The sequence below is a fragment of the Bacillus sp. A015 genome (assembly GCF_053851875.1).
Genome location: NZ_JBSPZB010000008.1, coordinates 1 through 57,671 on the forward strand (window position 1 = coordinate 1; position 57,671 = coordinate 57,671).

Annotated in this window: 59 protein-coding genes and 7 pseudogenes (1 of these 66 running past the window's edge); 14 read left to right on the forward strand and 52 right to left on the reverse strand. The window is 40.0% G+C overall.

Going from position 1 to position 57,671, the window contains the following annotated elements; all coding sequences use genetic code 11:
• The 6 genes and pseudogenes from ACSLGF_RS08920 to rpsU form a co-directional block, all read right to left on the reverse strand.
• A pseudogene (locus ACSLGF_RS08920) lies at window positions 1-936 on the reverse strand (IS3 family transposase); the annotation flags it as partial.
• Window positions 937-1,050: 114 nt separating this feature from the next.
• On the reverse strand, window positions 1,051-1,545 hold the full coding sequence (locus tag ACSLGF_RS08925) for a hypothetical protein (protein WP_456004490.1): 495 nt from the start codon (window positions 1,543-1,545) through the stop codon (window positions 1,051-1,053).
• 31 nt (window positions 1,546-1,576) lie between these two features.
• On the reverse strand, window positions 1,577-2,569 hold the full coding sequence (gene floA, locus ACSLGF_RS08930) for a flotillin-like protein FloA (RefSeq protein WP_099726603.1): 993 nt from the start codon (window positions 2,567-2,569) through the stop codon (window positions 1,577-1,579).
• A 27-nt stretch (window positions 2,570-2,596) separates the two neighbouring features.
• A complete protein-coding gene (locus ACSLGF_RS08935) occupies window positions 2,597-3,910 on the reverse strand; it encodes an NfeD family protein (protein WP_456004492.1) in 1,314 nt (437 codons plus the stop codon).
• 141 nt (window positions 3,911-4,051) lie between these two features.
• On the reverse strand, window positions 4,052-4,501 hold the full coding sequence (locus ACSLGF_RS08940; protein WP_249705052.1) for a GatB/YqeY domain-containing protein: 450 nt from the start codon (window positions 4,499-4,501) through the stop codon (window positions 4,052-4,054).
• Window positions 4,502-4,515: 14 nt separating this feature from the next.
• Complete coding sequence (gene rpsU, locus ACSLGF_RS08945; protein ID WP_003152957.1) at window positions 4,516-4,689, reverse strand: 30S ribosomal protein S21; 174 nt, start codon at window positions 4,687-4,689, stop codon at window positions 4,516-4,518.
• A 181-nt stretch (window positions 4,690-4,870) separates the two neighbouring features.
• Here rpsU and ACSLGF_RS08950 point away from each other — a divergent pair, with 181 nt between their 5' ends.
• Complete coding sequence (locus tag ACSLGF_RS08950) at window positions 4,871-5,797, forward strand: Na/Pi symporter (protein ID WP_456004495.1); 927 nt, start codon at window positions 4,871-4,873, stop codon at window positions 5,795-5,797.
• 41 nt (window positions 5,798-5,838) lie between these two features.
• On the opposite strand, the gene mtaB is transcribed toward ACSLGF_RS08950, so the two are convergent.
• The 12 genes from mtaB to gpr form a co-directional block, all read right to left on the reverse strand.
• Window positions 5,839-7,197, reverse strand: a complete 1,359-nt coding sequence (mtaB, locus tag ACSLGF_RS08955) for a tRNA (N(6)-L-threonylcarbamoyladenosine(37)-C(2))-methylthiotransferase MtaB (protein ID WP_456004755.1) — start codon at window positions 7,195-7,197, stop codon at window positions 5,839-5,841.
• On the reverse strand, window positions 7,197-7,967 hold the full coding sequence (locus ACSLGF_RS08960) for a 16S rRNA (uracil(1498)-N(3))-methyltransferase (RefSeq protein WP_456004497.1): 771 nt from the start codon (window positions 7,965-7,967) through the stop codon (window positions 7,197-7,199). The genes mtaB and ACSLGF_RS08960 overlap by 1 nt, the downstream gene beginning before the upstream one ends.
• Before the next feature lie 23 nt (window positions 7,968-7,990).
• Window positions 7,991-8,926 carry a 50S ribosomal protein L11 methyltransferase gene (gene prmA, locus ACSLGF_RS08965; RefSeq protein ID WP_230030409.1) on the reverse strand — a complete coding sequence of 312 codons (936 nt, stop codon included), beginning with the start codon at window positions 8,924-8,926 and terminating at the stop codon, window positions 7,991-7,993.
• A 22-nt stretch (window positions 8,927-8,948) separates the two neighbouring features.
• On the reverse strand, window positions 8,949-10,082 hold the full coding sequence (gene dnaJ, locus ACSLGF_RS08970; protein WP_456004499.1) for a molecular chaperone DnaJ: 1,134 nt from the start codon (window positions 10,080-10,082) through the stop codon (window positions 8,949-8,951).
• 164 nt (window positions 10,083-10,246) lie between these two features.
• The gene (gene dnaK / locus ACSLGF_RS08975) at window positions 10,247-12,085 is read right to left on the reverse strand and encodes a molecular chaperone DnaK (protein ID WP_456004502.1); all 1,839 of its coding nucleotides are present in this window, start codon (window positions 12,083-12,085) and stop codon (window positions 10,247-10,249) included.
• Window positions 12,086-12,114: 29 nt separating this feature from the next.
• Window positions 12,115-12,672 carry a nucleotide exchange factor GrpE gene (gene grpE, locus ACSLGF_RS08980; protein ID WP_099726594.1) on the reverse strand — a complete coding sequence of 186 codons (558 nt, stop codon included), beginning with the start codon at window positions 12,670-12,672 and terminating at the stop codon, window positions 12,115-12,117.
• Window positions 12,673-12,735: 63 nt separating this feature from the next.
• Window positions 12,736-13,767 (reverse strand): heat-inducible transcriptional repressor HrcA, encoded by a 1,032-nt coding sequence (hrcA, locus tag ACSLGF_RS08985; protein WP_456004505.1) that lies wholly within the window; start codon window positions 13,765-13,767, stop codon window positions 12,736-12,738.
• An 81-nt stretch (window positions 13,768-13,848) separates the two neighbouring features.
• Window positions 13,849-14,988, reverse strand: coding sequence for a radical SAM family heme chaperone HemW (hemW, locus tag ACSLGF_RS08990; protein ID WP_456004508.1), 1,140 nt, complete (start codon window positions 14,986-14,988; stop codon window positions 13,849-13,851).
• 114 nt (window positions 14,989-15,102) lie between these two features.
• Window positions 15,103-16,941, reverse strand: a complete 1,839-nt coding sequence (gene lepA / locus ACSLGF_RS08995; protein ID WP_099726591.1) for a translation elongation factor 4 — start codon at window positions 16,939-16,941, stop codon at window positions 15,103-15,105.
• Window positions 16,942-17,109: 168 nt separating this feature from the next.
• Entirely contained in the window at window positions 17,110-17,442 is a 333-nt protein-coding gene (locus ACSLGF_RS09000) for a YqxA family protein (protein ID WP_456004511.1), read from the reverse strand.
• 13 nt (window positions 17,443-17,455) lie between these two features.
• Entirely contained in the window at window positions 17,456-18,664 is a 1,209-nt protein-coding gene (locus ACSLGF_RS09005) for a stage II sporulation protein P (protein WP_456004514.1), read from the reverse strand.
• A gap of 66 nt (window positions 18,665-18,730) precedes the next feature.
• Window positions 18,731-19,846: a GPR endopeptidase gene (gpr, locus tag ACSLGF_RS09010; protein WP_456004516.1), complete on the reverse strand. Its 1,116-nt coding sequence runs from the start codon at window positions 19,844-19,846 to the stop codon at window positions 18,731-18,733.
• Between the two features lie 198 nt (window positions 19,847-20,044).
• On the opposite strand from gpr, the gene rpsT reads away from it, so the two are divergent.
• Window positions 20,045-20,311, forward strand: a complete 267-nt coding sequence (gene rpsT / locus ACSLGF_RS09015; protein ID WP_008342485.1) for a 30S ribosomal protein S20 — start codon at window positions 20,045-20,047, stop codon at window positions 20,309-20,311.
• A gap of 132 nt (window positions 20,312-20,443) precedes the next feature.
• On the opposite strand, the gene holA is transcribed toward rpsT, so the two are convergent.
• A complete protein-coding gene (gene holA / locus ACSLGF_RS09020; protein ID WP_456004519.1) occupies window positions 20,444-21,463 on the reverse strand; it encodes a DNA polymerase III subunit delta in 1,020 nt (339 codons plus the stop codon).
• Between the two features lie 237 nt (window positions 21,464-21,700).
• On the opposite strand from holA, the gene ACSLGF_RS09025 reads away from it, so the two are divergent.
• Window positions 21,701-21,835: a YqzM family protein gene (locus ACSLGF_RS09025; RefSeq protein ID WP_012010638.1), complete on the forward strand. Its 135-nt coding sequence runs from the start codon at window positions 21,701-21,703 to the stop codon at window positions 21,833-21,835.
• Window positions 21,836-21,874: 39 nt separating this feature from the next.
• Here ACSLGF_RS09025 and ACSLGF_RS09030 read toward each other — a convergent pair whose 3' ends face one another.
• From ACSLGF_RS09030 to ACSLGF_RS09040, 3 genes are all read right to left on the reverse strand, one after another.
• Window positions 21,875-24,202 (reverse strand): DNA internalization-related competence protein ComEC/Rec2, encoded by a 2,328-nt coding sequence (locus ACSLGF_RS09030; protein ID WP_456004758.1) that lies wholly within the window; start codon window positions 24,200-24,202, stop codon window positions 21,875-21,877.
• On the reverse strand, window positions 24,195-24,764 hold the full coding sequence (locus tag ACSLGF_RS09035; protein WP_456004522.1) for a ComE operon protein 2: 570 nt from the start codon (window positions 24,762-24,764) through the stop codon (window positions 24,195-24,197). Before ACSLGF_RS09035 ends, ACSLGF_RS09030 begins: the two co-directional genes overlap by 8 nt.
• Before the next feature lie 65 nt (window positions 24,765-24,829).
• Complete coding sequence (locus ACSLGF_RS09040) at window positions 24,830-25,459, reverse strand: helix-hairpin-helix domain-containing protein (RefSeq protein WP_456004525.1); 630 nt, start codon at window positions 25,457-25,459, stop codon at window positions 24,830-24,832.
• Window positions 25,460-25,549: 90 nt separating this feature from the next.
• Here ACSLGF_RS09040 and comER point away from each other — a divergent pair, with 90 nt between their 5' ends.
• The gene (gene comER / locus ACSLGF_RS09045; protein ID WP_456004527.1) at window positions 25,550-26,398 is read left to right on the forward strand and encodes a late competence protein ComER; all 849 of its coding nucleotides are present in this window, start codon (window positions 25,550-25,552) and stop codon (window positions 26,396-26,398) included.
• Window positions 26,399-26,446: 48 nt separating this feature from the next.
• Here comER and ACSLGF_RS09050 read toward each other — a convergent pair whose 3' ends face one another.
• The 8 genes from ACSLGF_RS09050 to ACSLGF_RS09085 are packed head-to-tail and all read right to left on the reverse strand — an operon-like array spanning window position 26,447 to window position 31,465.
• Complete coding sequence (locus ACSLGF_RS09050; RefSeq protein ID WP_456004530.1) at window positions 26,447-27,190, reverse strand: class I SAM-dependent DNA methyltransferase; 744 nt, start codon at window positions 27,188-27,190, stop codon at window positions 26,447-26,449.
• Window positions 27,187-27,543: a ribosome silencing factor gene (gene rsfS / locus ACSLGF_RS09055; protein ID WP_456004532.1), complete on the reverse strand. Its 357-nt coding sequence runs from the start codon at window positions 27,541-27,543 to the stop codon at window positions 27,187-27,189. Before rsfS ends, ACSLGF_RS09050 begins: the two co-directional genes overlap by 4 nt.
• A 13-nt stretch (window positions 27,544-27,556) precedes the next feature.
• A complete protein-coding gene (gene yqeK, locus ACSLGF_RS09060; RefSeq protein WP_456004535.1) occupies window positions 27,557-28,120 on the reverse strand; it encodes a bis(5'-nucleosyl)-tetraphosphatase (symmetrical) YqeK in 564 nt (187 codons plus the stop codon).
• On the reverse strand, window positions 28,110-28,679 hold the full coding sequence (locus ACSLGF_RS09065) for a nicotinate-nucleotide adenylyltransferase (RefSeq protein ID WP_099726580.1): 570 nt from the start codon (window positions 28,677-28,679) through the stop codon (window positions 28,110-28,112). Before ACSLGF_RS09065 ends, yqeK begins: the two co-directional genes overlap by 11 nt.
• A 13-nt stretch (window positions 28,680-28,692) precedes the next feature.
• Window positions 28,693-28,983, reverse strand: a complete 291-nt coding sequence (gene yhbY, locus ACSLGF_RS09070; RefSeq protein ID WP_008342507.1) for a ribosome assembly RNA-binding protein YhbY — start codon at window positions 28,981-28,983, stop codon at window positions 28,693-28,695.
• Window positions 28,977-29,819 carry a shikimate dehydrogenase gene (gene aroE / locus ACSLGF_RS09075; protein ID WP_456004538.1) on the reverse strand — a complete coding sequence of 281 codons (843 nt, stop codon included), beginning with the start codon at window positions 29,817-29,819 and terminating at the stop codon, window positions 28,977-28,979. The genes yhbY and aroE overlap by 7 nt, the downstream gene beginning before the upstream one ends.
• A gap of 21 nt (window positions 29,820-29,840) precedes the next feature.
• Window positions 29,841-30,941, reverse strand: coding sequence for a ribosome biogenesis GTPase YqeH (gene yqeH / locus ACSLGF_RS09080; RefSeq protein WP_099726578.1), 1,101 nt, complete (start codon window positions 30,939-30,941; stop codon window positions 29,841-29,843).
• Window positions 30,942-30,943: 2 nt separating this feature from the next.
• Window positions 30,944-31,465: a YqeG family HAD IIIA-type phosphatase gene (locus tag ACSLGF_RS09085; RefSeq protein ID WP_456004541.1), complete on the reverse strand. Its 522-nt coding sequence runs from the start codon at window positions 31,463-31,465 to the stop codon at window positions 30,944-30,946.
• A 362-nt stretch (window positions 31,466-31,827) separates the two neighbouring features.
• Here ACSLGF_RS09085 and ACSLGF_RS09090 point away from each other — a divergent pair, with 362 nt between their 5' ends.
• Window positions 31,828-31,968, forward strand: a complete 141-nt coding sequence (locus ACSLGF_RS09090) for a sporulation histidine kinase inhibitor Sda (protein ID WP_003217327.1) — start codon at window positions 31,828-31,830, stop codon at window positions 31,966-31,968.
• Between the two features lie 135 nt (window positions 31,969-32,103).
• Here the strand turns inward: ACSLGF_RS09090 and ACSLGF_RS09095 are convergent, their stop codons facing one another.
• From ACSLGF_RS09095 to ACSLGF_RS09110, 4 genes are all read right to left on the reverse strand, one after another.
• On the reverse strand, window positions 32,104-32,253 hold the full coding sequence (locus ACSLGF_RS09095) for a hypothetical protein (RefSeq protein ID WP_180275482.1): 150 nt from the start codon (window positions 32,251-32,253) through the stop codon (window positions 32,104-32,106).
• 78 nt (window positions 32,254-32,331) lie between these two features.
• Window positions 32,332-33,060 carry an SGNH/GDSL hydrolase family protein gene (locus ACSLGF_RS09100; protein ID WP_456004544.1) on the reverse strand — a complete coding sequence of 243 codons (729 nt, stop codon included), beginning with the start codon at window positions 33,058-33,060 and terminating at the stop codon, window positions 32,332-32,334.
• 83 nt (window positions 33,061-33,143) lie between these two features.
• Window positions 33,144-33,884: a polysaccharide deacetylase family protein gene (locus ACSLGF_RS09105; RefSeq protein WP_456004546.1), complete on the reverse strand. Its 741-nt coding sequence runs from the start codon at window positions 33,882-33,884 to the stop codon at window positions 33,144-33,146.
• Between the two features lie 178 nt (window positions 33,885-34,062).
• Window positions 34,063-35,184 carry a response regulator aspartate phosphatase gene (locus ACSLGF_RS09110; protein WP_456004549.1) on the reverse strand — a complete coding sequence of 374 codons (1,122 nt, stop codon included), beginning with the start codon at window positions 35,182-35,184 and terminating at the stop codon, window positions 34,063-34,065.
• 231 nt (window positions 35,185-35,415) lie between these two features.
• On the opposite strand from ACSLGF_RS09110, the gene sigK reads away from it, so the two are divergent.
• From sigK to ACSLGF_RS09135, 5 genes and pseudogenes are all read left to right on the forward strand, one after another.
• Complete coding sequence (gene sigK / locus ACSLGF_RS09115; protein ID WP_456004761.1) at window positions 35,416-36,144, forward strand: RNA polymerase sporulation sigma factor SigK; 729 nt, start codon at window positions 35,416-35,418, stop codon at window positions 36,142-36,144.
• A gap of 143 nt (window positions 36,145-36,287) precedes the next feature.
• A pseudogene (locus tag ACSLGF_RS09120) lies at window positions 36,288-36,455 on the forward strand (ImmA/IrrE family metallo-endopeptidase); the annotation flags it as partial.
• A 183-nt stretch (window positions 36,456-36,638) separates the two neighbouring features.
• On the forward strand, window positions 36,639-37,121 hold the full coding sequence (locus tag ACSLGF_RS09125; protein WP_456004552.1) for a hypothetical protein: 483 nt from the start codon (window positions 36,639-36,641) through the stop codon (window positions 37,119-37,121).
• Entirely contained in the window at window positions 37,118-37,303 is a 186-nt protein-coding gene (locus ACSLGF_RS09130) for a hypothetical protein (RefSeq protein ID WP_456004554.1), read from the forward strand. The genes ACSLGF_RS09125 and ACSLGF_RS09130 overlap by 4 nt, the downstream gene beginning before the upstream one ends.
• A gap of 21 nt (window positions 37,304-37,324) precedes the next feature.
• Window positions 37,325-37,722 (forward strand): annotated as a pseudogene (locus ACSLGF_RS09135) (sigma factor-like helix-turn-helix DNA-binding protein); the annotation flags it as partial.
• Between the two features lie 99 nt (window positions 37,723-37,821).
• Here the strand turns inward: ACSLGF_RS09135 and ACSLGF_RS09140 are convergent.
• Both ACSLGF_RS09140 and pdxR read right to left on the reverse strand, forming a co-directional pair.
• Window positions 37,822-38,071: pseudogene (locus ACSLGF_RS09140) on the reverse strand (recombinase family protein); the annotation flags it as partial.
• A gap of 40 nt (window positions 38,072-38,111) precedes the next feature.
• Window positions 38,112-39,494 (reverse strand): MocR-like pyridoxine biosynthesis transcription factor PdxR, encoded by a 1,383-nt coding sequence (gene pdxR / locus ACSLGF_RS09145; protein ID WP_456004557.1) that lies wholly within the window; start codon window positions 39,492-39,494, stop codon window positions 38,112-38,114.
• Window positions 39,495-39,843: 349 nt separating this feature from the next.
• Between pdxR and ACSLGF_RS09150 the strand changes: the two genes are divergently transcribed.
• Window positions 39,844-40,542 carry a GNAT family N-acetyltransferase gene (locus ACSLGF_RS09150; protein ID WP_456004561.1) on the forward strand — a complete coding sequence of 233 codons (699 nt, stop codon included), beginning with the start codon at window positions 39,844-39,846 and terminating at the stop codon, window positions 40,540-40,542.
• 1,116 nt (window positions 40,543-41,658) lie between these two features.
• Window positions 41,659-41,964, forward strand: a pseudogene (locus ACSLGF_RS09155) (sigma factor-like helix-turn-helix DNA-binding protein); the annotation flags it as partial.
• A gap of 381 nt (window positions 41,965-42,345) precedes the next feature.
• Here ACSLGF_RS09155 and ACSLGF_RS09160 read toward each other — a convergent pair.
• The 9 genes and pseudogenes from ACSLGF_RS09160 to ACSLGF_RS09200 all read right to left on the reverse strand — a co-directional run bounded on the left by ACSLGF_RS09160 (window position 42,346) and on the right by ACSLGF_RS09200 (window position 49,742).
• Window positions 42,346-42,644: pseudogene (locus ACSLGF_RS09160) on the reverse strand (contact-dependent growth inhibition system immunity protein).
• A 121-nt stretch (window positions 42,645-42,765) separates the two neighbouring features.
• A complete protein-coding gene (locus ACSLGF_RS09165) occupies window positions 42,766-43,221 on the reverse strand; it encodes a hypothetical protein (RefSeq protein WP_456004563.1) in 456 nt (151 codons plus the stop codon).
• Between the two features lie 13 nt (window positions 43,222-43,234).
• Window positions 43,235-44,830, reverse strand: a complete 1,596-nt coding sequence (locus tag ACSLGF_RS09170) for a T7SS effector LXG polymorphic toxin (RefSeq protein WP_456004764.1) — start codon at window positions 44,828-44,830, stop codon at window positions 43,235-43,237.
• A 245-nt stretch (window positions 44,831-45,075) separates the two neighbouring features.
• Window positions 45,076-45,219 carry a DUF3986 family protein gene (locus ACSLGF_RS09175; protein WP_456004566.1) on the reverse strand — a complete coding sequence of 48 codons (144 nt, stop codon included), beginning with the start codon at window positions 45,217-45,219 and terminating at the stop codon, window positions 45,076-45,078.
• A 92-nt stretch (window positions 45,220-45,311) separates the two neighbouring features.
• A pseudogene (locus ACSLGF_RS09180) lies at window positions 45,312-45,709 on the reverse strand (hypothetical protein).
• 33 nt (window positions 45,710-45,742) lie between these two features.
• Entirely contained in the window at window positions 45,743-46,168 is a 426-nt protein-coding gene (locus ACSLGF_RS09185) for an NUDIX hydrolase (RefSeq protein WP_456004568.1), read from the reverse strand.
• A 518-nt stretch (window positions 46,169-46,686) separates the two neighbouring features.
• On the reverse strand, window positions 46,687-48,099 hold the full coding sequence (locus ACSLGF_RS09190; protein ID WP_456004570.1) for a polysaccharide deacetylase family protein: 1,413 nt from the start codon (window positions 48,097-48,099) through the stop codon (window positions 46,687-46,689).
• Window positions 48,100-48,258: 159 nt separating this feature from the next.
• Complete coding sequence (locus ACSLGF_RS09195; RefSeq protein WP_456004573.1) at window positions 48,259-48,813, reverse strand: delta-aminolevulinic acid dehydratase; 555 nt, start codon at window positions 48,811-48,813, stop codon at window positions 48,259-48,261.
• 635 nt (window positions 48,814-49,448) lie between these two features.
• Window positions 49,449-49,742 carry a CotD family spore coat protein gene (locus ACSLGF_RS09200; RefSeq protein WP_456004575.1) on the reverse strand — a complete coding sequence of 98 codons (294 nt, stop codon included), beginning with the start codon at window positions 49,740-49,742 and terminating at the stop codon, window positions 49,449-49,451.
• Window positions 49,743-49,920: 178 nt separating this feature from the next.
• Here ACSLGF_RS09200 and ACSLGF_RS09205 point away from each other — a divergent pair, with 178 nt between their 5' ends.
• Window positions 49,921-50,178 (forward strand): hypothetical protein, encoded by a 258-nt coding sequence (locus ACSLGF_RS09205; RefSeq protein WP_456004577.1) that lies wholly within the window; start codon window positions 49,921-49,923, stop codon window positions 50,176-50,178.
• Between the two features lie 92 nt (window positions 50,179-50,270).
• A complete protein-coding gene (locus ACSLGF_RS09210) occupies window positions 50,271-50,483 on the forward strand; it encodes a hypothetical protein (RefSeq protein ID WP_456004580.1) in 213 nt (70 codons plus the stop codon).
• A gap of 7 nt (window positions 50,484-50,490) precedes the next feature.
• Here ACSLGF_RS09210 and ACSLGF_RS09215 read toward each other — a convergent pair whose 3' ends face one another.
• From ACSLGF_RS09215 to ACSLGF_RS09245, 7 genes are all read right to left on the reverse strand, one after another.
• A complete protein-coding gene (locus ACSLGF_RS09215) occupies window positions 50,491-50,805 on the reverse strand; it encodes a terpene synthase family protein (protein WP_456004766.1) in 315 nt (104 codons plus the stop codon).
• Window positions 50,806-51,019: 214 nt separating this feature from the next.
• Complete coding sequence (locus ACSLGF_RS09220; protein WP_456004583.1) at window positions 51,020-51,430, reverse strand: Rok-like winged helix domain-containing protein; 411 nt, start codon at window positions 51,428-51,430, stop codon at window positions 51,020-51,022.
• Window positions 51,431-51,553: 123 nt separating this feature from the next.
• On the reverse strand, window positions 51,554-52,057 hold the full coding sequence (locus ACSLGF_RS09225) for a class D sortase (RefSeq protein WP_456004586.1): 504 nt from the start codon (window positions 52,055-52,057) through the stop codon (window positions 51,554-51,556).
• 68 nt (window positions 52,058-52,125) lie between these two features.
• Entirely contained in the window at window positions 52,126-53,829 is a 1,704-nt protein-coding gene (locus ACSLGF_RS09230) for a hypothetical protein (RefSeq protein ID WP_456004589.1), read from the reverse strand.
• Window positions 53,830-53,899: 70 nt separating this feature from the next.
• Window positions 53,900-55,489 carry a hypothetical protein gene (locus ACSLGF_RS09235; protein WP_456004591.1) on the reverse strand — a complete coding sequence of 530 codons (1,590 nt, stop codon included), beginning with the start codon at window positions 55,487-55,489 and terminating at the stop codon, window positions 53,900-53,902.
• A gap of 984 nt (window positions 55,490-56,473) precedes the next feature.
• Complete coding sequence (locus tag ACSLGF_RS09240) at window positions 56,474-57,112, reverse strand: hypothetical protein (protein ID WP_456004593.1); 639 nt, start codon at window positions 57,110-57,112, stop codon at window positions 56,474-56,476.
• Window positions 57,113-57,618: 506 nt separating this feature from the next.
• Window positions 57,619-57,671 carry the 3' portion of a sugar porter family MFS transporter gene (locus tag ACSLGF_RS09245; RefSeq protein WP_456004595.1) on the reverse strand. The gene runs 1,288 nt beyond the window's last position, so 53 of the gene's 1,341 nt are visible here — the last part of the coding sequence; its start codon lies off the right edge, out of view; it ends in the stop codon at window positions 57,619-57,621.

Genomic DNA, 57,671 nt, shown 5'->3' on the forward strand with positions numbered 1-57,671 from the left:
TGCTCATGGTAATGCCTTTTATATGAACAGCTTTCTGATACTCGTAAGATGTATACACAGAACCTTGGTCGCTATGTAACACGCAGTTCTCAGGCAGTGCTGGGAGCTGATGAAGTGTGTTTAAGACAAAGTCTGTGTCCTGCTTATCACCAATCGTAAAAGCAATCACTTCTCCATTATATAAATCCAATATACTGGAAAGATACAATTGTTTCTGTCCATAAGGCAAATACGTGATGTCCGTTACTAGTTTTTCAAGAGGGCGATCAGACTGAAAGTTCCGATCCAGTATATTACCGGCCACGGCATAGGGCTGCCCATTCTTCTTACGCTTTTTCATTTTAACCCGGCACTGCCACTGGTTTTTCTGCATGATACGTTGAACAGTTTTATGGTTAATACGCATTCTCATTTTTAGTATGGCTGTGATTTTTCGATATCCATATCGATACTTGTGCTTTCGGCACAACGTGCCGATTTGTTTCTCTAGTTGTCTCTTAGAATGATTCTGAGTCAGATCCTTTTTCCATCTATAATACGAAGTGCGTGAGATGCCTAAAGGGACACAGATGTCCTGTACCGTCATCGTTTTGCGCAATTCTTCTACCAGTTCGATTGACGTTTCCTTATCAACTTCCTTTCCAATTCGTTGTACTTTTTTAAAACTTCATTCTGTTGTCTCAGATAGCGATTTTCTGCCTGTAGTCTCTCTAATTCGGAAGAGTACTCGGGGCCCTTTCCATAGGTATATTGTTTTCCAACAGGCTGTTCGAATCGGTGTATATCCCCAGCCTTATACCACCTCACCCATGTCTGAACCTGTGTCTTATTCCTGATATTCAATTCCCGCATGATCTCTTTCATAGGTACGCCTGCCAATCTCATTTCTACAGCCTTCCGTTTGACTTCAACCGGATAACTCACTCTTGTCCCCATAGAAAAAAACACCTCCACGTCTTATTTCGGATAACAACGATCCGTTTTCAAACTTGAAGGTGTTTTTTATTTGTCTCACTTTATGGGGTCAGTCCCTACAAGGGAGCTTTCTTCTTACCTTTTATATGGCCGTTTCATCGTTCGATGCGGTTTTTTAGCGCGGGGCTCTCCAAATACTTCGCCAAGAAGCATGCCTTGAACAACAGTGTTTTGGTTGACCTTGTCAATGATGTGCGGCTTCATTTCCACAGCTGAGGCTTTCGGCCTTGTCAGCTGCCTTTCAAGCGATTGAAACTCTTTGTTTAACTCACTTTTTCTTTCTTCCATTTCAGCAAGTGTATCCGTATAGCGATCTTGTAAGGACTGCGATGTGTTTTTCTTCATCCCGCCATGATCATGTACATCGCCAAAATCGTGGTCCGTCACGACTAGGTCTGGACTTTTTTGTTTTGTTTGCTGCTTTTGGGGCATTGGCTTACGCTGAGGAGCCGGCTTGTTTTGCTGGTTCTTTTGTTCATTCTCTTCTTGTTTGCCGATTTTCCCAAAGACAGCAGAGATGATACCGATGATAATCGCAATTAGTAGCGGGTTTTCAAATAGAATGTCCAATGGGCTCCCTCCTTAAAGCGTGAGAGGATGCTTATTTGTTTTCATGATCAGATGGACCTTTTGTCATTTTACCAAATGAATCTCTCATATCCGTATCAGCATCGATATTCTTAATGTTCATGTAGTCCATGACTCCAATATTGCCTTCGCGTAGTGCTTCAGCCATTGCAAGTGGTACTTCAGCCTCTGCTTCTACTACTTTCGCGCGCATTTCTTCAACTTTTGCACGCATTTCTTGTTCTTGTGCAACAGCCATTGCGCGGCGTTCTTCCGCTTTAGCCTGTGCAATGTTTTTGTCTGCTTCTGCTTGGTCTGTTTGCAGAATAGCCCCAATGTTCTTACCGATATCAACATCTGCGATATCAATCGAGAGAATTTCAAACGCAGTACCTGAATCTAATCCTTTACCAAGAACCGTTTGAGAAATCATATCAGGATTTTCTAGAACCTTTTTATGATTATTTGATGAACCGATTGTAGAGACAATCCCTTCACCTACACGAGCAATGATTGTTTCTTCCCCTGCACCACCAACAAGTCGTTCGATGTTTGCGCGAACTGTAATACGTGCTTTTGCTTTCACTTCAATCCCGTCCATCGCAACACCTGAGATAAATGGTGTTTCAATCACTTTAGGGTTTACACTCATTTGTACAGCTTCAAGTACGTCACGGCCTGCTAGGTCGATCGCTGCACAGCGTGCAAAGTTCAATTCGATATTCGCACGTTGAGCCGCGATCAATGCATTCACAACACGGTCAACGTTACCACCTGCAAGGTAGTGGCTTTCTAACTGGTTAATCGTCACATCAAGACCTGCTTTATGTGCTTTGATGAGCGGGTTGACCACTCGGTTTGGAATTACTCGGCGAAGTCTCATTCCTACAAGTGTAAAAATGCTCACTCTTACGCCAGCCGCTAGGGCAGAAATCCACAGCATCACCGGTACAAAGGTGAAGAAGATCGATAGAACGATCAAACCTGCTGCGATAATCACAAATAATAGTAAAGTAGATGGATCCATTTTATTCCTCCTATAAAATCAGTATATCTATACTTTCCTCACGACAATGCGTGAGCCTTCCGCTTTGACAATTTTTACTTGTTCATCCTTGTCGATAAATGCACCTTCTGACACAACATCAATACGCTCATCTCCGAGTACAATCGTACCGGATGGACGAAGTGCTGTTGCTGTCACTGCGATTTGTCCAACAAGATCCTCTCTTGTTTCATTTGAGACATAACCACTTTCTTTATTGGTTGAATCGGTTAAAATGAACTTTTTAAAAAATTTCATACGTTTCCCCAACACCTTTGTCAATAAAATAACTGCTATGATTGAAACAGCAGTGGCAATCAAGATGGAAATCGCCATTTCTGTAAAGCTTCCAGCTGCTAAAAATAAGCTGACAACAACACAGATTAGTCCAATGGCACCTAAGATTCCCCCTGGCAAAAACAATTCCAGAATAATGAGTGCAATCCCTGCTAAAAACAGGAACAACGTCTCATATCCTGCAAAACCTGCCACGAGATGACCATAAAAGAATAGAAGAAGCGCTGTGACTCCCATGGTGCCTGGGACCCCAAAGCCGGGAGAATATAGCTCAACAATTAACCCTAAGCTTGCGATGGATAAAAGGATTGGAATGACGATTGGATGCGTGAGAAAACGCGCAACCTTTTCAGCAAAGCTCACTTCATCGTATTGAACAGAAGTGTCTGCTAAGTTCAGCTTCTGAAGCAAGTCATCCAGATTTTTCGCTTCTCCTTCTGCATAACCGAATTGAAGCGCCCGGTCTGTGTTGAAGGTGAGCAATTCTCCTTTTGGTGCACCGGCTTCTTTTGCATCTATATCTACATCTGCCATCGCAAGAGCATACTTTGGATCACGCCCCTGCTTTTCGGCAGCATCACTCATTTCAGCAAGCCATAGAGATTCAGATTTTTGATCGGCAGCATTGCCTTCTCCATCAATGATCGCAGCAGCCCCCATCTTTCCGTTCGGGGTCATATAAATTTGGTCGGCATTTAATGCAAGGAAGGCCCCGGCTGAAAGCGCTCTATGATTGACAAACGCTGTCACAGGGATATCAGACGCACGAATGGTATCTGCGATTTCAAGCGCCGCATCAACTGCACCACCTGGTGTATTGATGTCGAAAATAATATGTTTCGCCCGTTCCGACTTTGCTTGCTCAAATGATCGTTCAATGAATTTAGAAAGTCCCTTTTCTACTGTATCTTCAATTGGAATGACATGAACTTTCTGATCTGCTGATTTCGCGGTCAATTGAACCCCTAATAACAAGCATATTATAAAACAACTGAAGAGAGCAATAGAAATTTTTATTTTTTTCATCTATTTGGTGATCCCTCCTCTCTTTCTTTTATTTTACCGTTCCTTTACATACGTTACAAATGTATCATAGGTTTCATTTTTATATGACAGATTGATGGTGGCACAAAAAAAGTACCCTTCTAACAATAGAAGGATACTTTTTTATTGAGACAGCTGCTCGCTGACAAGTCTGTTAATGACAGCACCATCAGCTTTACCTTTTACTTTTGGCATAATAGCGCTCATCACTTTACCCATATCAGCCTTCGATGAAGCACCTGTTTCAGCGATCGTTTCTTTCACGACCGTTTGCAGTTCTTCTTCAGAAAGCTGTTCAGGTAAATAAACGTCTAAGATGTCAATCTCTTTTTGAACTTTATCTACTAAATCTAAGCGATTAGCTTTCGAAAATTCATGGAGGGAGTCTTTACGTTGCTTAATCTCACGAGAAAGAACGGTCAGTTCCTCATCGCCGGTCAAACTGTCTTTCTTAAGCTTAATTGCTTCATTTTGTAGTGAAGCCTTTACCATTCGAATGACAGCAAGCTTGTCTTTCTCACGGTTTTTCATCATCAGCTTCATATCAGAATTTAATTGCTCAAGAAGACTCATAAATCCACCCTCTTTTAAAATTTACGTTTTCTAGCAGCTTCGGACTTTTTCTTGCGCTTTACGCTAGGCTTTTCATAAAATTCACGCTTTCTTGCTTCTTGCAATGTTCCAGTTTTGGATACACTGCGTTTAAAGCGACGAAGAGCATCTTCAAGCGATTCGTTTTTTCTAACGACCGTTTTTGACATTCTCTTTCCCTCCCTCCGAATACACCAATCGACTGCATTAAAAAAAGATATACATGCAAACATGTACCTAGACATTATAATATAAGCCTAGTGTGAGGTCAACTAAGTGATTTGGAAATATATTTTCGTCATGAGCAGGTAGACAAGTCCATATATTCATTGGTAAGAGGAGGACTTTTCTATGATGGCGATCATTTATTTTTGTGCACTTATTTTCATTTTTTTATGGTCAATGGGTTTGCTGAGAAAAGGATTAATGGCACTGACATCGTCTCGTATTGAGAAATCGCTTCTTCTCTTTACAGATCACCCGGTGAAAGCATTCTTGGTCAGTATTGTGTTTACAGGCGTGCTTCAAAGCAGTTCGGCGTTTATGGTCATTGTCATCGGCTTTGTGAGTACAGGCATTCTGACTTTCAAAAAATCAATTCCAATGATCCTTGGGACCAATATCGGATCCACGTTCACGACAGAATTTATCGCGATTAAAATGGACGTGTTCATGTGGGTTTTAATTGCTACCGGTCTTGTATGTATCATTTTTGGTCAAAGGTCCTTCAGGCATGCAGGAAAAAGTCTATTTGGTCTTGGGATGATCTTTTTTTGCATTCAAGGCTTTTCAAAAATTGCGGGTATGATGACAAGTCAACCGGAAACGCTACGTTTTCTTGAAATGATGCAGCACTCAGATTGGACAGCAATTCTGTCGGGCACAATCCTCACTGCCATTGTTCATTCAAGCTCTGTATGCATTGGTATTTTAATGGGATTTATGAATGAAGGGACTGTGGCGTTGCAGGAGGGAATCAGCTTTGTATTAGGATCGAATGTTGGCACATGCATTACAGCTGTCATGGCTGCGATCTCTGGCGGATTGGCAGCACGTCAAACGGCTTATGCACATGTTGTATTTAATGTTCTTGGGGTTTTATTATGCCTGCCATTTCTCACACTCATAACGCAATTTGTCGCACTTTTAGCGAGCTCTCCAGCACAGCAAATCGCGCATTTCAGTCTATTGTTTAATGTCGCCAGCTCGTTATTGTTCTTCCCGCTCATCCGCCCCTTTCATGCAATGATTTTGTTCCTTTTACCAAATCAAACATAAAAGAAAACCGGCCCCCTAGTGGCAGCCGGTTCTTGTCTCTCTTATGATGTCATTCTCACTTCGTCTGGTTGAATGTCTTCACTCATACGAACGAACTGTCCTTCGTTATAAGGGTAGCCAGCTTTCGTGATTTTCACTTTCACCAATCGACCGATCATATCTTCTGATCCTTCAAAAACGACCTTCATATAGTTATCTGTATAACCAACATAAAGATTGTGTTCTCCATCTTGTTCTTTGAAGGATTCTTCTGGAATAATCTCTAGGACATCTCCTTCATATGCCGATGCATATTCTTTCGCAAGCTGGTCAGAAAGAGCGATCAATCGGTGAACGCGTTCGTTTTTCACATGTTCATCCACTTGATCTTCCATTCTTGCAGCCGGAGTACCTGTACGTTTGCTGTAAGGGAATACGTGGAGCTCAGAGAATTGATGGTCTTTGACAAAATTGTACGTTTCCATAAACTCTTCTTCTGTTTCCCCAGGGAATCCAACAATCACATCAGAAGTCACCGCCAGGCCTGGCAATGCTTTTTTCAGCTTTGTTAAACGCTCTGCAAAGAATTCCATCGTATATTTACGGCGCATTCTTTTCAGCACAGTATTAGAGCCAGATTGAAGCGGAATGTGCAGGTGTCTGACAATTTTATCTGACTGATCCAGCACTTCAATCACTTCGTCTGTAATTTGACTTGCCTCAATTGATGAAATGCGGATTCGTTTTAAGCCGATGACACGTTCATCTAATTCTTTCAGAAGCTTAGCAAAGTGATAATCCTTTAGGTCTTCTCCGTATCCGCCTGTATGAATGCCGGTTAACACAATTTCTTTATAGCCGGCATCAACAAGCTGCTGCGCTTGATTGATAACCTCTTCAGGATCACGAGAACGAAGAAGTCCGCGAGCCCACGGAATGATGCAGAATGTGCAGAAATTGTTACAGCCTTCTTGGATTTTTAATGACGCACGCGTTCTATCTGTAAAGGCAGGAACATCCAGCTCTTCAAACACCCGTGCTTTCATGATATTGCCAACTCCGTTAATAGGCTGTCTTTCTCTGCGGTATTCTTCAATATAACCAAGCAATTTATGTCTGTCTTGTGTTCCAACCACAATATCAACGCCAGGGATCGCCATGATTTCTGCCGGAGACGTTTGCGCATAACAGCCTGTTACACAAATGACACCATCCGGGTTATGACGAATGGCTCTTCTAATGACTTGGCGGCTTTTCTTATCGCCTGTATTCGTGACCGTACATGTATTAATCACATATACGTCTGCTTTTGATTCATAATCTTTTCTTTCATAGCCAGCTTCTTTAAACAGCTGCCAGATGGCTTCTGTTTCATAGTGATTGACCTTACAGCCAAGTGTATGGAACGCTACTGTTCCCATCATGATTCACCTCTTAATAACTCTGTTTGATAAGATATAGCAGAAAGCGCGTAAAGAGGAGCTGTTTCTGTTCTTAAAATGCGTGGTCCGAGCCCGCAAATGACTGCACCAAGCGTTTCAAGCTCTTCAATCTCCTTTTCTGCCAAACCGCCTTCAGGGCCAAAAACCACTAATAAGGTTTGTCCGCCTTTCATCTGTTGAAGCACAGTTTGAAATCGGCTTTGCTCTCCTTCTTTCGATGATTCTTCGTATGCAACGACACATTTATCGAATTCATCAGCCAACTGTGTCAGCTCTTTAAACGTTGATACTGGATGGACACGGGGAATGATATTCCGGTAGGACTGCTCGGCTGCTTCCTTCGCAATTTTCTCCCAGCGCTCACGTTTTTTATGTGACTTTTTTTGGTCAAGCTTTGTAATAGAACGAGCCGCTTGAAACGGGACAAAAGCACTTGCGCCAAGCTCGGTGCCTTTTTGGATAATCAGCTCAAGCTTATCTCCTTTTGGCAGACCACTCGCTATCGTTACGCTGATCGGAAGTTCTCTGTTCTGATTCGTCCAGCCTTCAAGGTGACAAATCACTTCTTCCTTTGTTATTTTATCAATTTTACTGAGCGCTTCAAAGCCGTCTGTCGTTAAGCAAAGGATTTCCTGCCCTGCTTTCATTCGCATGACATTTGAAAGGTGATGTACATCTTCACCTTTTATGACGCTGGCTCCCTTTGCCATCACTTCTTCTTTCGTGAGGTCGATAAAATATCGTTGCATACGTGTCCTGACACCTACTCGCTTTATTTTTTCGCTATAATGCTGACCCAATCTTCCATTGACAGCACTTCAACAATGTCAAAACCAGCTTCTTCTAAAGCCGTTTTGACTTGTAATTTCTTTTGTCCGATGATGCCTGATGTAATGAAATAGCCATCTTTCTTCAATAAGTCATATGCTTGATCTGTAAAGCGTAAGATGACCTCTGCAAGAATGTTGGCAACGATCACATCACGTTCACCTGAGATACCATCAAGTAGATTGTTTTGTTTCACAGTCACTTGTTCACTAACACCATTTAGTTCGATGTTCTGCTTCGCACTTTCAACCGCAACGGTATCGAGATCAAAGGCCTGAATGTCCTTTGCACCAAGCATCGCTGCTGCAACACTTAAAATTCCAGATCCTGTTCCAACATCAATCACCGTATCGTTTTCCTTCACATAGCGCTCAAGCGCCTGAATGCAAAGGACTGTCGTTGGATGCGTACCTGTTCCAAATGCCATTCCAGGATCCATTTCAATGATCAGTTCATCAGAATGAACAGGTGTATATTCTTCCCACGTTGGAACGATGGTGAATTTTTCAGAGATTTTCACAGGATGATAGTATTTCTTCCATGCGGTTGCCCATTCTTCTTCATTTACTTCACAAATGGACAGCGTATTTCGTCCAAGGTCAATATCGTATAGAAGAAGATTGTTGATGGCTTCTTTGATCTCATCTACCGTTTCCATCAAAAAGCTATTCATCGGAAGATAGGCTTTCACAATAACCCCTTCATCCGGATAATCATTCGGATCGAGCTGGTAGATCTCACCGTATACATTTTCACGTTCCTTGATTAAATCAAGCGGGTCCTCAATCACGACACCACTTGCACCTGCTTCATGCAAAATATTGGTGACCGGTTCCACCGCTTCATTTGTTGTATGGACGCTAATCTCTGACCACTTCAATACTACCAACTCCTTATCCGTCTTACTCGCCTTTAAATGCGCGTTTTACCTTATCGAAGAAGCTCATTTCTTGTTCGTCTGGTTTATTTCCGCTCACTTCAGCAAATTTTCTAATGATATCTTTTTGATTGTCAGTTAAATTCGTCGGTGTGACGACACGTACAACGATATGCTGATCGCCTTGGCCATAGCCGCGTACATTTTTCACACCTTTTCCTTTGAGTCTAAACTTTGTTCCAGTTTGAGTGCCTGCAGGAATTTTTAATTTTACTTTTCCGTGTAATGTCGGCACTTCAATTTCGTCGCCTAATGCAGCTTGCGCGAAGGTAAGCGGCATTTCGCAGTAAATGTCATCTCCGTCACGTTCGAAGAATTCATGCGCACGTACATGGAACACAACGAATAGATCGCCTGGAGGTCCTCCATTTACACCTGGTTCACCTTGACCAGATACTCTGAGCTGCTGACCATCATCAACACCTGCCGGGATCGTTACGTTGATTTTCTTACGCTTACGCACTTGACCAGATCCACCGCATGTTGAACATTTGTGGTCAATTTGTTTTCCTGTTCCGCTACAGTAATTACATACTCTGCGGTTGACGACTTTACCAAATGGGGTTGATTGCTCGACATTTAATTGGCCAGAACCGCCGCAATGTGAACATGTCTTCGCTTGCGTCCCAGGCTTTGCACCTGAGCCATGACATGTTTCACAAGATTCTTCACGAGGAATTTCAATGGTCGCTTCCTTCCCAAATGCCGCTTCTTCAAACGAAAGCGTCATTGTATATTGAAGGTCCGCTCCTTGACGCGGTGCATTTGGATCTCTTCTTCTGGCACCGCCGCCAAAAATACTAGAGAAGATGTCATCAAAGCCGCCGAAGCCGCCAAAGTCTCCCCCTCCACCAAAACCGCCGCCGCCAAAGCCTTGGTTTGGATCGGTATGACCGAACTGATCATAATGCGCACGTTTTTGATCGTCAGAAATGGTTTCATAGGCTTCTTTTACTTCTTTGAATTTCTCATCTGAGCCAGCTTCTTTATTAATATCAGGGTGATACTTTTTTGAAAGCTTGCGGTATGCCTTTTTGATTTCGTCCTTTGAGGCGTTCTTACCAACGCCAAGCACTTCATAGTAATCACGCTTACTCATCTCTTCACACTCCCGATTTTCTCACATAAATACGATTGTATCACTTTGATTTAACCTTTTTCAATTCCTTTTCATGTTGAAAAGAAAAAAGTCAAAGCCAAGAGATCCTGACTTTGACTTTCTGACGAGTACGTTTCAGCAGTCTTTTTCAAAAGTAAAGGTGATTATTTTTTCTCTTGATCGTCGTTTACTTCTTCGTATTCTGCATCCACTACATTGTCATCTGCTTTTTGAGCACCTTCAGCGCCTTCTTGCTGAGCTTGTGCTTGTTTTGCAGCTTCTTCATAGAGCTTTGTCGTTAATTCTTGAACGATTGTTTGCAGCTCATCTTTTTTCGCTTTGATGTCTTCAAGCTCGCCTTTTTCGATCCCAGCTTTTAAAGCATCTTTCGCATCATTTGCTTTTTTGACTTGCTCTTCATCGATTTTGCCTTCTAGATCTTTTAATGTTTTTTCAGTTGTGAACACTAATTGATCTGCTTCATTGCGCACTTCGATTTCTTCTTTTTTCTTTGCATCTGCTTCAGCATTTTCTTCTGCTTCTTTGACCATTTTTTCGATCTCATCATCAGAAAGACCTGAAGAAGATTTGATTGTGATGTTTTGCTCTTTGCCTGTACCCATATCTTTCGCACGTACGTTCACAATACCGTTTTTATCGATATCAAAAGATACTTCGATTTGCGGTACGCCGCGTGGTGCTGGCGGGATATCAGTCAATTGGAAGCGGCCTAATGTTTTATTATCTGCAGCCATTGGGCGCTCACCTTGTAAGACGTGGATGTCTACAGCTGTTTGGTTGTCAGCAGCCGTTGAGAACACTTGAGATTTACTTGTTGGAATTGTTGTATTACGTTCAATCAGCTTCGTGAATACGCCGCCCATTGTTTCAATTCCTAAAGAAAGTGGTGTTACGTCAAGAAGAACAACGTCTTTCACATCCCCTGTGATCACTCCACCTTGGATCGCTGCACCAAGTGCAACTACTTCATCAGGGTTTACACCTTTATGAGGCTCTTTACCTGTTTCTTTTTTGATCGCTTCTTGCACTGCAGGAATACGGGTTGATCCACCAACAAGGATGACTTTATCAATCTCGCTAGCAGATAAACCAGCATCTTTAAGTGATTGACGTACAGGTGTCATTGTACGCTCGACAAGCTCAGAAGATAGTTCTTCGAATTTAGCACGAGTTAACGTTAACTCAAGGTGAAGAGGTCCTGCATCTCCAGCTGTGATAAATGGCAGTGAAATTTGTGTAGATGATACACCTGAAAGATCTTTTTTCGCTTTTTCAGCAGCATCTTTTAAACGCTGAAGCGCCATTTTATCTTTAGAAAGATCAATGCCATTTTCTTTTTTGAATTCAGCCACTAGGTGATCAATGATGACTTGGTCAAAATCATCTCCACCTAAGCGGTTGTCCCCAGCAGTTGAGCGTACTTCAAAGACGCCGTCTCCAAGTTCAAGGATTGAAACGTCAAATGTACCGCCGCCAAGATCGTATACAAGAATCGTTTGATCTTCTTCTGTTTTATCTAAACCATAAGCAAGTGCAGCTGCTGTTGGTTCGTTAATGATACGTTCTACTTCAAGACCAGCAATTTTACCCGCATCTTTTGTTGCTTGACGTTCTGCATCATTGAAGTAAGCAGGAACTGTGATCACAGCTTTTGTTACTTCTTCGCCAAGATAGCCTTCAGCGTAAGATTTAAGATGTTGAAGAATGATTGCAGAGATTTCCTGCGGTGTATAGTTCTTGCCTTCAACTTCTACTTTATAATCAGTACCCATATGTCTTTTCACAGACATGATTGTGTTCGGGTTTGTAATTGATTGACGTTTTGCTACTTCACCTACTTGGCGCTCTCCGTTTTTAAAAGCGACAACAGATGGTGTTGTACGTGCTCCTTCAGCGTTTGCAATGACTTTTGGCTCGCCGCCTTCAAGTACTGCAACACATGAGTTTGTTGTTCCTAAGTCAATCCCAATGATTTTACTCATATTCGATGACCTCCCATTATGTTATGTAGTTATTGATTTACTTTTACCATTGATGGACGAATGACTCGGTCTTTGAGTTTATAGCCCTTTTGCAATTCTTCTACAACGATATTTGAATCGAAGTTTTCATCTTCAACTTGCATGACGGCTTGATGAAGGTTTGGATCGAACTCTTTGCCGACAGCTTCAATTGGTTCAACGCCTTCATTTTTCAACGCTTCTACCAGCTGGCGGTAAACCATTTGCATTCCTTCTAACAAACTTTTCGTCTGCTCATTGTCTGGATCGATTCCAAGCGCTCTTTCAAAGTTGTCAAGAGCTGGGAGAAGATCGCTGACAACATGTTGAGAACGATATTTTTGCACGGTCTCCACTTCAGTTCGAGCACGGCGTTTATAGTTTTCAAAATCTGCTTGAACACGCAGAATTTTGTTTTCTTTTTCGTCTAGAAGCTGCTGCAATTCATCGATTTTCTCTTGGAAGGCAGACTGTTCATCATGCATTACTTCCTCAGTATCTGCTTGAACTGCTTCTTCTTGTGCTTCAACCTCTGCTTCTTGCTCAGGTGTCTGTTTTTCTTCTGACATTGTGTTCACCTCCCTCAAAAGATTCAAGAATACGAAGGGGCTGCGCCCCCGCTTTTCATCACCCTACTCATCATACAAATTGGAAAGTGCGTTTGACAAGTCTTTTGATACATGATGCAGGAGACTGACGACCCGGCCGTAATCCATGCGGGTTGGACCGATGACGGCAATGGAGCCGAGAGATTTTTGATCAATCGAATAGGTCGCTGTGATTAAGCTGCAATTCTCCATTGCTTCCAAATTGTTTTCTGAGCCAATTTTAATGGTGATTCCTTGCTGATTTGGATGAAACAGCTGCATGACATCATTCTTTTGCTCAATAAGCATCATAAGTGAACGAATGCGGTCAATGTCATGAAACTCCGGCTGATTCAACATATTAATCTTCCCGCCAAAGAAAAGTTTTGATTCATTTTGTGTCGATGTAAATGTGTTGCCAAGCGCATCTAAAATATGATCATAATCTTTTAAATGCATGCGAAGCAGCATGACAACTTCTTTGTACATCCTGTCCTTCAGCTGATCCATCGGGATTCCTGCTAAGCGGCTGTTTAAAATATTCATCAGCTTCTCAATATCGGAGACATCGAGATGCTCAGAGAAGGTAATGGTTTTGTTTTCAACATGGCCGCTGTCTGTAATCATGATCGCCACTGCTTTGTTTGGCTGAACAGGGACAAGCTGAATTTGCTTTAATCGATTTTCACTTAGCTTTGGACCCAGCACAATCGATGTATAGTTTGTGAGATCTGATAAAATTTCCGCCGATTTTTGAACTGTTTTTTCCAGCTCAAAAATTTTCTCCTGAAAAGCTGACTGGATGAGCACAAGCTCTTTAGATGACAGTTTTCGCGGAGAGAGCAAATGATCTACATAATAGCGATATCCTTTTTGGGAAGGAATTCTTCCTGACGAAGAATGGGTCTTTTCAATAAAACCAAGTTCCTCCAAATCAGCCATTTCGTTTCTAATCGTCGCAGAGCTGAATGTGATGTCTTCTTTTTTAGAAAGAGTCCTTGATCCAACTGGCTGCGCCGAACGAATAAAGTCATTAATGATGACTTGCAGAATCAAAAGCTGACGATTTGTTAACATCATCATCACCCCTGTTAGCACTCTCTTCCAACGAGTGCTAATTGTATAAACAAAATTACCAAACTCAAATTAAAATGTCAATTATAACTCACCGAGAAACGCTTGAAATACTTCATTTCCTAACAATTTTCCTTTTCTTGTTAAACGAATCCCAATGTCATCTTGTACAAGGAGACCTTTTTCTTCTAATTCTTCAAGAACAGTGGAAAAGAGCGCCTCTGGCGTTGCTCCATATTTCGCTTGGAAATGGGCGCTTTTAACACCTTCGATTTTCCGGAGACCTAAAAACATTTCTTCTTCGATTTGTTCTGCTTTTGTCACCTGATGTGTTTCCTTATATGGGAACCCTGTTTGTTCAATCAGTTCCAAATAATGTTTCACTGGTCCAGCGTTCACATTTCGGATACCATCTACATAGCCGTGCGCCCCTGCACCAAAACCGAAGTAATCTTCATTGCTCCAATATGTGAGGTTATGCTGGCTTTCAAAGCCCGCTTTGGCGTAATTGCTAATTTCATATTGCTTTAATCCGTGGCGCTCCATTTCATCCATGATAAGCTCATACATTTCAGCCTCACGTTCTTGCGGCGGCAAATGCAGTTTGCCTTTTTGCATTAAGTTGTAAAAAACCGTTTTCGGCTCCACAATGAGTGAATAGACAGAATAGTGCTCTGCACCTAATGAAAAAGCCGTCTCAAGTGAATTCATGACATGGTGCTTTTCTTGATGAGGCAAACCAAACATGAGGTCGAGACTAATGTTGTCAAACCCAACCGCTCTTGCTCGTTCGAAAGACGTTAGGACATCTTTCTGTTGATGAACTCGTCCGATTTTTTTGAGCAAATCGTCTTCAAATGTTTGTACGCCAAAGCTCAGCCGATTCACGCCTGCTGATTTCAGGACATGCAGCTTATCAAGCGATAGTTCGTCTGGGTTTGCTTCAACTGCAAATTCAATCAGATTTTTTGTCGGCTTTAATACGCGGTGAATACTGTCCATGAGCTGATCTAGCTGGCTGACTGTCAGTGATGTCGGGGTTCCCCCGCCAATAAAGATCGTCTTTAGTTCTTGCTCGCCTTTTTGCTCGATCGTGTGCTGCATTTCTTTTTCAAGAGCGGCTAAGTATTCATCTACTGGCTGCGTTTTAATGAAAAATTTATTGAAATCACAATAGTGACAAATGTGCTCACAAAATGGAATGTGAATATATGCTGCTTTCATTTGATGACACCTTCTTTACAGGTAAAGAGCCGCAGTTTATCGCTGCGGCAACTTTGTTTGTTTTCGACTATAAACGTCAAGGCGTGCATTGTAAAGCAGGTTGCCTTGAGGATATTATTTTTTCGGTGTGCTGTCGTCCATTTTCAGGACAGCCATAAATGCTTCTTGCGGGACTTCAACAGAGCCCACTTGCTTCATGCGCTTTTTCCCTTCTTTTTGCTTCTCAAGAAGCTTTCTTTTCCGGGAAATATCTCCACCATAACACTTAGCAAGTACGTTTTTACGCATCGCTTTAATAGTAGATCGAGCAACGATTTTTTGACCGATCGCCGCCTGAACTGGTACTTCAAAGTGCTGGCGTGGAATGAGTTCTTTCAGCTTTTCTACAATGAGCTTTCCTCGTTCATATGCATAATCGCGGTGAACAATGAAGGAAAGGGCATCGATTTTTTCGCCATTTAGCATGATATCCATTTTCACTAGAGTGGATGGACGATAGCCAATCAGCTCATAATCAAAGGACGCATACCCTTTTGTATTGGACTTTAGCTGGTCAAAAAATTCGTATACGATCTCTGCCAAAGGAATTTCGTAAACAATGCTGACGCGGTTTGCATCAAGATATTGCATATCAATGAAATTACCACGCTTTCCTTGGCAAAGCTCCATAACAGAGCCTACATAATCATTCGGCACCATCATTGTTGCCTTCACGTATGGTTCTTCAATTCGTTCAATCTTTTGCGGATCAGGCAGATTGGACGGGTTATCTACAACGATTTTTTCTCCGTCTGTCATATACACATCGTAAATAACACTTGGTGCTGTCGTAATGAGGTCAATTTTAAATTCACGTTCAATCCGTTCTTGGATGATTTCCATATGAAGCATTCCAAGAAAGCCGCAGCGGAAACCGAAGCCAAGTGCTTGGGATGTCTCTGCCTCATATTGAAGTGAAGAATCATTTAATTCAAGCTTTTCTAACGCTTCACGTAAGTCGTTATATTTCGCTGTGTCAATTGGATAAAGTCCGCAGTACACCATTGGGTTCAGCTTTCTGTATCCTGGCAGTGCTTCTTTCGCAGGGTTCTCCGCACTTGTGATCGTATCCCCTACACGTGTATCACCGACATTTTTAATCGCAGCTGTTAAGTAGCCAACATCTCCAACGGTAAGTTCGTCTGTTGGCATTGCTTTCGGTGTGAAAACGCCGACTTCAAGCACTTCAAATTCTTTGCCTGTCGCCATCATTTTGATTTTCTGACCTGGCTTTACTGTTCCTTCAACTATTCGTATGTACGCAATAACGCCTCGATACGCATCATAAAGGGAGTCAAAAATAAGGGCTTGAAGCGGTGCTTCTGGATCTCCAGCTGGAGCCGGTACTTTTTCTACGATTTGTTCTAAAATATCCTCGATCCCAATGCCCGCCTTAGCAGAGGTCAGAACAGCTTCAGACGCATCCAAACCGATGACATCTTCAATTTCTTCTCTTACACGCTCAGGCTCTGCACTTGGCAGATCGATTTTATTGATAATCGGCAGAATTTCTAAGTTGTTATCAAGAGCTAAATAAACGTTCGCAAGTGTCTGTGCTTCAATTCCTTGTGCCGCATCTACAACAAGAATCGCCCCTTCACAGGCAGCTAGGCTTCGGGATACCTCATAGGTGAAGTCGACATGCCCTGGTGTATCAATCAGGTGCATAATATATTCTTCTCCATCCTTCGCCTTATATTTCAGCTGGACAGAGTTTAATTTAATCGTAATGCCGCGTTCACGCTCTAAGTCCATGGAATCAAGTAATTGTTCTTTCATTTCTCGTTGAGTAATCGCCGCTGTTTTTTCCAAAATACGGTCCGCCAATGTGGATTTCCCATGGTCAATATGGGCGATAATGGAGAAATTTCGAATTCTTGATTGCCGTTCTAATCGTTTTTCTTTATCTGTCACAATCTATCACTCCTACTATAAAACGCGGGTTGCGCTAGGTTAGATTATATCAATAGGGCTGTAAAGATTCAATCGAAATCAAGAAAAGCCGCTCATCGGTGTAAGCGGCTTTTCTCAAAAGGGTGATATCTCATGAAATGAAATCCATGGTGGTGCTAAATTGAATGGTTATTTGCCATTCACCCAATCATAAAGAGAACGGGCTGCGCGTGTCATGCCATCAGATAAGGCTTTTCCGGCCTTGGAGAAGGCATTAAAGCTCTCTATTTCTTCAAGCTGCTTTTGTTTTTCAGCTAAATCTTTTTCTGTGACAGCCGTTCCTAAGATAGAAGCTTCTCTTTCTTGATCGTCGTTCATTTGAATAGAGAAAGCCCCTTTTAATTGCGGATCATGGTAGCCCTTCATTTGCAGCATACCGTGATTGGCTTGCTGCATTCCTAAAAAGACACCAAACAGCAAAACCAATCCTAAAATAATGGTTTTTCCAATAAATGAGCCCATATCCGTCACCACCTTAAGAACGTTTTTTCTCATCCTTTGCTTTACCATTTACTTTTTCTGCGTCCCAGAAAATTTCACTGAACACATCAGCCGCTGCATTGGATGCATTTTTCAATTCTTCCATATTATTATCCACTCCGCCAAATTCTAAAAGAAGGGCTTTATCAGATAAATCTTGATTATAGATTCCATTATCGCCAATTTCTCCTTTGGCAAACACTCCAACGCTGAGACCTTTATATTTTTTCTCCATCAAATGGTGGAACTCCGTTGCCAGCTTTAAATTTTTCTCATAGCTTTGATTCTTCTTCCCCACAACGAACGCGATTCTCGCATATTTCTTTCCTTTGATCTCCACAGTGGTATCTTTCTTTCTCCTTGAGTCACGGTGAATATCAATTAAATATTCGAGGTCATCGTTTGCAGCAAGGGCTTCTTTCACGACCAATCTGGATTCATTATACGACTGCGGATACTTTAACCCTTTTTGCAGGAGCCTTTTTTCAATTTCAGTTTTGTCAACTGTATTACCGATTCCTTGCTGATCGAGCGCTTTTCCAAACATGTCTCCGACAAGGGTGACGTTCACTTTTGAGTGCCGTGCATTGTTTGGGTTCGTTTCTCCTTTTAAAAATGGTAAATATGATTCCGTATTATGTGTGTGATAAATGTACACGGCTTTTCGTTTCCCTGTCGAACGGTCCGGCTCTTTAGCAGGCTTTTTCGGCTCATCCTCATCGAGCTTGTCCAGCTCAGCTAAATTCGCTTCTTTCTCATCTTTGATGACTTCACTTGGCGGCGGCGATTCCATTGGCATGTTGGTATAGTCTGTTCCTTCACCCGCTAAGATGATTTTTGTATCAAAATGTTCAAAGCCTGGCAGCTCTCTTCCTAGAAAACTGCGCGGATCTTCTAAATTGATACTTGTCGCAAGCTTGAGTGACAGTCCAGAGAAATTGAACCCTTTTTGATCTTCTGGAACTGTTGAGGCGAAATATTGGTTTTCCATTCCCATCAGTGTGGCAAAGAATGCTCCTGACAGCTCATCAGCTACACCATATAACGAAGCTTGAGGTCTAAGCTCAGGTTTTAAAGATGTCAAAGCCCCTGACATGACAAACATGACAACAAGAGAGGCAATAAACAAGAAAATACTTTTCACTACTTTGGTTCCATTAATCGCAACGACCAACTGTCGAGGACGGCGGGGTCTTTTTTTCATGATTTACTCCCTCCAGCACGCTTTCTAGTAATTACACTATGAGCGAGCTAGAGAAAGTAGAACCGATTAATGATTATAAGAACCCATGTTACCTTGAGAGATTTTTTGATGAAGCGCTGTGTTTAATCCATTGGCGAGTACGTTTGCCATATCATCAATGAATGTATCCACTTCCTTCGGCGTCACCATTAAATTTTGTCCTAGCGGCGCAAGCACTTCATGGATCAGCTGTCTTTTCTCTTCATCAGGAAGCGTTCCTACTATTCCTAAGAATGATTGACGCGTTTCTTCATCTGGTAAGTCTTCTTCGTTTAGCACTTTTTTCTTCCCAAATGTCAGACCAGCCGGCACAAGAGAGCGGGAGGGTCTATCATCTTTCAGTTCTCTACCAAAATGCTTTAAGACATAATCAATCGTGTCATTTGCGATCGTCACTGCATCAACCACTGTCGGGACGCCAATCGCAATCACTGGAATACCCAAGGTTTCTTTGCTTAATTCCTTGCGCTTATTCCCTACACCAGATCCTGGATGGATGCCTGTATCAGACATTTGAATCGTTGTATTCACCCGTTCCACCGCACGAGCAGCAAGTGCATCTATGGCAATCACAAAATCGGGTTTGGAACGTTCGATCACACCTTGTATAATGTCACTTGTTTCAATTCCAGTCAGTCCCATCACACCAGGTGATAAAGAGGACACTGGGCGATAGCCTTCCTGTACATTTTCCGGCTGCAATTCAAATAGATGACGGGTCACAAGCAGGTTTTCAACTGTGAGTGGCCCTAACGCATCTGGCGTGACATTCCAGTTTCCTAGTCCCACTACAAGACAGCTCGCATCTGCCTGAATTCCCCGGTCTTTTAAAAACTGAGCAAAATGATGTGCGAAGACTTCGACTACTTTTTCTTGCATCTCAGAATCCTTCTCCCGAATGCCCTGCGCCTCAAGCGTCAAGTATGTACCTGTCTTTTTCCCCGTCAGCTCTTCTCCTTCTTTCGTAATCTCCACAGTGCGTATGCGGATCCCGTGCTCTTCCTTTTCCTTCTCGACAATCCCTTGAATGCCATCATTTTTGACGACATTAGGATCGTTCTCTTGTTCTAATATCTCTTTTGTTTCAACGGCCAAGTCTGTCCGGATTTGATAAGCGCTTAAATCGAGTTTCTGTTTCTTCATGAAAAGTCTCCTTCCACCAAGTAATTAACAGTAGTCTTTCCATCTCTTTCAAGAAACATTCGAGCGGTTCATCAATGAAAAATACTTTACATTTATATTGCATTCTAAAGGTGTGTTTGATAGAATACAACTTGTTCTATTGTGAAGATTTAACCTTAAGACAATTGTGTTTAGGTTGTATCTTAGGAGGTGAAACACATGCCAAATATTAAATCAGCGATCAAACGTACAAAAACGAATAACGAACGCCGTGCACACAACGCAACAATCAAGTCTGCGATGCGTACTGCGATTAAACAAGTTGAAGTTTCTGTAGCTAACAATGATGCTGAGCAAGCAAAAGCTGCTCTTTCTTCTGCTGCAAAACGCATTGACAAAGCCGTTAAAACTGGTCTTGTACACAAAAACGCAGCTGCGCGTTACAAATCAAGACTTGCTAAACAAGTAAACGGACTTTCTGCATAATGTTTGCAACGCCTCAGTGATGAGGCACCTGTTTAACTGTACGTCCGTCCTGACCGGCTCAGCCATAAGGACAGACTGGCAATTATACATCTAAACAAAAACGACCCTCTTTTTAGAAGGTCGTTTTTTTGTTCATGTCCCTAATAACCGGAGCAGGAATAGTTCTAGCAATAGCTGCTTATCCTTTTTACCCGTTTTCATTTCATAATCGATGGTTGAGAGCTCTTTGACGATCTGCTTTAGTTCTTCTTCTGAAAACAGTTTTGCCTGGTCCATGGCGAGTTTGACACGGAATGGATGGACCTTCAGGTTTGACGCAATTTGTTTTTGCCCGTAACCCTGCTGAGCAAAGTACTTTGTCTGCAAAATCAGCCGAAATTGATTTGAAATGAGCGCCAATATTTTAATGGGTTCCTCATTTTGCTTTAAGAGGTCATAAAACATTTGCATGGCTTCAGAACGGCGTCTGTTTACAATTTGGTTAATCAATTCGAAAATATTCTGCTCTAAGCTGCGCGCAACAAGCTGATTGACATCCGCCAGCTCGATTTCCTTTCGCTCTCCAATATATGTACTTAGCTTCCGAACCTCTTGAAAAAGTGAGGACAGACTCCCGCCACACAGCATCACAAGCTGTTCAGCCGCTTCGGCCGTGATCGCTTTTCCTTCTGTTTTAACCAGCGTGATGGTAAAATCAGTTGTTTCTTTAGGATTTAACTCTTTCGCCTCAACCACAGCAGCTTTCTTTTTTAGCAATTTGGTGATTTTCTTACGTTCATCCAGTTTTTCATATGGCGCTAATAACACAAGAATCGTATAGGGCGCTGGTTTTTCTAAGTAAGCTTCTAACACGGAAAGCTGATGCTCTATCTTCTCCTTTTTCTTTTCAGCTGTGAGAAAATACGGATTCTTGATCACAACGAGACGTCGTTCTCCCATAAACGGAAATGTTTCTGCGTCCGTGACAGCCTGTTCAAGCGGCACCTCTTCCATATCGAAGACGGAGTAATTAAAATCCTTCGTTTCCTCGTCAACCACAGCTTGTCTCAATTTAGCAGCAGTTTCTTGCAGTAAATACGTTTCTTTTCCATATAAGCAATAAACGGGATGGATATCCCCTTTTTTTAAATTGTTCCATATCTCAAAGACCATACGCTGAATCCCTCTCTTTCACTTCCTCCTCTATCCTAAAGTGTGTTGAGACATTAGTAAAGAGGAAGCTGAAAGTGCCGCCTCCTCATTTATAGTAAACGTCTGGCGCAAGCTCCCGGGTCAGCTCGCTGTCAGACGATATTCATAAAATGATCATGAAAATGGAAAACGGTTACTTTACCTTCTAGCAATTCCAAATGAGTTCAAGTATACTAAAATTAGCCAGGAGGGATGAAAATGAATGAATTTGAAAAAAATGTTCAAAGCAAGCGGAATGATGTGACCGACTCAGCTGTTGGTTTTATCGTCACATTCGGATTTTTCGCCTCAATGTTTATTTTGGCAACAATTATACACCTCGTTGGATCTTAACTTCATGAATGCTCTATGACTGCCGTTTCGGCAGTTTTTTTATTGATTTTGTAAGATATCATATGGAGGGTGCGAGTAAAACGTTCCAGCCGCTTCGAGAAATTCATAGGTCACACTTCCATCAATATCTGTACGGTACACCCTCGTTTGATAATCATCTAATTTTTTCAAGACTTCTTGATGAGGATGCTGATAACGATTTCGTTCACCTGCCGAAATCAATGCATATGACGGTCTCAGATGCTGAAGCCATTCCTCACTTGTTGATCCTTTACTCCCGTGATGTCCAACCTTCAGTACATCCGCCCGCAGATGAGGATAAGCTTCTATGATGTCTCGCTCGCCTTCTTGTTCAAGGTCTCCCGTGAATATAAAACGCTTCCCCCCAAGAGTAAAGGTAAGCACAAGTGAATCATTATTCTTACTTGTCACCCGATCTCGTGCCGGATGAAGAACCTCAAATTCTTGCCCTCCAACCTGAAGCTTATCCCCTCTCTCTAATTCATCAACAGATATCCCTTTATCAGCTGCTTCTTTTAAAATCTGTGCATCCTCTGGACTTCGGGCAAAGCCTTTTGGCACGGCCAGCCGCTTCACTTTATTTCGCTTGATTAAACGAACCGCTTCCCCCATGTGATCTTGATCCGCATGTGTAAGGATGAGGACATCAAGTTTCGCTATACCTTTAGAATGCAGAAACGGTATGAGCGTTTGATCACCAATCGTAGACACTTTTCGTCTTTTTTTCCACGGTTCTTCTTCGAAAGATAGTCTGCCTCCTGTATCCACTAATAGGTGCCCATTTCGATAAGGCAGCTGAATAAACAAACTATCCCCCTGCCCTACATCGAGCATTGTGACCTCTCCTTTTTGGAGAAAATTTGGAGTAAAATAGTGTACGCTCAGCACACCAATGAGAAAAAGTATTGGCACAGTATAAGACTTCACGGAAGTTTTGCACTCCAGCACAAATAACAAAAAAATAATGGAACTACCTTCAAGAAGAACATGCCACCAAGTAGATTTCATAAAAATCAGGTTAAATGCATCATAAACAGCCATATGGGCTGACACCTGATGACTCAGCTGGATCACTGAATCAAGCAGCTGAAACAATGTTTGACCAAGCGGGAGGTAAACAATAGACAAAAGAAAAAAGAGTAAGGACAGAGGCATGACAACCGTTGTATAAAAAGGGACAAAAATCATATTCAAAGGGACGCTCAGCAAAGAAAATTGCTGAAAATGATATAAAAGAATAGGGAGCGAAGCAAGCTGTGCAATAAAGGAGATGAGGAATAATTGCGTCACTGCACTTTTCGCTTTTGATAGGATCCTAGTGGATAACAAAATAAAAAACGTCGCCACGAATGAAAGTTGAAAGCCGATATCAAATAAATAAAGGGGATGAATGGCCAATAAGAGCAAAAACGTCGCGCTTAATACCGTCGCAGAAGGCTGTTTCATTTCTTTTGGCAGGCTAGTGATCACTAAATAGACTCCTGCCATTAGACAAGCTCTTAAAACAGATGGTGCAGCACCTGTCAAACAAGCATAAACCGGTAGAAAGCATAATAAAAGAATACGTGCTGTCTCTCTTGTCACGCCGGCACGAAGCAGACACCAAAACAAACAAGCGAGAAGCGTTTGCACATGCATCCCTGAAATCGCTAGTAAATGAATAATACCGAGCATTTGATAATCTCTTAACGTGTCAGGATCAATCAATTCACGATCTCCAAAAATGAGTGCCTGTACAATTCCAGCAGAGCTCTTTGGAACATGCTCCTCTAAAAATTTCAAGCCCTTTTGTCTCATAGCTGCAAGGTAATGTGAGTGGCTGTCTTTTTTTGAACAGCTTTTGATCGACTGCGGTAAGAAAATAGCGTCAATTCCTTTTGTTTTTAAAAATTGATCGTATTGAAACCCGTTAGGAATGGTTGCGTGTTTAGGTAATCGAATATCACCTGTCACGTGACAGCTCATACCCGGCTCTATATCTTTCAGCACTTCTTTTTCATGCTCAGTTTGAATCGTATAAAAAGCCGCGAGCCGATCATTCTTTTCTGACACGGTCGCTGAAAAACGATTGCCATCTATCGTCGGAATACTTTCAATCACAACTGAACCAGAAAATGATTTTTCTTTTACCACATGATCCGTTTCAAGAGACTGATGAACCATAAAGATGAGTGTATAGACAGTTCCGCACAAGCTAACCATCAGAAAGAGCTGGGGTGTTTTTTTCAGTAGGCTGAGAAGTAATATCACGAGAAGAAAGAGAAGGAAATACATATGAAGTTGAAATGCGGCCAGGGCAATTCCGACTGCTGCTGAAATCGCCCCGAACGGCAAATAGTTAAACATAGGAAGTAAATAATTGATTCGCCTTTTCTTGCATGTCTCGTATTTCTGTTTCACTAAGTCCTGATTCACTTAGCTTGCCGATTAAATCTGCAACAAAGGCTAATTTTTCTTGATTTTTTAAGTCAATGATCATTTCATCTAGTTCTACCTGTTCCGTTTGAACGCCGGCCTGCTCGAATAAATCGACAGCATATGGATGATTTTTATAATCCTTTGCATAATACACTGTTCGAATGCCCGCTTGAATAATGGCTTTACAGCACTGCAAACAAGGAAAATGTGTGACATATATTTCAGCATCCGCCGTTGGTGCGCCAAATTTGGCACATTGTAAAATGGCGTTCATTTCCGCATGGATTGTGCGTACACAGTGATGATCAATGACATAGCATCCTACATCTGCACAATGGACATCACCGGCAATGGAGCCATTGTATCCTCCTGCGATGATGCGCTTGTCTCTTACGATGGTCGCCCCAACAGCTAACCGCTCACAGGTGCTTCGTAAAGCAAGCAAATGGCTTTGTGCCATAAAATATTGATTCCATGAAATTCTTTCCACGAGCTGATCCCTCCAGAATGATGGTTGGTATTAAGTGTACATTCCTTTCTTCTATAACGTCAATTCTACTTAACGGTCAATTGACTTTTCAGCCGTTCAACTGTCTTCTCTCCAAAACCTGAAATGTTCCGCAAATCTTCAATTTGTTCAAATTCTCCATGTTCCTCTCTATAGGCAATGATAGCTTCCGCTTTGGCTGGTCCGATTCCGTTAATCGTTTGCAATTCCGCTGCATCGGCTTGATTGACATTGACACCTTGACTCTTTTCAATCCCCGATGACATGTCAGCTGCTGATGTTTGCGTCTGCTTCTCCGCTTCTCCCTGCTTCCGGACATAAATCATCATACTATCCTCTAATTTTGCCGCCTGATTGATTTCATACGTATCCGCTTTACTAGTAAAGCCTCCTGCTCTTTTAATCGCTTCCTCAACCCGGCTCTCTGATCGAAACGTATAAACACCCGGCTTCCTCACAGCTCCTTTGACCTCTACAACAATGGATGATGGTTCACTTGCTTCACTCTCTTGTTTTTCTTCCAATGTGACTGGGCTTTCTTTATTTTTCTTCAATACACTCGGCTCGGATCTGTTTTCCCCTTTTCCTGCTAAAAAGGAGAAACTGATGGTGATCACGATCATGATTCCCGCAGCGATATAAAGACTGTACTTTTTCAATGGAATGAGTCGCTTCACTTGCTCACGCTTCTTTCAATCATATTTTTCCACTGCTCAACATACTGTTTAGAAGATAACAGATCCTATGCGTCTAAGGAGGGAGAACGTTTGAATATAGGTTTAATCGGTACAGGAAACATGGGTACCATACTTACTGAGGCATTTATTGAATCAAAAGCAGTCAATCCCTCATCCATCACCATCACAAACCGGACCATTGAAAAAGCGTTCAATATAAAAAAGAACCATCCAGAGCTTGAAGTAACGAAACAGCTTTCAGGGGCTGTAACAGATAAAGATTTCATCTTTGTTTGTGTGAAACCACTTGATATTTATCCACTATTAAAAGAGCTCAGCCCTCTTTTAACAGAGCAGCAAACGATTGTCATCATCACAAGTCCGGTTCATCCTGAACAGCTTCAGGATATCGTTCCTTGTCAAACAGCTAGACTGATCCCAAGCATCACAAACCGCGCTTTATCAGGTGCATCACTTTTAACTTTCGGTTCATCATGCAATGTCGCGACGAAAACAGCGTTAAGACAGTTAGCTTCCCGCATTTCAACACCAATTGAGATCCATCATTCGATTACAAGAGCGGCCTCAGATATTGTCAGCTGCGGACCTGCTTTTATTAGCTTTCTCGTTCAGAAAATGATTGAAGCAGCTGTCGAAGAAACCGATATTTCAAAAGAAGAAGCCACCACCTTATCAGAAGATATGCTTGTAGGACTTGGCCGTTTGATTGAAAAAAGAGTCTATACCCTTCCGACACTGCAAGACAAAGTGTGTGTGAAAGGCGGCGTCACTGGTGAGGGCATTAAAGCTCTTGAAGCAGGTGTGCAAGATATGTTTCACCGTCTTTTTCAAAACACCCATGAAAAGTTCGATGAAGATCTTGAAGCGGTTGCACATCAATACCCGCCAAGTGTGTTTACTGATGATCGCAGAAATTAAGGATCTTTGCAATAAGCGAAAAAAGGGTTTTAAAAAACCATCGTTCCATTAAACGATGGTTTTTGGTTTCTTGGCTGAGATAAAATATCTTTCGGCCAATTCCTGAGGTGCTTTATTTGTAAAATCAGCCGTCACTTCAATATTTTCGAAGCCAGCGGACTCAAGGAACGCTGCATATGTCTCAAATGGAAATGTACGCTGTTCATGTGTCTCATCATAACGCTGATACACGTCTCCGTCCTTTACAAAAAAGCTTAAATCATGAATGACCGAATACATGTCATCCCCTTTATCGCTCTGCCAAATATAGCTGATCTCTTCATCTTGATCTGCATAAGTAGAACCAGGGAATACCTCTTCCATTTTATAAGGGGTATGAACATCAAAGAGTAAAACCCCATCTGCCTCTAAAAGCTGAAACATGTTTTTAAAGGTTTTTTTGACGTCATTTTCGTTTTTTAAGTAGTTCAGGGAATCACAGCAGATAACGGCTGCTTGAAAGTCTTGTTCAAAGCCAGCAATCTCTCTCATATCTTGATGTAAAAATTGAACGGACTGCTTGTGAGCTTGCGCTTTTTGCTGCGCGAAGGCCAGCATCTCTTCACTTAGGTCAATTCCTGTGACGACGTGACCTTTTTCAGCTAACCGAAGAGAAATCTCCCCAGTTCCACAGCCTACATCGATGATTGCGGCATTTGGCTTGATATACTGCTGTATCCACTGAACCCATTCATCATAAGGTGCATGTGCCATGAGCTCGTCATACACACCTGCAAACCCTTGATAAATCATGAGTTAATGCCAAGTGAAAGCGTTTCTCTCGGCGTATCTCCCCATAACTTCTCTAGGTTATAGTATCCTCTTTCTTCTTTATGGAACACATGAGCAATAACATCTCCTAGATCAATCAATACCCATCTTGCTTCATCAAAGCCTTCCATCTTCTTCACTTCAATTCCACTTTCCTCTGCAAGATGTTTCACTTCTCTTGCGATGGCCTGCACTTGTTTGTCAGAATTCCCGTGACAAATGAGAAAATAATCTGCAACAAGTGAGACTCCTTGCATATTCAGGGCAATAATATCTTCAGCCCGCTTATCATCGCATGCTCCTGCTGCAATGTTTAAAATTGATGATGCATCCATCCAAAATTCCTCCTTATTTGTTCTTATGCACAAGCGAGTTGTAAGTAGCAAGTGTATCTGGAAAGACTGGCTGATTCTTTTTCATTAAAAAAATGATTGTGTTTTTTAACGCTTGAATCAATGCACCATCCAAATCATGCTCTGCTAACTCTCTTACTTCTTCTACACCAGGAAAATTTCGGCCTGGTTCTATATAGTCAGCGACATAAATGACTTTTTCAAGTAACGTCATATCTGGTCTGCCGGATGTATGGAATTCGATCGCTGTTAAAATGTCTTGGTCGTCAATTCCGGCTTCCTTTTTGACCAAATATGCACCGACTGGGGCATGCCAAAGCTCGGGCGAATATTCAAGCAATAGAGGGTTCATCTGTTCTTTTTGAATGATGCCCTCCATCTCTTCCTTTGGTCTAAATTTGGCATAATCATGAAAAATAGCGGCGATCTCCGCTTTTCTCACATCTGCACCAAACCGTTCCGCTAATGAAATGGCTGTATCCATAACCCCAAGTGTATGTGTATATCTATGCTCTGTTAACTGCTCTTTGACACAATTCAATGCTTCTTCACGATTCATATAAATGATGCTCCTTTATATAACGCTCAACAGCTTTCGGAATCAAATAATCTACAGGTTCTCCCTGCTTTATTCGCTGCCTAATCAATGTCGATGATACATCAAAAGCTGGAACATCTGCAAATAAAAGAGGATATGTCGTGCTTCCTTCATAACCTCGTCTTTTCATCCCAATAAAGGTGATCATCTGAAGCAAATCATCAATCCGGTGCCATTTTGGCAAATAATCTACCATGTCCGCTCCAATCATAAAAAAGAACTCATTTTCAGGATGGCGCTTCTTTAACAGCTCCACCGTATCTACTGTATAAGATGGCCCTTCTCGCTCCATTTCAATGAGCTCCAGCTGAAAATGCGGATTAGACTGAATCGCTGTTTCCACCATTTTCACGCGGTGATGACTATCTGCTCGTTTTCGGCCTGTTTTATGAGGAGGCTTGTGATTTGGGATAAACCAAATTTCATCAAGCCCCACTTGAAAACGAACCTCATTTGCCATCAGCAAATGCCCAATATGCGGGGGATCAAACGTACCGCCGAACAACCCTATTTTTTTCATATCGCATCCACCTTTACGGCAGCTTAATTTGTTTATTTTCCTTAGATTCTTTATAAAGGACAATCACATTTCCGATCGTTTGAACGAGTTCAGCTTTTGCACCCTTTACAAGTGCTTTAGCGACCTCAGTTTTGTCCTCGTCGCAGTTTTGCAATACGCTGACTTTTAAAAGTTCTCTTGCTTCAAGCGCCTCGGAAATTTGCTTGACCATATTGTCATTTACCCCGCCTTTTCCAACTTGAAAAATAGGTGATAAATGATGTGCTTGTGCACGTAAAAAACGTTTTTGCTTACCTTTTAACATGGTGTTCCTCCTAATTTCTCTATCACAATTGACTTCATTTTTCTGGCGTCAGGCGTGATGCCTGTCCACAGTTCAAAGGCTCTTGCCGCTTGACCAACAAACATGCCAACGCCATCTACTGTTTTCAAGCCTAACCCGGCTGCTTCACTCAGCAGTTTTGTTTCTATTGGATTATACACAATATCACAAACGACCGCTGTTTTTTTTGCGTTTGTTAAAGAAATCGGGGTTTCTTCAACATTCGGATACATGCCGATCGAGGTTGTATGGATGATGACATCATAATCTCCAAGCTGGTCTTCTGCTGTATTTAATGCGATTGCATTTGATGTCACTTTTCCATCCGCACTTTGAATTAAAGCCTCTGCTTTTTCAATGGTGCGATTGGTGATATCAAAGCCTTTCGGTGCATACTCAGCAATTGTCGTATAAATTGCTCTTGCCGCTCCGCCAGCACCAATCATGAGAAATGACAGCTCTGATAACGGCTGATCCAAGGCTTCAAGCAATGAATGAAGGAAGCCCTCTCCATCTGTGTTGTACCCAACGAGCTGACCTTTTTCAAGCCGCACAGTATTGACCGCTCGCAGGCGTTCAGCTGTCACATCAATTTTGTCAAGGTACTGCATGATCTCTACCTTGTGCGGAACAGTGACGTTAAAGCCGCTGATGCCTAAGGCTTTCATGCCTCTAATCGCATCTTTAAGGTCGTTATCTTCTACTTGAAAGCCATGATAATGTCCATCAATCCCAGCATCCTTTAATGCTGCATTATGAATATCCGGAGACATTGAATGGCCAACAGGGTTACCGATTAATCCGTATAAAGGTTTCAAGGTCTCTCCCCCTTTGAACGTTTAAATTAACGAACGTCTCATAAACACATGAACGCCTTTTGGCGCATAGACTTTGATTTGCTTTCCTGCATCATTCGCTGTCACCCATCCTAATCCTGAAAAGACGATATCCATTTTCGGCTGATCAATGGTAAAGGTATGCGGAACGAGCGGAGGAAAATCTTCCATTCCCTCTTTTGATGGCGGTGATAGCAGTTCTCCTGCATGTTTTTCATATAAGTCATCTGCATTCTCTAACTTTGTCCGGTGAATGTTGAGCTCATTTGGCATATAGCAGACAAATGATGTTCTGCCGCCTTTTACATAGTCAAATCGAGCAAGCCCGCCAAAATAAAGCGTTTGGGCTTCATTTAATTGGAACGTTCTCGGTTTCAATTCTTTTTTCGGCGTTAAAATCTTCAAGTCATTTTTACTGACATAGTGCGCCATTTGATGGCGATTGATGATGCCCGGCGTATCGAATAAAGCAGACCCGTCATCAAGCGGAATTTCAATTGCATCAAGAGTTGTACCTGGATATTGGGATGTGGTGATGACGTTCTCTTCTCCAGACACTTCTTTGATGATTCGATTGATAAATGTTGACTTCCCAACGTTCGTACAGCCGACGACATAGACATTTCTCCCCTCACGGTAATGGTCGATCGCTTCCATCACCTCAGGCACGCCTTGACCTCTGCTTGCACTGATTAAGAAAACATCGATTGGGTTTAATCCGTTTTCTTTTGCTTCCCGTTTCATCCAATGAACAAGGCGATCTTTTTTCACTGATTTCGGTAAAATATCCACTTTGTTGCCGACAAGTAAAATTGGATTACCACCGACAATACGGCTCAGCCCATTGATCCAGCTTCCGTTAAAGTCAAAAATATCAACGACCTTTACAATGAGAGAATCTGTCTCGCCAATGCTGTGTAAAATATTTAAAAAGTCGTCTTCTGTTAAAGAAACATCTTGAATTTCATTGTAGTTCTTTAACCTAAAACAGCGCTGGCAGATCACATCTTCTTTCAATAGAGATGCTGCCGGCGCATATCCTAATTGATCTTTATCTTCCGTCTGAATGGCTACACCGCAGCCAATACAAACAACCTTTTCCATTATTACTCTTCCTCCCACTGAATGTGGCCCTTACGCTTTAAGGCTCCTAAAATTCTGCGTTCAATCTGCCTGTTAAACTTTGTGAAAAATCCGTCCGACGCTGCAACAGGAACGACCAAAATCGTATGGAAGCCATGCCTGTTCCCGCCAAGCACATCTGTCATGAGCTGATCCCCAATGACGACCACATCTTCTTTTTTCAATTGCATATCAGCGACTGCCTTATTAAAGGCTCTTCCCATAGGCTTTCTCGCTTTATAAATAAACGGGATGTGAACCGGCTCAGAAAAAAGCTTGACCCTTTTTTCATTATTGTTCGATACAATTGTCACTTGTATCCCGTGATCTTTCATCTTTTGAAACCATTCAATTAAACGGGGTGTCGCACTTGGGCGGTCCCATTCTACTAGTGTGTTATCTAAATCGGTAATAATTCCTTTTACATTTCGTTCTTTTAGTTTTTGCGGTGAAATGTGGAAAATACTTTTCACAAATTCATCCGGTAAGAAATACTTCTTTAGCACAATTTGCACCCTTTCTTCCATTGGTTTTTCAGCGATTGTGTCGAATCAAATCATAATTTGTCTGTCTATCGAATACAACGAAAAAGTTTTCGACATATGATGAGGACCTTCAACAGGTGTGGATAATTTTACACACATTATCCACCTATATTTCATCACGCTTTCATTCAATTATAAACACTCTACCCACAAGTTATCCACTTAACCATGTGGATAACAGAACGATTGTTCTTGTTTCCCTTTCATGGTAGATTAAAGGTACTTCGAAGACATTCGATCAACCTATGATGATATGTCTTTTCCTCAAGTTTTATGCCAACTTTTTCAGGGGAGGTGTTTTTCCCATCATATGGGTTTCTAGTATGAAAAAGCTGTCAGATGATTTACTTATAGAATCATATTATAAAGCAAATGAAATGAACTTAAATCGCGACTTCATTGAATTAATTGAGACAGAAATGAAAAGACGTTCGCTCGGGCATATGCTCTCTGTTTCCTCTTAATTCCATATCACAGGAACCATGCCTCCCGAGCACTCTCCTTTTTTAAACTCAGGTGACTGATATTATATCACTTGCGCTATAGGCTTACTACTATTTTCCGTAAAAAACACCCCTTCTTATCAAAGAAGAGGTGTCTTATTTGCAAGACTGTTCGTTCCAAAACCATAACCCTCCGCCTACGACCAAAATGACAACAAGGAACACAACAAGAAAAGCGTAACCGATTCCTGCTCCTTGAGCTGGATAAGGCGAACACGCAGGGTAAGGATAAGGACATCCCCACATATCAGTTACCTCCTTATAGGAAGATATACTGTTAGACTATGCTGGCTGGGTGGTCTTGTTTAGGCGAATGGCCATCATTTAAAAATGTTTGATGACTTCACGCTCTTTCATTTCGTTATAAATGATTCTCGCCCCTTTTGGTGTCATATGATTGCCAGAAGGGTCGATTAAACCTGACTGAATCAAAGCGTTGTCACTATCCTCACCAGCTTCTCGGATGAAAGCTTTCCAATTGTCGACAAGTGGAACTTGCTGATTTTTAGCTACTTCTCTTGTGATGTCATTATATGAGTTTTGCCAAGCTCTTGCCCCGCCTCTCTCAGCAAAATAAGATGACTTATACCGCGAGTAATAATATAAGCCCTTTTTCCCTCCTTCTACGACAGGTACACAGGTCATGAGAATCGGGGTAATCCCTTCTTTTCTACTTTCAGAAATGAAGTAGGATACATTTTCTTTAAATCGTTTTTTTGTGACTCGGGGATGTTTCCCGTCTAAAATCGCCGCATCATTCGTACCGAACATGATGAGGACGTAAGTTGGTTTCTGCTTTAAAATATCCTGCTCAAAGCGAAGCTTCGCGTCTTCAGTCGTCTGCCCGCCAACCCCTGCATTCTTCACTTGTATTTGGCCGCGCTCGACGTTTTTCATGAGATTCACCCATTTTTCAGATGCTGGATAATCTCGAAAGTCCCAGTTTGATCCTCTTGTATTACTGTCGCCGAATGCAATAACGCTTTCTTGTACTGGTTTTGAGCATCCGGCAGCGACACACAGCAGGATGAAAAGGAAAACATATTTCTTCACAACATTCACCTCCAAAAGCCCTCTTCATATAGTAAACGACAAGACTTTTGGTTTCAATGATGACTGTTTTTGACAAATTCTTCCTATTGAAAATGAACAGGCAGATATGCTCTGTCATGATGCAGCAGTTCGCTTACTTTCACAAATTCATAGCCTCTATCCTTTAATTCAGGAACCACCTGTTTGAGCGCTTCTACCGTTTGCTTCCGATTTCCACCGCCATCATGTAAAAGGATGATATCGCCGCCCTGAATATGATCAATAATACGGCTTGCAATTTTGTGCGAGCCTGGTCTTGACCAGTCCTTCGGATCTTGCGTGAAGGACCACATGACCACATCGTATCCTTGCTTTGAAAGAATGCGGAATGACTTCATCGTCAGCCTGCCACCAGGAGGACGAAATAATAAAGGACCGCCTGGCTGGAGTGAAGCGATATGAGCCGCTGATTCTTTTAGCTCCTGCTTAATTTCCTTTGATGATAAAAGGTCAAAATATATATGGTTCATCGTATGATTGCCGAGCTCATTTCCCTCCCCCACAATCCGCTTCGCAATCTCTGGATACGAACGAATTCGGCTCCCTACGACAAAAAAGCTGGCATTCACTTCATGCTCCCTCAGCACATCCAAAATTTGATTCGTGTACACCGGATGAGGCCCATCATCAAAGGTTAACGCAATCTTTTTCCGTTCCTCTCTCATATCCCAAAAGGCCCGTCCCGTTTTTTCCAGGTCGACTCTTTTTAATGTTCGTGCCTCTATTTCATTAGGAACAAAAGTGCATAATAACAAGACACACACAAAGACATGCAACCCTTTCATCAGACCGCCTCCACAGAACATCATTATAGATTAAAATGCCCGCTTTCAGATGAATTCATGCAGGGTTCATGATGATGTCTGCGCCTCGCTGACCTCTTTTTCTACATAAAAAAAGCCGGCCATGCAGGCCCGCTTTTTGTTTCACGTTTGGTTTCTCTCTTCAACTGTCGAACGTTGCTTAGAATTCATACAGACACTCTCCTTCTTGGATTTGATTTTGAGCCCATAATAATTTCTGATAATACTGGTTGGACTTCTGGTATTGTTGAGAGGCTTCTAAGGCTGTCGCAATTTCTAGTGAGATATCCTCTATATAAGAGTATAGGCTAAGTTTTTCCAAATAATCAATGGTTTTTTGCAGTTGTTCTTCATTGATTTCCTGAACATATAAAGCATCCAGATACTCAAACATATGACAGAACAGCTGGTCTTCATGCTTCTTTGCGGCTAATTTCCCATCTTCTAAAATACGCAGTGCATGCGCCTGTTCGTTTTGTCTAAAAAGAAGCTTCGCCAGCGTATAGAGCGTATGAGGAAGCGTGGGAAGCACCTCTTTGCGGGCAAGATCAGCCGATTCTGTTAAATATCGTTCCGCTTCCTCTAAATAGCCAAGCTCTCCATAACATTTACCTAAATTGTAAAGAGCTGAACTGTATATGCGCGGGTGATCAATTTGAGATGCGAGCTGTTTTGCTTTTTTCAAATGAGGCAGCGCTCGATCTTTACGTTTTAAATCTTGATAATTTCCTGAGATGACAAAGAGGCACTGAATAATGCGGATGGCATACGCATCCTGCTGATCGTATATTTCAAGCGCCTTTAAAATATGGTGCATGGAGACATGCGTTTGTTTCATAATATAGTAGGCTTCTGCTACTTTAAAATGAAACTCAGCTTGCTCAATATCATCAAATACCATCGACAGCTGTTTTTCTGCCACTCGATAATATTTGACGGCTTCTAAATATTCTTTTTGACTAAACTCATGCATGCCACGAAAAAATGCATGGTAATAATGCAGCATATCAGATAACTCATGATTGGAATTTTCGATTTTATCGACAAGATTAGATACTGAGAAAGGTTGATATTTTGAAGGGTGTATATAGTCGAGCATGATTTGGTGTCGAAAACACATGAGCTGATAATAAATCAGTAAATGCTGGTCCTCTTCCATACGTTCAATTTCCGCTTCTACTTCCGCTTTCAGGATTTCAGCATCTGGCACACTGAACTGCCGTATCATCCGATACCATTCATTAATTTTCATACCTACATGTGAAGAAAGAACCTTCCCCATGTTCCGAAAAAACCCCTTCCTTTTCGGTCTAATATTACATATTTTAGCACGCTTCTTGACCGCCAAGCACCGCAAAGAAACCGCAAACATATGAGAAGGGCAGCAAAATCATACGAACAGAAGCACGTTTTTTTCGAAAAAGGTGATTTTTTCATCGTACAGACACAGACAATCCCCCCTTCACATACATTTGAGGATATAGGCAGTGGCCTAAACATGGTGGAGGTGAAAATCGTGGCAGGAGTATTTACAGCGATGGGATTGATGGTCAAAGAATTGGTGTTTTTAGTGTCCTATGTCAAAAACAATGCCTTTCCACAGCCCCTTTCGGGAGATGATGAAAAAAAATACTTAGCCCTCATGGCACAGGGCGATGAACACGCGAGAAACATGCTGATTGAACATAACCTTCGGCTCGTCGCCCATATTGTAAAGAAATTTGAAAATACCGGGGAAGACGCTGAAGACCTCATCTCCATCGGGACGATCGGACTCATTAAAGCCATTGAAAGCTATTCCTCTGGAAAAGGAACAAAGCTGGCAACGTATGCTGCGCGGTGTATTGAGAACGAAATCCTCATGCATTTACGTGCGCTCAAAAAAACAAAAAAAGATGTCTCTCTGCATGACCCCATCGGTCAGGATAAAGAAGGCAACGAAATTTCATTAATTGATGTCTTAAAATCTGAAAATGAAGATGTGATTGATACCATTCAGCTCAACATGGAGCTTGAAAAAGTAAAGGAGTATATCGGCATTCTCGATGGCCGAGAAAAAGAAGTCATCGTCGGGCGGTTCGGCCTTGATTTAAAGAAAGAGAAAACGCAGCGAGAAATAGCGAAAGAGCTTGGGATATCGCGGAGCTATGTGTCCCGGATTGAGAAGCGCGCGCTGATGAAGATGTTTCAAGAGTTTTACCGGGCGGAGAAGGAGAAACGGAAGCGGGAGAAGGGGAAGTGATTTGAAGATCTGCGTGATAAAAAACAGACTAAATTAGGTCTGTTTTTTATTTCGCTCTACTCTACTTTAGTTTCTACCTAAAAGTCGAATTCTTAAATATTAGCAGCCGGTACTATGACGAAACCATTATCATTGATAATCGCCTTAGCCCTCAAGAACAATGGCAAGATTTTGGTCATGAACTTTGTCATGCATTAAGACATGAAGGAAATCAATTAATCATGCCCCCACTATTTAGAGAGTTGCAGGAAATGCAGGCAAAGCGGTTTGCATATAAGTTTTGTATTCCAACATTCATGCTTAGAAAAATAAAAGCTATTCAAGCTTATAATAATTTTACAAATGAATTCGTTGTCGAACGTTTCATGACTTTAAACCCATGCTATAAGTCACAAATATTTTGTCTGCTTTTGTCGAAAATCAACATTTCAATATTTTTTATATTATAATAATCCCTGTATTTCTAAAATGTGTATATAGAAAGGTGCAGACTAATGAAAAAAGCTAAACTAATTTTATTCTTATGCTTTATGGCAGTTCTAACTGCTTGTGGTAACACTAACAGCTCAACTGAGCCGGCAAAAAAAGAAGAAACGAGTAAAGAGGCTTCAAAGGAATCAACACAAAAAGAGAATAAACCAACATCAGGACTTCTAACCGAAATTGGCCAATGGAAGAAAGATGAAAATGACTCAACTCTTACTTTGAAAAAGATAAACAACAAACAAAAAGAAATAGATTTAAGCCCTATTAAGATGAAAATAAAAGATGTTAAAGTATTTGAATACAGTGATTTAGGTGAAAAAGATAAAGAGTATCTTTCTTATAGTAAATATAAAAAAGATATATATCATAGAATAGAATACAAATCACTTATACGATTGAAAACACTTCTGATAAAAATGTTTTGTTTACTGGTGTTGATGTTATTACCACTAATACCAAAAAACAAATCAAAGTCAATGAGTTTAATTTGACTACGGAAACAGGTGTTGGTTCTTTTTATGGTAAAGTCGAAAATGAAGGTATGGTTTTAGTTCCTTTACTTGTGGATGATGTTTCGGATTTGAGTTCAATCACACTTCACTTAAGTGATGTATATCTAGATGACAAACCTGAATTATTGCATGATGGATTAAAAGTTAAATTCGATCTTTAAATTACGCAACCCCCTTTTGACATTAATAACGAGATTCTCATGCATTTACGCGCGTTCAAAAAACAAAAAAGGATGTCTCCCTGCATGACCCCATCGGTCAGGATAAAGAAGGCAACGAAATTTCGCTCATCGACGTCCTCAAATCTGAAAACGAAGACGTCATCGACATGATCCAGCTCAACATAGAGCTTGAAAAAGTAAAAAAATACATCGACATCCTGGACGGCAGAGAAAAAGAAGTCATTGTTGGCCGCTTCGGCCTTGATTTGAAGAAAGAAAAAACGCAGCGCGAAATCGCAAAGGAACTCGGGACTTCGCGGAGCTATGTGTCGCGAATTGAAAAGCCCGCGCTAATGAAGATGTTTCATGAGTTTTACCGGGCTGAGAAGGAGAAGCGGAAGAAGGCTAAGGGGAAATAATTTAGAAGAGGCCGGATCTAATATTCCGGCTTTCTCTATTTCATTAAAGTTTCTTTTAAAAGAAATATAGGAAAGTGTTATTAAAAACATTTTTTGTCATCGATGATAAACTCTCCGAGAAAGTCGGTCAGGATCGTAACAAATGACTTGCTTATAAGTCCTTTACTTGCACCCTCCCTCAAGCGATTCAAAGCCGGACGTTCTAAAAGCTCACCAGAAAATCCTTCATCGGCATACTTCAGCACATCCTTAGTCCCTGCTTTCTTTATACAGGCCTCGATCTGGCTGTCGATGCTTGATCCCTTGATCGCTTGTTCCTCGGTCGATACCCTACATATATCGCCATCATTCTTTAAGCCTATATGTTTATTACTTACTGTTCTCCCTCTTCATGGGAGGCAGCTAGCGAGTAATCTGACTCCATTTTCAATTTCTTCAATTGATAATCCACCAAATCCCAACATGATATAGGAATCACCTTCGGGATTTGGATGAAGCCAAAACCTTGACGGAGAATAAACTTTGACACCTTTTTGGAAACCAGCTTCGATCAACTCGTAGGCTGCTACGCCTTTTAGTTTCAATAAGATATGTAAGCCTGACTTTTCTCCAACAATTTTTACTTGAGTGCCCATATACTGTTCAATGCTCCTTAACAGAGTCTGATGTTTTCTTTGATAAATCTTGCGCATTCTTCGTATATGCCTCTCGAATTCACCGGATTGCATAAACAGGGCCATAGCCCTCTGAATAATAGGAGAGGCAGATTGTTTGTAAGCTGCGAACTTTCGTGAATATTGAACCATTAGAGAAGATGGAAATACAATATAACTTAATCGGGCTGAAGGTAGAAATGATTTAGAAAATGTACCTAAATAAATAACCCTTTCCTCTTCATCCAAGGATTTCAGTGAAGGAATCGGCTGTCCCCTGTATCGAAACTCGCTGTCATAATCATCCTCAATAATGTATCCCCCAGTTTGATAAGCCCATTTTAGTAAACTCATTCTTTTCGATATGGACATAATCATACCAAATGGAAATTGGTGAGAAGGCGTTAAATACGCGGCTTTTGCCTTGCTCATTTGAATATGCTCCATTGACAATCCGTCCTTCTCAAGAGGAACTGGTTCAATTTGGCATCCTTGGTCTTTTAAGACTGATCGAACTCCACTGTAACCGGGTTCTTCCATGGCCACGGTTTTTTCCTGGAGTACTAAAAGACGGCAGATTAACGCCATGGAGGCTTGTGTTCCGGCCGTTACAAGAATCTGTTCTGGTGTAGAGCGTACACCTCTGGATTGCAGTAGATAGTTTGAAATCTCTCTCCTCAATGCAAAGTCACCCTGATTTTCCCCATAATGAAATACTTGATCAACTGCGTCTGACAGACATTTTTTCCACTGCTTCAAGGGAAACTTGTCAAGATCGATGTTTCCATATTTAAAATCCACAAGGACCTCGCTTGATTGTATACTTTCCAACCTAATAGGATGTTCCACTACAATCGGATGTAGTAAAGGTTTCTCAATCTCAGCTACCCATATTCCACTTTTAGGGACACTTTCTAGGTACCCCTCTGATTGTAGCTGCTGATATGCTGTCTCAACCGTGTTTCGGCTAACCTTTAAATGAGCCGTTAGCTGACGAATTGATGGCATCTTCATTCCTGGCAAGAGCCTACCTTCCTCAATTTCATTCTTAATCCAATGATACAATTGACTATATAACGGCTCAGACGACTCCCTATGTAAAAATGGGGTAATTTCCACTGTTAACCCTCCATCTGTCCCTATTGTTTTTTAAAATTCTGTCACTTTTATTAGGCACAGAAATTTTCTAAAATGATTTTATCATTTATAAAGAAAGTTGGGATAAAAAAATGCATAAGATCCGCCAAGAAATTTAATATGTACAGATAATAAGAGGATTGATTTTACTCAAGATACGATCGGATAAATTGTTTGGATTATTCTTGAACTAGGTACTTTATTGGGAGAATTCTTACGCTGATGGAATCCCCAAAAGTGAGAGAAATCAATCTTATTAAACATTCAATGTAATATTAACAAGCATAAGTTCCCTACTTCGTAGGTTGATCTAAGAAAGGATATGTTAAGTATGCAAATTAACCAATTTGGACAAAAAATCGGTGAGCCAGTTGAGGGGTATCAACATCCACTAGTTCCAACAAGAAACACAATAGCAGGAAAATACTGTACGTTAGAAAAGGTATCAATGAAGCATTTTGATGATCTGTACAAAAATGTTTATGGGCCCGATAGTGACGATAAACATTGGACCTATCTGCCAACCGAAAAATTTACAAGTGAAAAGGAATTCGAAATTTTCTTATTAAAATTAATAAAATCAGAAGACCCTTTTTACTATGCAATAGTTGACAATGACACTAACGAGGCACTGGGCTCTTTTTCACTAATGAGGATCAATATCGAAAATAGTTCAGTGGAAGTTGGACATGTAATATACTCTGAAAGACTAAAAAAAACTAGAATTGCTACTGAAGCACAGTTTCTACTGGCGCGTTACGTATTCGAAGAGCTGCACTATAGACGTTATGAATGGAAGTGTGATAGTTTAAACGATCCTTCTAGAAAGGCAGCTCTAAGATTGGGATTTCAATATGAAGGAACTTTTAGGCAAGCACTTGTATACAAACAAAGAAATAGAGATACAGCTTGGTTTTCGATAATTGATAAAGAATGGCCCAATATAAAAAATCGGTTCGAAAAGTGGCTTTTGGAAAGCAATTTTGATGAATATGGAAATCAAATTTCAAAACTAGACAACCAGTTTTGAACAAGAAATTACTTTATCCATTTTTATGATGTTTCGAAACAGATCCGTGGCTTCTTACTCTCGAAGTTTTCTCTGGTCACACAGTGTTGCTATAGGGACATTACCAACAGACAAGAATCACCCAACAGTAGCTGAAATCGCACTGGAAATGTTATGTAATTCCACTTGTCATTGTCAATGGAGATTCATCGGGACAAATACAACTCTTAATCACTAAATATATTCAACTCTCTGAAAGCAATGTTAAAGTAAAAGATACGTTGCAAAACAAACTAAATTATGTAATTTAAAGTATGTGACACCATGCTAATGCCAGTTACACTTCGTGGTCGATGCACTAACTTTATATACCTCTGAAATAAACGGTAATAATGGGGATACCACAAATAAATCAGTACCCATTAGAAACAAAGTTATCCAACCAACGCTTAAACTTATCCTCCCTTGCAACTTCATATAATCCCCCGTATAAAAAATATTTTTACATGTATATTCTCTAAGGGGCATAAAAGAACTTTATGTAAGTGGGACTACCCCAATAATATGAGGCAAATAAAAAACACCGATAGTTTGAAACCACTAGTGTTTTCTCGGACAATTACTTCGTCCATTAGGCCCTCAGTAAATTTGAAGTCATTCATTACATCCATTTACACAGTTTTATATTCATTTTAAGCACAAAATGGGCACAAGTTCAGGAATCCATCCAAATAAAAAAGGAAGGTCTAATCACCTTCCTCTTTATGCACCAACTCGATCTGCGGCAATTTTGAAACCACCATTTGAAGCACTGTCTGCATCAACAAAGTGAATTTTAATAAACTAATCTCCCAATACTGCTTAATTACCCATTGAGAGAGTTGCCATGCAAATCAAAAAGTTATTGCGGTCTCACTGAAAATTTAAATTGCGGTGCCCTATTGCCTTTTTCTGCGAACGAAAACTTGTTAATATTCACATTACTAGTAGAGTGCCGGCTTGGGTATTTCATTCCTGCCTCGTTCAATTATTGTTGCACTAGTGTCTACTGGTGATTTACCTTAAACTTTATTTGAGCAAAAATAGCCAAACTCTTTATCGCTTTAATTTAACAAAAACGGATAACCTCTGGGAGTCAATGAAATTTCATTAATTGATGTCTTAAAATCAGAAAGTGAAGATGTGATTGATACGATTCAGTTCAATATGGAGCTTGAAAAAGTAAAGGAGTATATCGACATTCTCGATGGCCGAGAAAAAGAAGTCATCGTCGGCCGATTCGGCCTTGATTTAAAGAAAGAGAAAACGCAGCGAGAAATAGCGAAGGAGCCTGGGATATCGCGGAGCTATGTGTCTCGGATTGAGAAGCGCGCGCTAATGAAGATGTTTCAAGAGTTTTACCGGGCGGAGAAGGAGAAACGGAAGCGGGAGAAGGGGAAGTGATGACAGATTTCAAAATAACCTATTTTCTAAATTATGGTTAAAAACAGACATCGTTAGGTCTGTTTTTATTTTGTCTTTACGTCCTTTTTAAAGTTTCGTATAGCCCACATACGTCACCATCCTTTTGTTCCGTATTTGATATTTGAGACGCCTCGCAATAAAAAAGCGAACACCAATCAATGTAAATATTTCGTCTAAGATGATCAGGTTCCGGATGTTACTCCTTCTCCCGAAATGTTCCGACCGTTTTGCCCTCCCTAACGTACGATAGTTCTATAAAAAAACCTCTCTTTATTTTGGCTTTTTCTTGGTTGGATTCAACATTCAGCAAACAAAAAACCTCGAAAGGCATTAGCCATCAAGGTTCAATGTGTTACTTTGTTACTTCATTTTCAATGCTTCTTTCATTTCCTCTATTAATTTATTTAACCACTGTAGAGGGTTAAATGAGATCGATGGGAAGTAGATTTCTGCATTATTTTCGATAAAGCTTTCTTTTTTTGTATTGTTAAAGTACTATTCAAAAAATCCTGACAATCCTTTATAGTAGACAGCAGACATTCTTTGCTAGCTTCGTTTATAAACTCATCTAGCGCTTCTTCTGGTGAATCGATATCCTGATGAAATGTTCCACCTAAAAATTCTTCTAACTCCTCTAAATAACTGTGACTCTCATTCATTTTATCCCCCTTCTTTCCAAATTTCAGAATTAAATTAAAAAATTAGTTAAATATTTCAATTTACTCAGTTGTAAATACGATTTTTCGTTAAATCTTTTCTCCATTAATATAAATTAAATTGTTAGATCTCGCATTTTCCTATATGAAGTTCAAAATGCTTTTCTTCTGAGTATATCTGAGCAATTTTACCTGTTACTTTATCCGCTACAATCACGTTGTGATTCTCTGAACCTTCCCAAAGTTCTTCAATTGCCTTATCGAAATCCAAAGCTCTCACGTTAGCCCAAACTGGAAAAGGATCATTTACAACTAATATAAACCATTCTTTTTTCTCTTTCAGAAAATCTAAAGAATTTTTTACCCAAGCCATAATTGCTTTATTATCAGTAATTGTTAAACTATCGGATGGCGTGGAGTTTATTTGTCGAAATTGCTTTAATACTGTTTCACATAAATTAAGCCATTGAGAATTATCATCTTCAAAATCAGTCAACTCAACATACGCTAATTGATTTATCTTCTTTTTGGCATTCATCATGGCTATTTTTTTCTGTATTTTTTCATTTTGATATAACATTCTTCATTCCTCACTATTCATTGTAATAAATATGATGATCACCATCTGGTCCATAAATATTAGAATATCTTTCTTTCTTAAAATCATAATTAAATGGATTGGTACCCTCTTTTGGTTTCCCTGCGTGAGTGTGTAATTTCCCGTCATTGGTATGTTGTACAATAACCCTTTTTCCTTTTGGTGTATCAAATTCATAGTAACGGCCATGATGAGTATGGTTAGAACTGTACTCATAGTTACTATGTTCCTGCCCCTTCTTAAAAACATTTTCTCCTACTTGCCATTGACGAGTAGGTTGTTGTGATCTCGGTATTCCACCTAAATCCTTAGCGTACCTTAAAGCTCTTTTTCTATTAAACCCTTCGGAACCTTGAGCCTTTATTCCCATCTTCCCAAGAAACCCTTTCGCCCCAAACGGCAAAAGCATTCCAAGTGCCGCATTCATGCTGGCTTCCTGCTGTTCTTTTGAGATTTTGTTTCCAAACATGTCTCTTCCCGTAATCGCTTCGCTAAAGCCATTGGTGGCGGTAAGGCCATATAAGCCTTTTTGAGATGTTTTTAAGGCGTCAAAGGATTTTTGTGAGGTCTTGTAAACGTCAACCGCTCTGACTGCGGCTGATGTGGCTTGGGTTGTTTTATAGACAGCCTTTCCGCCTTTGAAAATGCGCCCTGCCCAGCCGACAATAGGGATGTATCCGGCTGCTGCCATGCCGCCTGCGGCGACACGTTGTCCTGCGGTAAGCTCCTCGCCTGTGATCGGATCAACGCCTGTTGCGGCACGTTTTGCATCGTTCACACCGGTCAGCTCATTCACAATATTCCCGCCATAATCGAGGGCTTTTTCATACCAAGGACGGTTGGCGAGGTCTTCTTGTTCCTTTGCGATCTCGCGAGCTTCTTCTTGTTCTTTTTTGATCTTCAGATATTCAGAAGTTTGCTTCTCAATATCGCTTTTTACCTTGTAGATTTCGCTATTTTGATACGCTTTCTTGTCAAAATTCATAGGCGAAATGGCTTTTCCGTCATTTGTGGCATTCATCATTTCTGCGTACAATGCCATTGTAGCCTTCTCCTCAGTCTCTGACAAAGCATATTCATCTTTTAAATGTTGATCAAGATCTATCAAATCTTTAACCGTCTTTTTCCGTTCGTCTTCTGCATCTTCGATCTTTTCATCAATGGTTTTGCTATCAAATACTTCTAGAGAAATGAGGTCATCGATGTCTTGAAAAATGGTTTTGAGTGCTTTTTTTTGATCCTTTACAATACTTTTGGCGTTTTTGATGCCCATATGAACAGCGTTGTCTAAAAAGTGTTCTTCTACAAAGGTATCGCCGCCAAAGTTTGTATCATCAAGTGTCCCAGAAACACCCTCATGAAAGGCTTTTTGCTTATCAATGAAACTGATAAACATGTCCACATTTCCTGCTAGTTCTTTATAGAAGCTTTTTATGTTATCGGCACCTTTTCCAGTGAAATCATCGCCGAGATTGGCCACGCCTTGTAGTGCCTTTTTTAAATCTACCATTTGTTCACGGAGTTCCTGATAGTGTTTTGCCCTTGTATCCATGGCACTCGTTAGTGCTTTAGCATCAAGTATCTTCTCCAGAAGAACTCACTCCCTCCTATTCATTGACAAGGTCAATTTTACCAACACAAAACTTGTCATTAAATAGGAATAAAGATACAAAAACAGCATTCGCCAAAGCTACTGAGTGCTATTTTAAGCTTAGATTATATCGTTTCTTTTAAAAATCGTTCAAATAATTTATTACTTCTTCATTAATTTGATTGTCATTAATTTTGTAAATACTACTAAAAAATCTAAATCATCGTATCTTTCATTTCTTCCATTCATATGTATACCGTAGCTTCGTGATCAAAAAACAATAACCATTTATCCGAATCTAAATTTTTAAAAAATACACCTTCATAATCCAAATTATTTTCATAATAACCTACATGTAAATGCATTGTAGCGTCTAGTTTAAGAATCATTCACTCTCTCCTTAGAAACAACATATAAAAACCAAGATGAATGTGTTTTTAAAAAGTGCCAATTCATGGATCATCTAACTTTACACATCATATTAAAAATCAATATTTCTCAACTCTACCCATTCAACAAAATCAGGCATCATTTTGTCTTTAGAAAATGTTGAATGATTTGATAGGCTTCATCTCGATTTACATAGCTGCCACGATGGCACATACAATGGCGCTCCTGCCACAAAATGCTCAATTGTTTCTATCTTTTCTACCTTTTTATAAGGGACCAAAAAATCTGGGATATCTCAATATAAAAAAACTAATAAGGTTCATTATAAAAGAAAACAAGACTTTCATATTCCTCTCCTTCAATTTCAATCGAAGATTCGCCATTCCCTTGTTTCCAATAATCTTCACCCTTTTGAAAGAAGATATTTTTCATTAAATCTTCTCCCGGATTTTCTACTGGCGCTCCTGTGGGGCCATAATACAAAAACATAAAATCTCACCTTCGTACCTATTCACCAACAACTTAACCAATTGTTCTATTTCTTTCAAATTCATAAAATGCATGTGTCTGTTGGTTTAATTTTAGCATGCTGAATAGCTTTGGATTTAGCTTTTGAGCAGTTTGAGTGCTTACCCATTTTACTTCTTCAATATCATGATCCGGATCTAGAATGTTCATCTGTCCGCCAATGATTTCAGCAAAGAAGGTCACGATGAGTGCATGATGCATTTTATCTTGAAAGAATGCTTCTCGAATCGAATGAAGTTCATTTATTTTTACTAAATACCCTGTCTCTTCTCTCACTTCACGGATGACAGCCTGCTGCAAGTGTTCACCTTTTTCCACAGCACCACCAGGAAGTTCCCAATATCCCTTTACATTCTTGACCATTAATATATTTTCTTCCACGTCATAAATAATAGCTGAAACCACGTCTATTCGTTTCAAATGAATCCCCCTCAATCATTTTCCATTCACTTCAATAGTCGAATATATGGAACGAACTGTTCATTTCAATACATTCTCATTATACTGTATCCTTGATACGAAATAATTGAAGCGGCAGAAAAAAAAGAGCAATCAGCGAACTGGAGGTCTGCATGTGGATCGTCATCATTTTACATATTGTATTAATTGGATTTACAGGAAATATCATTTCTCTTTTGAGACATATAAAAGAGCAAACTTACTATATTTTGAAAAATAATGGTAATTTAGCATCCAATTAAAAATTAAACATAAATAGTAAGTTAGACTTTCGATCATACACTCATGTAGAGTGCGACAGTCATTTTCAAGTAAATTATACCATTTTATACATTATTTTAAATATTATTCTTTTAAAATTTTCGATTTCCAATGGGAAAACGAATGAAATGTAAAACTATGGATGTTTTTTGTCGAAAAAAATGGTGCGAATCCTCTAGGCTTTTTATGTTCACCTAGGGTTCGCACCATACTTATCATTATTTATTATGTTTGTTTTTCTTCGCACGCGCTTCCTTCCACTTCTCAAGCTCCGTTACTGTCAATAATTGATATCCTTGTTTGGTCAGTTCCTTGATAATCGTGACGGCTGCGTTGGCTGAGGTGTCATAGATGTCGTGCATTAAGACGGTTTCTCCGCTAGACGCATGCGCTAAAATGTAGTTGGCCACGTATTGGCTGTTTCGGTATTTCCAGTCTTCAGGATCTACGTCCCAGAGGGTGACTTTCATGTTGACAGCCCCGTTGATTTGCCCGTTTGTTCCCCCATATGGCGGTCTAAAGTGAGTCGGTGTAAACCCGCTCGCTTTTTCAATGATTCGCTGCGTGTCTTCTACTTGTTTGACGGCTTGTTTTAATGGCAGTCTTGTAAGTAAAGGATGGTTATAGGAATGGTTTCCGATTTCATTTCCACCCTTTCGGATTTCATTTAGCATATCGGGATAATATTGGACCCTGCTTCCTAATACAAAAAATGTCGCATGTCCTTTGTTTTCTTTTAGAGCTGTTAAAATTTTTGAAGTCGTTGATGGATTTGGTCCATCATCAAATGTAAGGGCTATGGCTTTTTGATTTGGGTTGAATGCTGCCTGTTTTGGCAGTTTTACGATCTTTCTTTTTGGAATCGGCTCTTTTTTCTCATTTTTGTTCTTTTCTTTATTGATGTATTCAGGCTTTAACATTCCTTTAAGCAGTGTTTTCTTAATCGCTAACACTTGAGGGCCTTGCTTATCTGATGCAATTTGTCCAGCTGGAAAGTAAAATTCGATATAACGATCCTTGATGGCAAAATGCTGATAATGCTTCGCCGCTGGAGACGTTCCTTGTTTGAGCAAATGCTCGTTTTCAGCAAGGGAGCGATCTTTTTTTAACTCCTCAAATGTCATATGAGACAGTTTTTGCAGATCTTCTTTCTTTGATAAAAATAAATCATCTATTGATAGAAAATGTTGTTTCTTAAAATCAAAGTTGAACACCTTCGTTTGATGTGCGCCTTTTACTCCGCCTTTCAATTCATATGTATTGAATTTGATCGCAACGGTTTGCTTGGCATAATGAATGATCTCGTAATCTATATTTAATTCATATCGATTCTCTTCACTGACATCACTTGCTTTGCTAAATGATGTTTTGAATCTGTCCAGCGCTGTCTCTGCAAATCTTTTCATCTCTTGGTCTAGCTTTTTTTGATGAAACAGCGGATAGTTGACAGCATATCTCATGTATCTCCCGTCATTCACAAGGGTAACAATTTCAACTTCTTTATAGCTCGCATCTGGTTCTACTTTCTTCTTCTCTGTCCCGCTAGCCTGCTGATTATGATAAAACGCAGCGATACCGATGATCATCGCAAGTCCGCATAGGACGAGAATGATTTTCCCTTTGATTGACACAATGATTCTCCTCTCGTGATGCCGTCCTGTCTGGATGACGTGTGTTTGTAGGATAGACTTTGCGCGATCCCGGTTTAGTTTGCAAAAAACACACTTGTCACATTTTAGACACATTTTAAGAGAGGAATAGAAAAAGGGCTTGATTTCTCAGCCCTATGATTACTTTTGCATATATAGTTGAAATAATTTTGTTTCTTCATCAATTGAACTCGCTCGATCAAAAGCCGCTCTGACCGTCTTTGTATTGTTCAAGCGTTCATAAAGCATAGTCAATACAAAGATAAACGCCGCATTTCCATCAATGTAATCATTCGGCGCTGTATAGGAGATGGCCCCTGCTTCTAAGAAGGCATCTGCGAGATTTTTCTCTCCTAGTGTACAGCCTGTAGAAATGACGTGAACCCCTTTTAACGAAGCATACCGCTTGATTTCATCCGCTCCAAAAGTTGCACCTCTAGGCTCCCCATCTTCGTATACATCTTCCCCTAACTCCGGCATGAGAAACGCTCCTTCTTCCCCGTGAAACGATAGAAGAAGGTAGTCCGTCTCCCTTCTATTTCTCCCAGATAACACATCAATCAGATCATTGGGTCTGCCTATCCAATGCATATCGACTTTTGCACCAAAGTTCTCAAATGCTGCACGCAGGGCAAAAGATTCTAGCTCACTATTTGGTCCTGCTACTAATGTGATGCGCATGGCATGTTGATCCACTTGTATCTCCTCCAAACGATGATAAGAATAAAACCATTTTTTCCTCATCTGCATATGTATCATTCATATTTAAAGCTTTTTCTTCTACAGCATACCACTCAAATCCAACGGACCTGTACAGGTGATTGGTTGTCACCACGGTGAAATCCATTTATTCGATGTCCTTCCTTTCTCGTACGAAGGACAGAGCTTTCGTCATCAGGGCCTTGCCTATTCCTTGTCCGAAGCCACCAGCCGTTACATTTGCTCGGTGCTTTCATTTCTGCAAGATTTCTTGTATGAGCATGACCAAGCCCACCAGCTGATCTTGATAAAAGGCTCCAAAAGAATGATTGATACATCCAATTTTATCTTGAAAGGAACTTTTAATCAAAATTTTACTCAAAAATAAAAAGGCATCCCATAAAAGGGTGCCCCAGATTGTTGACAAAGGGCTAAAATGATCTTTATTTTAGCCCTTTGTCTTCTTTTCAGCGTGATAGAAAACCTTTGAAGTCTAGGAAGAACGAGCACTGGCGCGGAGCGAATTTGACATTCGTGAGCACCGGCACGCAGGACTGACACCGAATGCGAGGGTTTGTCTACACGCTGAGGCATCCCACAAAAGGATGCCTTTCTTCTTTTTCTCAATCATATTACCACTTACAGCGTTTCACCGGACGGCAGCAAGGGTTCTTGATATCCCTGCCGCAATCGTATTCTTCCACGATATACTCGTTTTGAGTAGATTGAGTGGCAGGATAGTAGTTTTCAATTCTCTTGATGTTTTTATTCACGTTTGTGATATGAGTTGGATGAATTTTTCTAATCGTTTGTTCGTTCGTTGTCGTATTGACAATTTGACGTGTGGGGAAAACAAGCGTTTCATCTTCTCCTTGGTTTCCCCTGCGAGGCCCAAAGAAAAAATTGTCTAATCGATTTCGGCTCATCTTAAAACCCCCTTCAAGTTGTCTTTCACTTACACTCTATCGTATGCAAGAGGCGTCTTCAGTGATTAGATGCTTGTCTATTTTTTAAAAATCCACCATCCATCTAGTTTTCTCTTTCTTTACAAAAGGGTGAATTTAACATATTATACAAATGATATCTTGTAAAGAAAGGACATCGATGAAAACAAAACATAAGCTCTTTTTATTCATTACATTACTCGTCATCATCACTCTTCCACTGCTGTCACCTATCATTTTTACAAATGCGATTGAAAAAGGAGCCATCCGGCAGGCTATTTATCAAGAAGGCTATCCTTATCAAAGCTACTTTGCCATTTTGCAAAAAAAGAATCATGTAGATCCTCAGAATGGCCAGCTTTATGATGTGTATTGGCAGGCTTGGAAAAGTGAAACAGGGATGACGCCATCCGTCTGATATTCAAAAAAGGTAGAAGAAAAAGAATATGCGGTCAGCTGTGGAACTGCGCCCTAACCTTTCCGCTCATCATGAAATAAGAGGTGAACCAAATGATCAAAACGACTCAAACCATCGAACGAAACAAGCTAGACATTGCCCTTGAACTTACTCAATTGCATTTAAATCAATATGAAACGAATCATCCTGATCAGCTGAGTGAAATCTACGCGAAATATTATGCGCTGCTTGAAGTGCTGGATTTGTCATCATATGATGAGTTGATTGATTTACTGCCGAATGACCTTAAACAAGAGCTCCGCTAAAAGCCGTCTATCCACAATAGATAGACGGTCTCAAATCACAGAGTATCAAGACACCAGTCATAATATCACTTATTGAGGATTGAAACCTTTTCATAAATTGCTTAACTTCTTTTTCTATAAGCAACTCTTGCTCTAACTTCAGATACTGTTTCAGCTCATCATCATGCATTCTTTTAACCTCATCGATTGCTTCTTCTAAACATATCTGCGTCTGCTCTCGTATACGAATCACCAAATTATGAACATCACCTAAACGTAATTCTTTTCTAAGGGACATGATGTCATTTGTTAAATTTATAATTTTGTTTGCATGAGATGTTATTTAGCGGAAGTGGATGATACTCCTTTCTCTCCTTACATTGTTCAATAAAATGAAACACAACAAGCATGCTACCAGTGTAGATAAATTTTACACACATGATATAGGGCTAATATTTATTGCATTTATCACTCACATAATTGAAGCAAACCTATTTCAAATTATCTTCCAGTTAGTTTCTCCTCCCTCTCTTAACTTGATGATACGATTAAATATTTTATGACAGACTCTGTCCATCTTTATAATCCGGAGAATATATATAATAACCATGTCTTACTCTCACAATATAGGGATTAATCGCACGCAACTTTCGATAAAAATAACTAAATGAAGGAATTTTGTAACCTGTTTTCAAAGAAATCAATTGCTTTATTTCATTAATTGAAAAAACTCTTTCAGGATTATTTTCAAATAATTGAATCGCTTCATAATAAGCGATCAACCGATCTTCCATCTCTCCATACATTTTTACATGTTCAGGCACGAAAGTTTTACGATAAATTTCGTCTAATTCTTCTATCCTTTTTTTGATGTTTCTTTTTTTAGATGCGATCAATTCGTAGACGCTTTTTTCGTAAATATCTAATTCCTCTAATTGTTTGAGCAATTTCTCTTTCTCTTTATACATAGACGAATATCCTCCAATTGCAGTTCATATCTTTTGATTGTGATGAAGTTTAAGTGATTCTTATCACTTTCCCCCTATTATATTTTCATCATAGAACAACAATTAAAATTGATAAACCTCACATTATTTCTGTTTTTTCGCATATAAAATATATCTTTGTGAAGTTGACCCCAATACATGAAAAGGATAGCAGGTAGATAAAATTAATGTTTCCTGTTTTTTAGTGCGATTGACAACAGTCCGATCATCGGCACTTACAATATCACTTTTTGTAATGACATATTGGAATTCTCCATAAGTCATCTCAACTGTCAATAGCTCCCCTTTTTTTAATTTACCAATGTCACGGAATGCTGAATCATTATGTCCAGAAAGTAAAATTTGTCTCGTTTGACCTGGAAAAGCTGTTTCGATATGGTGACCAATACCTTTACTAAGCTCTTGTTTATCTGTTCCCTCAATAATAGGGAGTTTGAGTTGTATAGAAGGGGCTTTTAAAATTCCAATGACATCACCTTTCTGGGGAGAAAATCGAACAGGGTCTGACTGCTGATCAGTGAACTGTTTCTGTTCTATTATGTTTTGAGCTTTACTAAGTTGCTCGTTAACATTCCATTTATAAGTCAACATCTGCATTCCACAATAAATAAGTACAATGACTCCTATACAGAACAACAATCGACTAATCATCCGCTTCATCTTATTTTGACTCGATTCTTTTCAGAAATTCGATTTAATAGATAACGACAGTAACCTGATAAATTATGTTCTATGTCATCTATTCTAACTCTGAAAGAATGATGTCGAATAAAAAAGGAGCCGACAATGGATTCAGGACGTTTGAAATACATGGCCAATTCAGGGTAAAAGAAGCCTGTTGTTTGATAATGAGCTCGATGATCAATGGCTTTTTTTAAATACTCTACTGGAAAATCAACTAATAAGTACTCTTTTTTTAGTTTGTATATCAAATTTACCATGTCATAAGCTGCCATCATCAATTCTAAAAATGTAGGATAGGTCGTATGACGATGATAAATGAAATCTAGTTTTGCTTTTACATTCTGAAGACCAAATTGGAAATATTGGTCCTTAGGTCGGAACTTGGTTAATTCATTTGTACAATAACTAAGCCAATGATCGTGGTGTTTCCAATAATCATGCTTGATAAAATAAGCAAAAGCTTTTTCTACTCCTTCAATCCACACTTCATTGCGGTCTATGTCATACAGCTTCATTAGTGCAAAGACTGCTTCTCCATCATAGTAAATAATACGATGCTCATCTTTTACTTGAAAATCGGGGTAGTTTAATACATGTGAAAAAGATCCATCCTCCTTTTGCATATGAATAATACCATTTGCAAGCCTTCTTACTAATTCTAGATCAGTTTTTGATTGAAAGACTTCCATATATTTTGTTAGTGCCAAGATAGCTGCTGCATTAGCCCCTAGTTTAATTTCTTGTTGGTTCCTCCAATCAATAACAAATGCTTGATCAGATGAAGTTTTATTATGTATTAGTTCTTTTTTTAAATATTGCAGTGCTTTTTCTATTTGTCTCTTGACATACAAGTCCGGTGTCACTTCATAAGCTTCAATCATTGAAAATAATGTACTTGCATGACGCAAGCTATTATACCAGTTAATTTTTTTATCATAGCAAGGAAAATAACCGTAAATAAATTCACCATTCTCCTTTACCTGCTTCGCTAGAAAATGAACACTCGATGTAATCAGATGCCTTACTTCTTTTTTTGACATTTCAACCAGTCGAATTCCATTCAAATGTTCCTTGTTATTTAATTTGATTAGTTTGTCATCAAAAAAATAGGAAATTGTCGTAAACTCATAAATCTGTTGTATATTCTGAAGTGAAAAATTTGTTTGTTGTTTTTTCACTTTTTTTACATACCAGCGAACATTTTCTTCATTTAGAGCCATTTTAAGTGAATGATTGGATTCTTTTATGAGGGCATTCCCATTAATCTCTTGTTCTAGAAACGCCATGTTAAATAATGGATCAAAAGAAATCCCTTTTCTGAAGTAATTTTTTTTCAATTTAGCAATCTGATGAGACCAAATAGTGTATGGTTTGCTTTCAATATGATTGACCAGATCGGCTTTTAACCAGAGAAAATCAAAGGTTTTTTGTTTTTTCATAAATTTGAATACTTTATTTACCACACTTCTCCACGAAGATTCCATAGTATTTCCAATAGCAGAAAACACAACTGCTCTTTCATCTGGATTTCCAAGGGATAAGAACAAAACAAATTTTTGCTTTCTACCAAAATGTAACTTTACCGATGGCATCATTTTTTTTTCTTCACTCATGATCGCACGTTTAAGTTGAACTAATTTCTCAGCAAAAGAATTTGTCTCTTTCTCACAGCTCATAAAGATTTCCTCCATTAATACCTGCCTATTGCAAATATTTCTAATGCAACAGGCAGGATCATTTTGTGAATTACACTTTTTTATTTTGTCTACGTCCTCTTGTCAGTAAACCAGCTAATAATGCGGACAATCCTAATAGAGCAGAGGTAAACCAATTATTCGATGTTATTGGTAAATCTACTTGATGATCTGTATCACCTTTCCCGTCAATATCTGCATCTGCGTCGGCATCCGCATCCGCGTCGGCATCTGCATCGGCGTCAGCATCCGCATCGGCGTCGGCATCTGCATCTGCGTCGGCATCCGCATCCGCATCGGCATCTGCATCGGCGTCGGCATCCGCATCCGCGTCAGCATCCGCATCGGCGTCAGCGTCGGCGTCGGCATCTGCATCCGCATCGGCGTCGGCATCCGCATCCGCATCGGCGTCGGCATCAGCATCCGCATCCGCATCGGCGTCAGCATCCGCATCCGCATCCGCATCGGCATCCGCATCAGCGTCGGCATCGGCATCCGCATCAGCGTCGGCATCGGCGTCAGCATCAGCGTCGGCATCAGCGTCGGCATCAGCATCAGCGTCGGCATCAGCGTCGGCGTCGGCATCAGCATCGGCATCCGCATCAGCGTCGGCATCCGCATCCGCATCGGCATCTGCATCCGCATCGGCATCTGCATCAGCATCCGCGTCAGCATCTGCATCAGCGTCGGCATCAGCATCGGCATCGGCGTCGGCATCAGCATCTGCATCCGCATCGGCATCCGCATCTGCATCCGCATCTGCATCCGCATCAGCGTCAGCATCTGCATCAGCGTCAGCATCTGCATCCGCATCTGCATCAGCGTCGGCATCCGCATCTGCATCCGCATCAGCGTCGGCATCCGCATCCGCGTCGGCATCCGCATCTGCATCTGCATCCGCATCCGCGTCGGCATCGGCATCCGCATCCGCGTCGGCATCCGCATCCGCATCAGCGTCCGCATCAGCATCGGCGTCGGCATCTTTATCTGGGGCCAATACTTCTAATGTAGCATCACTGCTTTGTAGTAAGTTTACTTGAATATTGTCTGTTGAACTTGCCCCAAATGTATAAATACCATTATCAGGGATATCTACAGAATTTGGGTAATCAGGAATATCCGCAGTTAAGTTAAATCGATAAGCCCCTTTATTTAATAAATTCAAACTAAAGATATTTTTAAATTTTGCATAAATTTTATTACCAGAAATCTCGATATCATCAGGAGTGATTTCACCTTTTTTTGGAATCGTAATGCCTCCTACTCCTATGAAAGGCACATTGTATTCTATTTTTATTGAATTTTTGAATTCTTCATTGTTGATTGCATCTTGAAATTCATTAGGAACTTGAAAAACGATGTTTGTCGAGGTTAATAAATCTAAATTCGCTAAGCCACTTCCCTCATAATTTAAATTTAGCTTTCCATCATCACTCAAACTTCCATTTAATTTTTCATGGTCAAAAATACTAATAGAGGCTGCAGAAGCAATATTTTGCGTAACACTAAATGTCGGTAAGACTCCTTTAAATGAAATTGGGCTAAATAGAACAGCAGAAGCAGACAAGATAGCGATAGCTTGTTTCCTACGTCTATTTTTTTCTCTGTTCATTCTCCTTTTATAATCAAAACCTTTTTTCAATATGAATCCCTCCCTAATTTATGTATAGGTTCTTTTATAGAACGATTGAGATACCTATAAGCTAGAGGAAAACATATGTAATTAATTCACTCAATTTTTTAAATTTCCGCAATAGTAAAGTACTACTTATAGAAATAAACATACATCATACAACAAATTTTCTTATTTTTCCTCAATATTCTTAGCAGAAAATTATGTATTTCAAGTTAAAAATAATCATTTAGTATCTTATAAATACAAAAAAACAAAAAACTTCACTGCAAAATTAAGCATTAAGAATCATTTATATTCCTCATCATTCCTCAACACTTTTTGAAAATAATTTACCTATGTGATTTTCCATGAATAATGCTCTTTAAAAAATAAAAGTAATTACTTTAAGACTATTTTTATATTCTTGTAATATGGATTGAATCAGAACGAAAGTTGTGTATTTAATTACTTCAAATCGATTCCAACAAAAATAACTGTCAAACGAATTCGACAGCTCTAAAAAAACTTATTTTACAAAACATAACAAAACTAGACATGTACAAAAAAAAGCTTTCGATATTTCGAAAGACAAATTAGTGGCTTAACCCATAGCTCTCAAACCAACATGTGTATGAAATATTACCGAGAAAATAAGATATGGTTGATTTAATCAATCTAATTGAAAACAAGCATTTTAAGGGTGCTAGCGATCCTCAAGTGAGCAAGAAACAAAGATAGCGTAATGAACCCCTTAAGCAAGATAATGAAATAAATAAAACAGATTTACCGTTTGCAGAAAAGAGATTAACTACTAATTGGTTCTTGCAAGTTAAATATAGATTGCTAGCCATTATCTTTATCGTTTACAGGCGCTATTAAGAGAATATCAAATTGAAAATGTATTGGGTTGAAAATTACCTCCCAAAAATAAAGCTTCCACACACTAAGTGAATTTAGTGTAATGGAAGCCTAAAAAGGTGTTTTTGATTCAATTCAATAGGTCAACATGTTTTATTTCTTGTCAGTCAAAATGATTTTTTTCTGAGCTGCTTCTTTTTCTTTTAAAAGTTCTACCTTAATATTATCTTTTGAACTAGCTAAAAAAATAAATTCTTTTTTAGAAGTACCGATTGATTGTGGGAATTCAGGGATTTTGGCTTTTAAATGAAACTGATAGGCTCCTGATTTACTTAAGAGATTCAGACTTAAGATATTTTTGTATTTCACATATACTTTTTTTCCTTCAATTTCAATTTGACTTGAGTCGATCACTCCTTTTTTAGGAATAACAATACCTGCTAAACTGATAAATGGTACTTCATACTCCACTGTTAGAGATTGTTGAAATGATTTTGTTTTCATGACCTGTTTAAACTCCTCTGGCATTTCAAAAAGAATAGATGTAGATGTTAACAAATTCAAGTTGGCTATTCCACTTGCTTTATAACTTAATGATAAATCACCGATTTCATTTAATGTCCCATCTAAACTGTGTTTATCAAAAATACTCACTGTTGCTGCATTTGCCTCTTTCATTTCACCAACTTGAATGAAATCATAGACAGGCAAGATCATCATCATAATTGCTAAAACAAGTAAACATTTACCTTTCAATCTCCTATTTTTTATTACTTTTTGATTAATACTCACTTTAAGTTCCTCCCTTAATTTTAATATGTTTGTTTCTTAATTAAATAAACAGTAAACCTTTTTGGTACACAAGTTTTTAACAACTTATAAGTCTTATGTCTGAGAAGCTTTTGTATTTCAGATGAAATCGATGTTTTATCCATTTTTTTCAATAGAAAACACTTCATTTCTTATTATAATCGGGGAGGATGAACTAACTATTCATAAAAAATGCTTTGTGGTTCTGTGGATATTGTTATTAGAAAAGGTGATTTCTAATCTATTGATCGTTGATGATTATGAAAGTGAGACATTTTATTCTGCTATGCATCACTCTACTGACAATGATCGTCACCTTCCCACCGTTGTATCCTGTCTTTTGTCACTGAGTTGAACGTATGATCTTATGCGCTGCTTGAAGTGCTGGAATTGTCCTCATATGATCAATTAATTGATTTACTGCCAGCTGATCTTAAAAATACGCTTGAGTAAAAAACCATCTATCCACGTGGGATAGATGGTTTTCTTTATACACGTGCCGCCATATCGGTTTCGATTTGCTCTAAGCTTCTTCCTTTTG

Coding starts and splice junctions, on each gene's coding strand:
- floA (WP_099726603.1), bottom strand. CDS start 2,569: ATGGATCCATCTACTTTACTATTATTTGTGATTATCGCAGCAGGTTTG.
- hemW (WP_456004508.1), bottom strand. CDS start 14,988: ATGAAAGCAGCATATATTCACATTCCATTTTGTGAGCACATTTGTCAC.
- yhbY (WP_008342507.1), bottom strand. CDS start 28,983: ATGTTAAAAGGTAAGCAAAAACGTTTTTTACGTGCACAAGCACATCAT.
- rsfS (WP_456004532.1), bottom strand. CDS start 27,543: ATGGATGCATCATCAATTTTAAACATTGCAGCAGGAGCATGCGATGAT.
- dnaK (WP_456004502.1), bottom strand. CDS start 12,085: ATGAGTAAAATCATTGGGATTGACTTAGGAACAACAAACTCATGTGTT.
- ACSLGF_RS09150 (WP_456004561.1), top strand. CDS start 39,844: ATGCAAATTAACCAATTTGGACAAAAAATCGGTGAGCCAGTTGAGGGG.
- ACSLGF_RS09230 (WP_456004589.1), bottom strand. CDS start 53,829: ATGAGCTGTGAGAAAGAGACAAATTCTTTTGCTGAGAAATTAGTTCAA.
- ACSLGF_RS09050 (WP_456004530.1), bottom strand. CDS start 27,190: ATGATTTATCAAGGGTTTGCAGGTGTGTATGACGAGCTCATGGCACAT.
- ACSLGF_RS09090 (WP_003217327.1), top strand. CDS start 31,828: ATGAAAAAGCTGTCAGATGATTTACTTATAGAATCATATTATAAAGCA.
- ACSLGF_RS08935 (WP_456004492.1), bottom strand. CDS start 3,910: ATGAAAAAAATAAAAATTTCTATTGCTCTCTTCAGTTGTTTTATAATA.
- ACSLGF_RS08960 (WP_456004497.1), bottom strand. CDS start 7,967: ATGCAACGATATTTTATCGACCTCACGAAAGAAGAAGTGATGGCAAAG.
- hrcA (WP_456004505.1), bottom strand. CDS start 13,767: ATGTTAACAAATCGTCAGCTTTTGATTCTGCAAGTCATCATTAATGAC.
- rpsU (WP_003152957.1), bottom strand. CDS start 4,689: ATGTCAAAAACGGTCGTTAGAAAAAACGAATCGCTTGAAGATGCTCTT.
- ACSLGF_RS09175 (WP_456004566.1), bottom strand. CDS start 45,219: ATGATTCTTAAACTAGACGCTACAATGCATTTACATGTAGGTTATTAT.
- ACSLGF_RS09200 (WP_456004575.1), bottom strand. CDS start 49,742: ATGAGCCGAAATCGATTAGACAATTTTTTCTTTGGGCCTCGCAGGGGA.
- ACSLGF_RS09165 (WP_456004563.1), bottom strand. CDS start 43,221: ATGTTATATCAAAATGAAAAAATACAGAAAAAAATAGCCATGATGAAT.
- ACSLGF_RS09110 (WP_456004549.1), bottom strand. CDS start 35,184: ATGGGGAAGGTTCTTTCTTCACATGTAGGTATGAAAATTAATGAATGG.
- gpr (WP_456004516.1), bottom strand. CDS start 19,846: ATGAAGAAACAGAAACTCGATTTAAGCGCTTATCAAATCCGGACAGAC.
- ACSLGF_RS09220 (WP_456004583.1), bottom strand. CDS start 51,430: ATGTATAAAGAGAAAGAGAAATTGCTCAAACAATTAGAGGAATTAGAT.
- ACSLGF_RS09065 (WP_099726580.1), bottom strand. CDS start 28,679: ATGAAAAAAATAGGGTTGTTCGGCGGTACGTTTGATCCCCCGCATATT.
- ACSLGF_RS09030 (WP_456004758.1), bottom strand. CDS start 24,202: ATGTTTAACTATTTGCCGTTCGGGGCGATTTCAGCAGCAGTCGGAATT.
- holA (WP_456004519.1), bottom strand. CDS start 21,463: ATGGTCTTTGAGATATGGAACAATTTAAAAAAAGGGGATATCCATCCC.
- ACSLGF_RS09210 (WP_456004580.1), top strand. CDS start 50,271: ATGATCAAAACGACTCAAACCATCGAACGAAACAAGCTAGACATTGCC.
- ACSLGF_RS09095 (WP_180275482.1), bottom strand. CDS start 32,253: ATGTGGGGATGTCCTTATCCTTACCCTGCGTGTTCGCCTTATCCAGCT.
- grpE (WP_099726594.1), bottom strand. CDS start 12,672: ATGTCAGAAGAAAAACAGACACCTGAGCAAGAAGCAGAGGTTGAAGCA.
- mtaB (WP_456004755.1), bottom strand. CDS start 7,197: ATGGGAACAGTAGCGTTCCATACACTTGGCTGTAAGGTCAATCACTAT.
- ACSLGF_RS09025 (WP_012010638.1), top strand. CDS start 21,701: ATGAATGAATTTGAAAAAAATGTTCAAAGCAAGCGGAATGATGTGACC.
- ACSLGF_RS08950 (WP_456004495.1), top strand. CDS start 4,871: ATGATGGCGATCATTTATTTTTGTGCACTTATTTTCATTTTTTTATGG.
- ACSLGF_RS09205 (WP_456004577.1), top strand. CDS start 49,921: ATGAAAACAAAACATAAGCTCTTTTTATTCATTACATTACTCGTCATC.
- yqeK (WP_456004535.1), bottom strand. CDS start 28,120: ATGAATCGTGAAGAAGCATTGAATTGTGTCAAAGAGCAGTTAACAGAG.
- ACSLGF_RS09005 (WP_456004514.1), bottom strand. CDS start 18,664: ATGAAAAAAAGACCCCGCCGTCCTCGACAGTTGGTCGTTGCGATTAAT.
- ACSLGF_RS08940 (WP_249705052.1), bottom strand. CDS start 4,501: ATGAGTCTTCTTGAGCAATTAAATTCTGATATGAAGCTGATGATGAAA.
- ACSLGF_RS09125 (WP_456004552.1), top strand. CDS start 36,639: ATGAAAAAAGCTAAACTAATTTTATTCTTATGCTTTATGGCAGTTCTA.
- yqeH (WP_099726578.1), bottom strand. CDS start 30,941: ATGGAAAAGGTTGTTTGTATTGGCTGCGGTGTAGCCATTCAGACGGAA.
- dnaJ (WP_456004499.1), bottom strand. CDS start 10,082: ATGAGTAAGCGTGATTACTATGAAGTGCTTGGCGTTGGTAAGAACGCC.
- ACSLGF_RS09105 (WP_456004546.1), bottom strand. CDS start 33,884: ATGAAAGGGTTGCATGTCTTTGTGTGTGTCTTGTTATTATGCACTTTT.
- ACSLGF_RS09000 (WP_456004511.1), bottom strand. CDS start 17,442: ATGGGCTCATTTATTGGAAAAACCATTATTTTAGGATTGGTTTTGCTG.
- rpsT (WP_008342485.1), top strand. CDS start 20,045: ATGCCAAATATTAAATCAGCGATCAAACGTACAAAAACGAATAACGAA.